A 57,671-nucleotide genomic window follows, 5' to 3' on the forward strand; every position below is an offset into this window, starting at 1 on the left:
TGCCCGGCCCTTCAAGTGGACCAAGACCGCCGACCAGATCCTCGACCGCATCTGCCGCTACTGCGACAGGATCTCCGAACCAGGTCACTAGGGGGTGTCCTCCTGGTTCCACGCACGGAGTTTCTCCGGATTGCGGACGGCCCAGATGTGCGTGACGCGGTCGGCGTCGAGGTGGAACGCGGCCACGGTCACGGTGGTGCCGGCCTGCCGGGCCACCAGGCCCGGGCGGCCGTTCACCGTCCGCTCCAGGAGCGTCAGCCCGGGGGCCCCGGCGGCCATGTGGATCAGGTACCGGGCGATGCGCTCGCCGCCCTCGACCGGGCGGAGCGCGGCGCCGGCCAGTCCGCCGCCGTCGGCGACCATGGTGGCGTCGGGGTCGAGGAGGCCGACGAGGGCCTTGATGTCCCTGGCCTCCCACGCTTCCTTGAAGTGCCGTACGAGGGCCGCCTGCCCGGCGGTGGTCGTCGCTGTGGTGGTCGCGTTCGCGGCCGCGTTCGCGGGGGCCTGTGCCGCGCGGACGCGGCGGCGGGCCGAGGTCGCCAGTTGCCGGCAGGCCGCCGGTGACCTGGCGATGATCCCGGCGATCTCGGCGAAGGGGTACCGGAAGACGTCGTGCAGGACGAACGCCACGCGTTCGGCCGGGGTCATCGACTCCAGCACGAGGAGGAAGGCCATGTTCACCGACTCGTGCAGGGCGACCCGGTCAGCGGGGTCGGCCGGGTCGCCGGTCCACTGCGTACGGTCGGGCAGCGGCTCGGGGATCCACGCGCCGACGTAGCGCTCGCGCCGGGCCCGCGCGGAGCCGAGCAGGTCCAGACAGATGCGACCGGCCACCGTCGTCAGCCAGGCGCCGGGCGCCCTGACCGCTTCCTGCTGCTGCGGCGACATCGCGTACCAGCGGGCGTAGGCCTCCTGTACGGCGTCCTCGGCCTCGGCCAGCGAGCCGAGCAGCCGGTAGGCGAGGGCGATCAGCCGGCGCCGCTCGCCGAAGATCGCGCCCGGGTCCGGCTCGGAGGTGCTCACGGCAGCGACCGCTCCCTGTTTCTCTCGGTTTCTCTCGCTCGCCTCACATTTCGCGGGCCCGCGTCGTCGGAATGCCGAGACAGTACCGAGCCACCGCCGCGAGGCGGGAGAGGGGACGACACCATGGCCACCCAGACGACCGCGGACCGTGCGACCGCGGACCGTGCGACCGCGGACCGGACGACCGCGGACCGGACGAGGACGGACCGGCGCACCCGCACGTTCCTGCGGGTCTCGATCGCCCTGCAGACCCTGGCCGTCTTCTTCCAGGCGGCCACCGCCGGACTGCTGCTGTCCACGTCCTACGGCGAGACGCTGCACGGCGTCGGAGCGCGTGTGATGTACGGCGCATCGATGCTGTACCTGCTCGCCGCGATCCTCGCCTGGCGTCCGGGAGGCGGAAGCCCCCGCCCCATCCTGTACGCGTCCGGCTTCCTCGCCCTCGCCTCGGCGCAGGTGGTGCTGGGCGTCGCGCACGTGCCGTCGCTCCATGTGCCCCTGGGCGTCCTGATGTTCGGGCTGAGCGTGCTCGCACTGGGCGGGGAGTTGTCCGGCGCCCGCCGTACGCGGGGGCGGTAAGGGGCGGCAGGCCGGGAATCGGGACGGGAAACGTCGAAGGGCCCCACCGCAAGCGGTGGGGCCCTTCGACAACGTGCCCGGTGAGGCACTGGCGGAGGATACGAGATTCGAACTCGTGAGGGGTTGCCCCCAACACGCTTTCCAAGCGTGCGCCCTAGGCCACTAGGCGAATCCTCCGCCGCAAACAATACAAGACGTTGAGGGGTGCTCGCGAACGTGATCGTCCGCAGGGGATCCGGGCGGCGACCTGGGCGGGTCCCGGCGGGGTCCGGGCCGGGGGCGGGGTCGATTCCGGGGGCTTTCATCCGCTAGGGTGGGGCCCAGCCCCTCACGTGGCGCTATCTCACCCAACTCCCCCAGGGCCGGAAGGCAGCAAGGGTAAGTGGGCTCTGGCGGGTGCGTGGGGGGCGCTTTGCGTTCCGGGGCGGCCTGCGGGGCCGTCGGCAACGGCCTGCGCGGCCGTCGGCGGGACGTCTTTGTCGGCGGGCCCGGATAACCTCGTAGACGTGTCGTCCCTTGCGCTGTACCGCCGCTATCGCCCCGAGTCGTTCGCCGAGGTCATCGGGCAGGAGCATGTCACTGTCCCCCTGATGCAGGCCCTGCGGAACAACCGGGTCAATCACGCGTACCTGTTCAGTGGTCCGCGAGGCTGTGGCAAGACCACCAGTGCGCGCATCCTGGCGCGGTGCCTGAACTGTGAGCAGGGTCCCACTCCCGAGCCCTGCGGCGAGTGCCAGTCCTGCAAGGACCTGGCGCGCAACGGGCCGGGATCGATCGACGTCATCGAGATCGACGCCGCCTCGCACGGTGGCGTGGACGACGCCCGTGACCTGCGGGAGAAGGCCTTCTTCGGGCCCGCCTCCAGCCGGTACAAGATCTACATCATCGACGAGGCGCACATGGTCACCTCGGCGGGCTTCAACGCCCTGCTGAAGGTGGTCGAGGAGCCGCCGGAGCACCTCAAGTTCATTTTCGCGACGACCGAGCCGGAGAAGGTCATCGGGACGATCCGGTCCCGTACGCACCACTACCCGTTCCGGCTCGTGCCACCGGGGACGCTGCGGGACTACCTCGGCGAGGTCTGCGGGCGCGAGGGCGCCAAGATCGAGGACGGCGTGCTGCCGCTCGTCGTGCGGGCCGGCGCCGGATCCGTGCGTGACTCGATGTCCGTCATGGACCAGCTCCTCGCCGGTGCCGCCGAGGATGGTGTGACGTATGCCATGGCCACCTCCCTGCTCGGGTACACCGACGGCTCGCTGCTCGACTCCGTCGTCGACGCCTTCGCCGCCGGGGACGGGGCGGCGGCCTTCGAGGTCGTCGACCGGGTGGTCGAGGGCGGCAACGACCCGCGCCGCTTCGTCGCCGACCTGCTGGAGCGGCTCCGGGACCTGGTGATCCTGGCCGCCGTGCCCGACGCCGGGGAGAAGGGGCTCATCGACGCCCCCGCCGATGTCGTGGAGCGGATGCAGGCCCAGGCCTCGGTGTTCGGGGCCGCCGAGCTGAGCCGCGCCGCCGACCTGGTCAACACCGGGCTCACCGAGATGCGCGGAGCGACCTCGCCCCGGCTCCAGCTGGAGCTGATCTGCGCCCGGGTGCTGCTGCCCGCCGCCTTCGACGACGAGCGGTCCTTCCAGGCCCGGCTCGACCGGCTGGAGCGGGGCGGGTTCGCCGCCGCTGCCGGAGCCGCCGCCGGCCTGGCGGCCGCCCCGGCCGGCGGGCCCGCCATGGGGTACGTGCCCGGGCCCGAGGCCCACGGCATGGCCCCGGCCGGGCCCGGCGGGGCCGTCGCCGCGCGGGCCGCCGCTGCCGCCGTACGGGCGCCCGAGCCGGCTCCCGCGGCCGCGCCGGCGCCCGCTCCGGCTCCGGTACAGGCGCCCGCTGCGGCTCCGGCTCCCGCTTCCGCCCCGGCTCCCGCTCCCGCCGCCGCGCAGGCCCCCGCCGCCGGGGCCTGGCCCGGAGCCGCGCAGCCCGGTGGCGGAGCCGCCCCGGGCGCCTGGCCCGGAGCCGCCGCCCCCGCTTCGGCCGCCCCCGCTTCGGCCGCCCCGGCCCCGGCGGCAGGGGCCTGGCCGAGCGCCGCCGCGCCCGGGTCGGGTCAGTCCGCGGCGGCCGCCCCCGCCCCGGCTCCCGCCGCCCCGGCGCCCGCTGCCGCACCCGCTCCCGCCGCCGCGCCCTCGCCCGGCATGGCCGCCGGCGCCGGGCAGGTCCAGGCGATGTGGCCCGGCATCCTCGAAGCCGTCAAGAACCGGCGCCGCTTCACCTGGATCCTGCTCAGCCAGAACGCCCAGGTCACCGGCTTCGACGGAACCACCCTCCAGCTGGGCTTCCCCAACCCCGGAGCCCGCGACAACTTCGCGAGCAGCGGCAGCGAGGAGGTGCTCAAGGCGGTCCTCGCCGAGCAGTTCCAGGTCAACTGGAAGATCGAAGCGGTGGTGGGCGCGGGCGGCGGCCAGCTCGCGGCCGCCCCGTCCTCGTACTCCGCCCCGGCCGCGCCCGCCTACACCCCGCCGCCCGCCGCCCCGGCCTCCGACCGGCAGTCGGCCCCCGCCCCGCAGCACCAGCCGTACCCGTCGCCGCAGCCCCCGGCCCAGCCGGGCGGCTCCGCGCAGCAGCCCCCCGTACGGCAGGCGCCCCCGCCGGTCGCGCCCGAGGACGACGTACCGGAAGAGGACGATCCGGACCTGGTCGACAGCGCCCTGACCGGACACGACCTCATCGTGCGCGAGCTCGGAGCCACGGTCATAGAGGAATACACGAACGAGTAGGGCCGTCTCATTGGGTGGCCGCACGAAGGACATCCCGCCACGCGGGCTAGGCTGCATGGCGTGAAGGTCCTCGTCATCGGCGGCGGCGCCCGCGAACACGCCCTGTGCCGCTCTCTGTCCCTCGACCCCGACGTCAACGCGCTGTACTGCGCTCCCGGCAACGCCGGCATCGCCGAGGTGGCGGAGCTGCGCCCGGTCGACGCCCTCGACGGCGCGGCCGTGGCCCGCCTCGCCACCGAACTCGGCGCCGACCTGGTCGTCGTCGGCCCGGAGGCGCCCCTGGTCGCCGGCGTCTCCGACGCCGTCCGCGCCGCCGGCATCCCGGTCTTCGGCCCGTCCGCGCAAGCGGCGCGGCTGGAGGGCTCCAAGGCGTTCGCGAAGGACGTCATGGCCGCGGCCGACGTCCCGACCGCCCGCAGCTACGTGTGCACCACCCCGGAAGAGGTGGACACGGCCCTCGACGCCTTCGGCGCCCCGTACGTCGTCAAGGACGACGGCCTCGCCGCCGGCAAGGGCGTCGTGGTCACCGAGGACCGGGCCGCCGCCCGCGCGCACGCGCTCGGCTGCGACCGCGTCGTCATCGAGGAGTACCTCGACGGCCCCGAGGTCTCCCTCTTCGCCATCACCGACGGCGTCACCGTGGTCCCCCTCCAGCCCGCGCAGGACTTCAAGCGCGCGCTCGACGGGGACGAGGGCCCCAACACCGGCGGCATGGGCGCGTACTCGCCCCTCCCCTGGGCCGACCCGAAGCTGGTCGAGGAGGTCATGGAGAGCGTCCTCCAGCCGACCGTCGACGAGCTGCGCCACCGCGGCACCCCGTTCTCCGGGCTGCTGTACGCCGGGCTCGCGATCACCTCGCGCGGCGTGCGGGTCATCGAGTTCAACGCCCGCTTCGGCGACCCCGAGACCCAGGTGGTCCTGGCCCGGCTGCGGACCCCGCTCGCGGGCGTGCTGTTGAACGCCGCCAACGGCACCCTGGACGCCCAGCCGCCGCTGCGCTGGAGCGCGGACGCGGCCGTCACCGTCGTCATCGCCTCCCACAACTACCCGGAGACCCCGCGCACCGGGGACCCGATCGAGGGCCTGGCCGAGGTGGCCGCCGAGGACGGGCCCGACGCGTACGTGCTGCACGCCGGGACCCGGCACGAGGGCGAGGCCGTCGTCAGCGCGGGCGGCCGCGTGCTCTCGGTGACGGCGACCGGTTCCGATCTGGCACAGGCCCGCGAGAAGGCGTATAAGGCCGTCGCGCGGATCCGGCTGGACGGCTCCCAGCACCGCACGGACATCGCCGCCAAGGCGGCCGAGCGCGGCTGAGCAGGCCGATCGGCACGGCAACCGGCCCGCGGGCCCGGCGCGCACTCAGGTGCGCACCGGGCCCGCGCGCGTGTCCGCGTGCGAGTGCATCCGGCCGCGTTCGAACGCAGCCACCTTTACCCAAAGCCATTCCATCGGGTGATGGTCACCCGGTCCGGCTGACTGCCGGTCGCTCCCCAACTAGGGTGCGATGCCAAGCATTCCGGCACTTGGCCCACCGGCATTGCGATGTCAGTGGCGGGTGTCACAGTGGGGGAGTGAGCAAAACCGCCGCAGGGCAGAGGGGGTGAGGTCCGGCCGTGTCCGGAACCGGTTCGATCGTGGAAGGGGGCGCGCCGTCCGCGCGCTCCCGGGCCCTGGCCGTGCTGCGTGTGCGCAGCCGGGCGCTGGCCCTCGGGGTGCTGCCCGCCGCCCTCGCGGTGGTGTTGGTGAGTGCCCGGATGACGGGCCGGCTGGCCGGTGACCCCTGGCCCGTGGTGACGCTCGTCGTGTGCGTGGTCGCCGCCTTGGTACTGCTCGTCGGCGGGGTGTTCGCCGCGGTGGTGCTGCGGGCGAGCCCGGCCGTGACGCCGACGGTGCCGCTGCCGGAGTCCGCCGCGCCCGACCTGTACCGGCTGGTGCGGGACCTGGCCGACCGGATGGACGTGCCGGCGCCCTCGGCGATAGCCCTGACGCCGGACTGCGACAGCTGGCTGGAGGACCGCACGCATGCGGCCCACCGGCGCGCCGGCATATCGGGCGGGCGCGAGACGGAGCCGGGCGCGGCCCCCGTGCTGGTGATCGGCTCGCCGTTCCTGTGGTGGATGCGGGTCGCCGAACTGCGGGCGGTCCTGGCGCCGGTCGTCGCCGGTACGGGTCCCTCCGCGCATCCGGACATAGCCGACGCCCGGAACTTCGTGCGCGGGCTCGACGCCGCGGTGGACGTGGGCAGCAGGCCCGGCCTCGGCTGGATCGGGCGCCCGGCCCGGCTGCTGCTGAGGCTGTGCCAGGTGGACGCCGCAGAGATGGAGCGCGGAGTCGCGGCCGCGGCCTCGGACCGCGCACAGGGTGTGGACTACGGGCTGCGCATCGTCGCCCAGGAGCAGGTCGGCCTCGCCTACGCGGGCTGGGACCGGCTGCTGACCCGGGTCGCCCTGCCCGCCTGGCGGATGGGCCGCTGGCCGGCGCACCTCGACACCGGGGTGGTCTCCGCGCTGACCGAGCTGTCCCGGCGGGACCGGCTGGCCGAGGGCTTCACCTCCCGGCTCGGCGAGCGGCCCGCGTGCGATCTGCTGGAGCGGCCCGGGGTGATCGACGAAGCGGCTTCACTGCTCGCGGCCCGGCTGTTCCACGGCGGTCCGGCCGAGGCCGGACCGGACTGGTCGCCGGTGGACTGGGCCGCGTATCCGGAGGAGGTCGTCGACCGCAAATGGCGTGCGGAGGCGACCCGGCTGCACGAGGCGCTGGACGCCCTCGCCGTGCCGCCCGGCCCGGGGCCGACTTTGGACCGGGTGCTGGGCTATCTCACGGACGCCGCCGGAGAGGGCGGCGCAGGAGAGGCGCTGGCCGGCCGGCTCAGCGGCGACCTGGCCCGGGAAGAGCGCTGCACGGGCTCGGGCGGGACGGACGCGGGCGCCCCGGTGGCGCGCGGGGCGGACACGGTGCCGCTGTTCCCGCTCCAGCCGCCCCGCAGCGGGCGGGACCTGCTCGCCGACCACGTGACGGCGATGGTGTGCGCCGCGGCCGTCGACTCGGCCGATGCCGCGCCGGGGCTGGACTGGCTCGACGGCCCGGTCCTCCTGGTCGACGGCGAACGGCGCGCGGACCTCGCCCCCCGGGTGCTGAGCCTGGTGGAGGACGGGGACCCGGAGCCCTTGCGCGACTGGCTCGCCGAGCTCGGCGTACGCCCGGAGAAGCCGGTCCGGCTGGTCTGACCGTACCGCCGCGGCGGTGCGGTCCGGCCGTCGCGGCCGGGCGGGACGCGGCACTCCACGCCTCCGGATGTGGCGAACGGTGACGTAATGAGTGCGTTATGTGATGTGCTGGGACCGGTAGCGGTTCGATGTCCGGAAACCGTGCCGTGTCGGCGTGTTCAGAGTCCGTTCGGGGGAGCGAGGGAGGGGAGCGGTATGGGTGGTGCGGACCAGATCCGGCGTTGGGAATCAGGTGCGCTCGCGCACGCGGTGACCGACCCCTTCGGCCAGGGCCCGCTGCCGTGGTTCCGCGGCAGCGAGCTGTACTTCGACGACACCGGGCACGTCGTGCCCTGGTACGTGGACCCGGCGCTCGCCGACCCCGCGCTCGCCCCCGGCCGGATCCCGCGCGCCCGCGGCAACGGCGGCCCGCGCACCGCCGACGACGTGCACCGGCAGATCAAGGGCTTCGCCTCCACCGGAGCCGTCGCGCCCGGCGAGGCCATCGACTTCCACATCACCGTGGACCCGCCCCAGCAGTTCTCCGTCGACGTCTACCGCATCGGCCACTACGGCGGCGACGGCGCCTCCAAGATCACCACCAGCCCCCGGCTCTCCGGCATCGTCCAGCCGGCCCCGCTCACCGCCGACCGCACCGTCTCCTGCCACCACTGGTGGCTCTCCTGGCGGCTCCAGGTCCCCTCCTACTGGAGCGTCGGCGCGTACGTGGCCGTCCTCACCACGGCCGACGGGTACCGGTCGCACATCCCCTTCACCGTCCGCGACGACCACCCCGCCGATCTCCTCCTCCTGCTGCCCGACATCACCTGGCAGGCCTACAACCTCTACCCCGAGGACGGCCACACCGGCGCGAGCCTCTACCACGCCTGGGACGAGGAGGGCCGGCTGCTCGGCGAGCAGGACGCGGCCATCACGGTCTCCTTCGACCGGCCCTACGCCGGCGCCGGACTGCCCCTGCACGTGGGCCACGCCTACGACTTCATCCGCTGGGCCGAGCGCTACGGCTACGACCTCGCCTACGCCGACACCCGCGATCTGCACGCCGGCCGCGTCGACCCCACGCGCTACCGCGGCCTGGTCTTCCCCGGCCACGACGAGTACTGGTCGGCCCCCATGCGCCGCACCGTCGAGCGCGCCCGCGACCACGGCACCTCGCTCGTCTTCCTCTCCGCCAACACCATGTACTGGCAGGTCGAGCTGGGCCCCTCCCCCTCCGGGGTCGACGACCGGCTCCTCACCTGCCGAAAACGCCGCGGCCCCGGCCGCCCCAGCCTCTGGCGCGAGGTCGACCGTCCGGAGCAGCAGCTGCTCGGCATCCAGTACGCGGGGCGGGTCCCCGAGCCCGCGCCCCTGATCGTGCGCAATGCCACGCACTGGCTCTGGGACTCCACCGGCGCCGCCGAGAACGACGAGCTCCCCGGCCTGGTCGCCGGCGAGGCCGACCGGTACTTCCCGCGCACCCAGCTGCCCGAGCACCAGGACCGGATCCTGCTCGCGCACTCCCCGTACCGGGACGGCGAGGGCGCCAAGCGCCACCAGGAGACCTCCCTGTACCGGGCCCCGAGCGGCGCCCTGGTCTTCGCGTCGGGCACCTTCGCCTGGTCCCCGGCCCTGGACCGCCCCGGCCACATGGACGAGCGGGTCCAGCGGGCCACCGCCAACCTCCTCGACCGGATCTGCAAGCGGGACTAGCGGGACCAGCGGGACTAGCGGGACCAGCGGGACCAGGGGGACCAGGGGGCCGGGGGCGGGCCACGACGAGCCGGGCCGGACACCCCCGGAGCCGGGCACGGGCCCCCGTACGGGAGAATGGGGCTGCGCTCGTACAGAACCACAGGGAGACCCCGTGTCCGGATTCGTCGAAAAGCCCGAGCCGGTTCAGGTGCCCGGCCTCGTCCACCTCCACACCGGCAAGGTCCGCGACCTCTACCGGGACGTCGACGGCAACCTCGTCATGGTCGCCAGCGACCGGATGTCCGCGTACGACTGGGTGCTCCCCACCGAGATCCCGGACAAGGGCCGCGTCCTGACCCAGCTCTCCCTCTGGTGGTTCGACCAGCTGCGGGACCTCGTCCCGAACCACGTGATCGGCACGGACCTGCCCGCGGGAGCCCCCGCCGACTGGGCCGGCCGCACGCTGATCTGCAAGAGCCTCGACATGGTCCCGGTCGAGTGCGTGGCCCGCGGCTACCTCACCGGCTCCGGCCTCGCCGAGTACGAGAAGACCCGTACGGTCTGCGGGCTCGCCCTCCCCGAGGGGCTCGTGGACGGCTCCGAGCTGCCCGCCCCGATCTTCACCCCGGCCGCCAAGGCCGCCGTCGGCGAGCACGACGAGAACGTCTCGTACGAGGAGGTGGCGCGCACCACCGGCGCCGAGACGGCGGCGCTGCTGCGCCGGACCACCCTGTCCGTCTACGGCCGGGCCCGGGACATCGCCCGCGAGCGCGGGATCATCCTGGCGGACACCAAGTTCGAGTTCGGCTTCGACAAGGACGGCACGCTCGTCGCCGGCGACGAGGTGCTGACCCCGGACTCCTCCCGCTTCTGGCCGGCCGACCAGTGGGAGCCGGGCCGCGCCCAGCCCTCCTTCGACAAGCAGTTCGTCCGCGACTGGCTCACCTCGCCGGCCTCCGGCTGGGACCGCACGGGCGAACTTCCGCCGCCGGCCCTCCCGCAGGAGGTCGCCGAGCAGACCAGCGCCAAGTACATCGAGGCGTACGAGCGGCTCACCGGCCTCGGCTGGGCCTGACGCCGGGTGTCCCGGGCCCCCACCAGGGCCCGGGACACGAAGAAGCCCCCGGTCACAGGACCGGGGGCTTCTTCGATGGAGCGGACAACGCGACTCGAACGCGCGACATCCACCTTGGCAAGGTGGTGCTCTACCAACTGAGCTATGTCCGCAGGTGCGCCGTAACGCGAGAACTACTATACCCAACCCCGCTCGCGTGCGAGACGCACTGCCGTGTGACGGTTCTCGGCGCCCAGCTTCGTCGCCGCCGACGACAGGTAGTTCCGTACCGTCCCCGGCGAGAGCGAGGCCCGCTCGGCGATCTCCGCGATCGGCGCCCCGTCCCCCGCGAGTTCCAGCACCTCGGCCTCGCGCGCGGTCAGCGGGGAGTCCCCCGCGCTGATCGCGTCGGCGGCCAACTCCGGGTCCACATAACGCCCTCCGGTGTGCACGGTGCGGATCAGCTCGGCCAGCCGCTGCGCCGACACCGTCTTCGGCGCGAAGGCCCGCACCCCCGCCGCCAGGGCCCGCTTCAAGTGCCCGGGGCGCCCGTGGCTCGTCACGATCATGGTCCGGCAGCCGGGGAGTTCGGCCCGCAGTGCTGTGGCGACACTCACACCGTCCGCCCCCGGCATCTGCAGGTCCAGCACGGCAACGTCCGGCCGGTGGGCGCGCGCCATCGCGAGCGCCTCCGGTCCCGAGGCCGCCTCCGCGACGACGAGCAGATCGTCCTCCAGGGCCAGCAGCGCGGCGAGCGCGCCGCGGATCAGGTGCTCGTCGTCGGCCAGCAGTACGCGAACGGGGCTCATGCCCGTGCCTCCAGTCCTCGCGGTCGTCCGCCCGGGATCCGGGCCAGCAGCCGGAACCGGCCGTCGCCGACCGGTCCGGCCTCCAAGGTGCCGTCCAGGGCCGCGAGCCGCTCCCGCAGGCCCGCGAGACCGGAGCCCGGCGGTCCGGGCGGCACCTCGGGGGCCCCGTCGTTCTCCACCACCAGCGTCAGCGCGCCCGAATCGGGCGCCGTGAGCCTGATCACACAGCTGCGGGCGTCCCCGTGCCGCAGGACGTTGGTGGTCGCCTCCCGGACCACCCAGCCCAGCGCCGACTGCACTTCGGGCCGCAGCGTCCGTCCGGCCCGCACCTCGACGCGGCAGTCCATCCCGGCCGCGCTGAGCACCCCGCGGGCGCCCTCCAGTTCCACGGTGAGGTCCGCCTCGCGGTAGCCGCGCACGACGTCCCGCACCTCGCGCTGCGACTCTCGGGCGATCCGCTGGACCTCGATCATCTGCTCCACGGCCTCGGGGCGTTCGCGCCGGGCCAGCTGGACGGCCAGTTCGCTCTTGAGCGCGATCACCGCGAGGTTGCGGCCCATCACGTCGTGCAGGTCCCGCCCGAAGCGCAGCCGCTCCTCGGCCACGGCGAGCTGGGCCTGGAGCTCCCTGGCCCGGTCGAGCTCGTACACCGTCTTCAGCAGCCAGGAGGAGAAGCCGCAGGCCAGGACCAGCAGCCCGCAGGTGAGGAGGATGCCGACCCCGTAGCCGGCCGCCTCCCCGGCGGGACGGCCCGCCGCCAGGGCCACGGCCGCCGCCGCGGCCCCCGCGGCCGGGGCCACGCAGAGCATGTGCCGCACCCGGGTCAGGATCAGGGTCAGGGAACCCGCGGCGAACGCGACCGTGTTGACCGCGAGGGAGGGGGCGACGCCCGCGTGGGCGATGGCGCCGAACGAGCGCAGGAGCAGTACGGCGACCGACAGGGCGGCGGTCAGCGCGACCAGGGCCGCCGCCAGGCGTACGGGGCGCTCGCGCCGGCCGAGCACCCAGTCCAGCGCCCTGGAGGACACCACCCCGCACAGCGCGATCTGCGCGCACAGGGGAACGAGCAGGGCCCCGGTGACGGTGCCCGGCCCCTGGGGGGCGAGGCCCAGGAACACCGCGCCGGATTCGAGGAGCACGAAGAAGTGGAACGACCAGCGGGTGTAGAGCTCGACCTTCGCCGCACTGCTGCGGTTCTTCCACCACCCCGTCAGTTTCGACACGCCCCGGCCCCCCGATGGTTCGACACATACGACAAAGGCCCTGATCAATGATCAGGGCCTTTGCACGCTGAGCGGACGACGCGACTCGAACGCGCGACATCCACCTTGGCAAGGTGGTGCTCTACCAACTGAGCTACGTCCGCATGCTTGCTCCGGCATGAATGCCGTCGCGATGCGTGCATCACTCTACCCGATCCACCGGAGTGGTCGGTAAAGCGTTGCAGAGCGGGTGACAGGGATCGCACACTGCGCCTTCCCCCTGGAAGGGGGATGTTCTGCTACTGAACTACACCCGCACGACCTTCGGGGTTTTGGCCTGCGGCCTCGCCCCTCGGCGTGATCCACACACTAGCGGACCGGAGGGGGTGGATGGCAAATCCGCCCCCGGCGGGCCCCGTTAGCGGACCCCGGAGGCTCCCCCGGAGGACCCCCGAGGGTCTCCGCGCGGCCCCCCGCTCGCTCAGTGGGCCTCGTTGTACGCCGCGTACACGCGCTTCGGGATGCGGCCGCGCGGCGGCACGTCGAGGCTGTTGGAGCGGGCCCAGGCGCGGACGACCGCCGGGTCCGGGGCCAGCGAGGTGTGCTTGTACGTCTTCCCGGAACGGGCCTGCCGGCGTCCGGCGGTCACGAAGGGTGCGAGGCTCTTCCGCAGTTTCTTCGCGTTGGCCAGATTGAGGTCGATCTCGTAGGACTTACCGTCCAGGCCGAACGTGACCGTTTCCGCCGCTTCTCCGCCGTCGATGTCGTCGGAGATCGTGACTACTACGCGCTGCGCCACGGATATCGGTCCCTTCGCGCGACGCCGCCCACCCGTCGGACGTGCGGTGATGTCGCCTGTGTGGATGTTTCGGAGCAATGCATGATTCCGCCCCGGATCGTGCGGTGAAAAATGCCGCTGTTCCGGTGGAATCCTTTGTACCGCGATTCCCATTGCATTGCGAAGCCCAGTTAATTGTCTCCGCGTGTCCCGCCGCAATCCCGGGTACGTGGTTTTCCGGTGGATTTTGCGAAGCGTTGGTGAAGTCGAAACGGGGCGCCGGTTGTGTCCGGAGGATATCTACCCGCGTAGAAATTTCGGCCGGGTACGCTGAGGGAACCGCCTTCGCACCAACCACCCATCGGGAGTGCCAGTGGCACGCGTCGTAGTCGACGTCATGCTCAAGCCGGAGATCCTCGACCCTCAGGGCCAGGCGGTGCAGCGTGCACTGCCGCGCCTGGGCTTCGAGGGCATCGCCGACGTCCGCCAGGGGAAGCGCTTCGAACTGGAGGTGGAGGGACCGGTCGACCAGGCCGCCCTCGACCGCATCCACAAGATGGCCGAAACGTTCCTCGCCAACACCGTCATCGAAGACTTCACCGTGAAGGTCGAGGCCTGACGGTGACCACTCGCATCGGAGTCGTCACGTTCCCCGGAACGCTCGACGACCGTGACTCGCTGCGCGCCGTCCGCCTCGCGGGGGCCGAGCCCGTCTCGCTGTGGCACCGCGACAAGGACCTGCACCAGGTCGACGCGGTCGTCCTCGCGGGCGGCTTCTCCTACGGGGACTACCTGCGCGCCGGAGCCATCTCCCGGTTCTCGCCGGTGATGGAGACCATCATCGAGCAGGCCAAGGCCGGGATGCCCGTCCTCGGCATCTGCAACGGCTTCCAGGTCCTCACCGAGGCCCACCTGCTGCCGGGGGCGATGCTCCGGAACAACCACCTGCACTTCATCTGCCGCGACCAGAAGCTGCGGGTGGAGAACGCGGAGACCGCGTGGACCGGCGACTACGCCGCCGGCCAGGAGATCTCCGTACCGCTCAAGAACATGGACGGCCGGTACGTCGCCGACGAGCGCGTCCTCGACGAGCTCGAAGCCGAGGGCCGCGTGGCCTTCCGGTACGTCGACGTGAACCCCAACGGGTCGCTGCGCGACATCGCCGGCATCACCAACGCCGCGGGCAACGTGGTCGGCCTCATGCCGCACCCCGAGCACGCGGTCGAGCCGCTGATCGGGACGGGCCGCACCGACGGCCTCCCGTTCTTCACCTCGGTCCTGAAGAAGCTGGTCTCCGCATGAGCCTCGACACCGTCAAGAACGCCACCGAGACCCCGGACGCCTCCCAGCCCTGGAAGGAACTCGGCCTCAAGGAGGACGAGTACGCCCGGATCCGGGAGATCCTCGGCCGCCGCCCCACCGGCGCCGAGCTCGCCATGTACTCGGTCATGTGGTCGGAGCACTGCTCGTACAAGAGCAGCAAGGTCCACCTGAAGCAGTTCGGCGAGAAGGTCCCGCAGAACGACGCCATGCTCGTCGGCATCGGCGAGAACGCCGGCGTCGTCGACGTCGGCCAGGGGTACGCGGTCACCTTCAAGGTCGAGTCGCACAACCACCCCTCGTACATCGAGCCCTACCAGGGCGCGGCCACCGGCGTCGGCGGCATCGTCCGCGACATCCTCGCCATGGGCGCCCGCCCGGTCGCGGTCGTCGACCCGCTGCGCTTCGGCGCGGCCGACCACCCCGACACCAAGCGCGTCCTGCCGGGCGTGGTCGCGGGCATCGGCGGCTACGGCAACTGCCTGGGCCTGCCGAACATCGGCGGCGAGGTCGTCTTCGACGCCTGCTACCAGGGCAACCCGCTCGTCAACGCCGGCTGCATCGGCGTCATGAAGCACGAGGACATCCACCTCGCCAAGGCCTCCGGCCCCGGCAACAAGGTCATCCTCTACGGCGCCCGCACCGGTGGCGACGGCATCGGCGGCGTCTCGGTCCTCGCGTCCGAGACCTTCGACGACACCAAGCCCACCAAGCGCCCCGCCGTCCAGGTCGGCGACCCCTTCCAGGAGAAGCTCCTCATCGAGTGCACCCTGGAGATCTTCAAGGAGAAGCTGGTCGCGGGCATCCAGGACCTCGGCGGCGCCGGGCTCTCCTGCGCCACCTCCGAGCTGGCCTCCGCCGGCTCCGGCGGCATGCGCGTCGAGCTCGACACCGTGCCGCTGCGCGACGCGACGCTCTCGCCCGAGGAGATCCTCATGAGCGAGTCGCAGGAGCGCATGTGCGCGATCGTCGAACCGCAGTACGTGGACCGCTTCATGGAGATCTGCGAGAAGTGGGACGTCATCGCCACCGTCATCGGTGAGGTGACCGACGGCGAGCGCCTGGAGATCTTCTGGCACGGCGAGCAGATCGTGGACGTGCCGCCGGGTACCGTCGCCCACGAGGGCCCGGTGTACCACCGCCCGTACGCGCGCCCCGAGTGGCAGGACGCCCTCCAGGCCGACGACGCGGGCAAGCTGCCCCGTCCGCAGACCTCCGAGGAGCTCCGCGCGCAGGTCCTGGCGCTGGTCTCGTCCCCCAACCAGGCCTCGAAGTCCTGGGTCACGGACCAGTACGACCGCTTCGTCCAGGGCAACACGGTGCTCTCGCAGCCCGAGGACGCCGGCATGGTCCGCATCGACGAGGACACCAACCTCGGCGTCGCCATGGCCACCGACGGCAACGGCCGCTTCGCGAAGCTCGACCCGTACACGGGTGCGCAGCTCGCGCTGGCCGAGGCGTACCGCAACGTCGCGGCGACCGGCGCCAAGCCGCTCGCCATCTCCGACTGCCTCAACTTCGGTTCGCCGGAGGACCCGGGCGTCATGTGGCAGTTCGCCGAGGCCACCCGCGGTCTGGCGGACGGCTGCCTGGAGCTGGGCACCCCGGTGACCGGCGGCAACGTCTCGCTCTACAACCAGACCGGTGACATCGCGATCCACCCGACCCCGGTCGTGGCGGTCCTCGGTGTGATCGACGACGTCAACCGCCGCACGCCGATGGCGTTCGCGCAGGCCGGCCAGCTGCTGTACCTGCTGGGTGACACGGCCGAGGAGTTCGGCGGCTCGGCCTGGTCGCAGGTCGTCCACGACCACCTCGGCGGCATGCCGCCCAAGGTGGACCTGGGCCGCGAGAAGCTGCTCGGCGAGATCCTGATCTCGGCGTCCCGCGACGGCATGGTCGACGCGGCGCACGACCTGTCCGACGGCGGCGTGATCCAGGCGCTCACCGAGTCCTGCCTGCGCGGCGGCAACGGTGCGCGGATCGTGGTCCCCGAGGGCCTGGACGCGTTCACCTTCCTGTTCTCCGAGTCGGCGGGCCGGGCCATCGTGGCCGTCCCGCGCAGCGAGGAGCTCCGCTTCACCGACATGTGCGGTGCGCGGGGCCTGCCCGCCACGCGCATCGGCGTGGTGGACGGCGAGGAGATCGAGATCCAGGGCGAGTTCACGATCCCGCTGGCCGAACTCCGCGAGGCCCACGAGGCCACGATCCCGGCCCTGCTGGCCTGATCCCGCCTGCTGTGCGCGCGGCCCCGTCCACGGGTGTGGACGGGGCCGCGGCGTCGTCCCCGCCGGGCGCGGGGGCGGTTCGCATCGCCGCCGCGCGGCGGGGACGCGCCCGTGCGACCCTCCCCGGACAGGGTCGATAGGGTCGCCGCATGCCACCCGCCAAGAAGAAGGCACGTACCTACGATGCCGCGAAGATCCGCGCGGCCGTCATCGCGCAGTTCGGGCATGTAGCCGTTGCCGTACGGGGATTGGACGACGAGCGGCTCGCGCGGCCCAGCGGGGTCGGGGCGTGGAGCGTCGCCGAACTCGCCGCGCACATCGCGTGGATCGCGGATTCCCTGGCCGCCGGGCTGGCCCGGCCCCCGGCCGCCGTGCCGGAACTGAGCGCCGTCGAATGGCCCTTCGCCACGGCCTCCCTCGCCGGGAAGATCGCCGAGGCGGCCAAGGAGACCCTGGGGGGCGCGCCGCTGTCCGAGCTGTACGAGCGCGCCGGCACCCGCATGGGTGAGGAACTGGCCGAGAACCCGGGCAACCGGGTGCTGGACCTGTGGGTCGGGGACATGACCCTGGCGGACTTCCTGGTCACCCGGACCGTGGAGCTCGTGGTGCACACGGACGACCTCAACAGGGCGGCGGGCCTGGACATCCCGATCGAGCGCCAGGCCCTGGCGGCCTGCACCCGGCTGCTCGCCGACGCCCTCGCGCTGAAGGCCCCGGGAGGCTCGGTGGAGGTACGGATCCCGCCGTTCGCGGTGGTCCAGTGCATCGAGGGGCCCCGGCACACCCGCGGCACCCCGCCGAACGTGGTGGAGACGGACCCGCTGACCTGGATCCGGCTGGCCACAGGACGGACGGACTGGGCCTCGGCCGTGGAGGACGCGCAGGTCAGGGCCAGTGGCGAGCGGGCCGACCTGTCCGCGCTGCTCCCGGTCATGAGCTGAGGGGAACCGCCCGCGGGCGGGATCCGTCCCAGGGGCATGCGCACGCCCCGGCACCTCCCCGCCGCCCTCGTCGCCCTCCTGACCCTGGCCGCCGCCACCGCCTGCGCCGACGGCGGTCCGCGCGGCACGCTCCCCGCCCACGGCTCGGCCGGGACCTGGTTCGTCCAGAGCCTGACCACGGGCGGGAAGACCCTCACGGCGCCGCCCGTCGCCCGAGTCCACCTCCCGCCGTCCGAATCCGACCAGGCCACGGGCAACTACGGCTGCAACGGGTTCACCGCGGAGGTCACGTACGAGGGCCCGGGCGCCATCACCGTGAAACCGGGCTCCACCACCGCCATGGCCTGCGAGAACACGGAGTTCGAGACGGTCTTCGCGAAGCTCCTCACCGGCCGTCTGACGGTCGACCGGCAGGCGAACGCGCTCACCCTGAAGACGGCCGACGGGAGCACCATCGCGATGAGCGCGGAACCCCCCGCCCCGGACGCCCCGCTCACCGCCACCGCGTGGACCGTGACCTCCCTGGTCAGCGGCCGGAGCGCCGCCTCCGTACCGGCCGGGGCGACCGCCAAGGCCGTCTTCACGATCGCCCCCGACGGCTCCGCGAGCGGCAGCCTCGGCTGCAACCGCTTCAGCGCCGGGGCGTCCGTCGAGGGCCCCAGGGTCTCCTTCGGTCCGCTGACCAGCACCCGGATGGCCTGCCAAGGCCCCGAGGGCGAGTTGGAAGCCAGGCTGACCGCCCTGTTCGGCAGCGGTCCGCTCACCTGGAAGGTCCGGGGCGACACCCTCACCCTCACCGCCGCCGACGGAAACGGCCTGGTCGCCAGGGGTGCCTCCGCCGCCGAATGAGGCGGTCGGGTCGGGGCAATTCGGATATCGGGACAGTCACCCTCCGCAGGGGTTACCCGACTGTCCGCACTGTGACTTTTACCGGCCATCCCCAATTCGGACCAGTGGTCGATCTCGCCTACACTCGGAAGCGTGCCTCGTGGTGATGGACGACTCAACCACGACCTGCTCCCCGGCGAAAAGGGCCCCCAGGACGCTTGCGGCGTCTTCGGTGTCTGGGCTCCGGGTGAAGAGGTCGCCAAGCTCACCTACTTCGGACTGTATGCGCTGCAGCACCGTGGACAAGAGTCCGCGGGAATCGCTGTGAGCAACGGTTCCCAGATCCTCGTCTTCAAGGACATGGGCCTCGTTTCCCAAGTCTTCGACGAAACCTCTCTCGGCTCGCTCCAGGGTCATATCGCGGTCGGTCACGCCCGCTACTCGACCACCGGAGCCTCCGTCTGGGAGAACGCTCAGCCCACTTTCCGCGCGACCGCCCACGGCTCGATCGCCCTGGGTCACAACGGCAACCTGGTGAACACCGCCGAGCTCGCCGAGATGGTCGCCGACCTCCCCCGTCAGGACGGCCGCGCCACCCAGGTGGCGGCCACCAACGACACCGACCTGGTCACCGCCCTGCTGGCCGGCCAGACGGACGACGACGGCAAGCCCCTGACGATCGAGGAGTCGGCCACCAAGGTCCTCCCGAAGGTCAAGGGCGCCTTCTCGCTCGTGTTCATGGACGAGGGAACCCTCTACACCGCCCGTGACCCGCAGGGCATCCGCCCGCTGGTCCTCGGCCGCCTGGAGCGCGGCTGGGTGGTCGCGAGCGAGACCGCCGCCCTCGACATCTGCGGGGCCAGCTTCGTCCGCGAAGTCGAGCCGGGCGAGCTCATCGCGATCGACGAGAACGGTCTGCGGACCTCTCGATTCGCGGAAGCGAAGCCCAAGGGCTGTGTCTTCGAGTACGTCTACCTGGCGCGCCCGGACACCGACATCGCCGGCCGGAACGTCTACCTCTCGCGTGTCGAGATGGGCCGGCGTCTGGCCAAGGAAGCCCCCGTCGACGCCGACCTGGTGATAGCGACACCGGAATCCGGCACGCCCGCCGCCGTCGGCTACGCCGAGGCCAGCGGGATCCCGTACGGCTCCGGCCTGGTCAAGAACGCCTACGTGGGCCGGACCTTCATCCAGCCCTCGCAGACGATCCGCCAGCTGGGCATCCGCCTCAAGCTCAACCCCCTCAAGGAAGTCATCCGGGGCAAGCGCCTGGTGGTCGTCGACGACTCGATCGTCCGCGGCAACACCCAGCGCGCCCTGGTCAAGATGCTCCGCGAGGCCGGCGCGGCCGAGGTCCACATCCGGATCTCCTCGCCGCCGGTGAAGTGGCCGTGCTTCTTCGGCATCGACTTCGCCACCCGGGCCGAGCTGATCGCCAACGGCATGACGGTCGACGAGATCGCCACGTCGCTCGGCGCGGACTCGCTCTCGTACATCTCGCTCGACGCGATGATCGAGGCGACGACCATCCAGAAGCCCAACCTCTGCCGTGCCTGCTTCGACGGCGAGTACCCCATGGAGCTGCCCGACCCGCAGCTCCTGGGCAAGCAGCTCCTGGAGAGCGAGCTGGCCGGCGGCACCGACGCCGCCGACGCGCTCCGGCGCCCGTAGCGCCGCGACCCGCGACCCCCGGCTCCACCTGCGCCGGGCCCTGTCTTTACGAGTGCTTCTCCCAGGGCCCGGCACCACCCGCAGTAACGACACGAAAGCTCTCCCTGTCATGACAGAGAAGACCACCGGTGCCAGCTACGCAGCCGCGGGCGTGGACATCGAAGCCGGAGACCGCGCGGTCGAACTGATGAAGGAGTGGGTGAAGAAGACGCAGCGCCCCGAGGTCCTCGGCGGCCTCGGCGGATTCGCCGGCCTCTTCGACGCCTCCGCCCTCAAGCGCTACGAGCGCCCGCTGCTGGCCTCCGCGACCGACGGCGTCGGCACGAAGGTGGACATCGCCCGCCAGCTCGGCGTGTACGACACCATCGGCCACGACCTCGTCGCGATGGTCATGGACGACATCGTCGTCTGCGGCGCCGAGCCGCTCTTCATGACCGACTACATCTGCGTGGGCAAGGTCCACCCCGAGCGTGTCGCGGCGATCGTCAAGGGCATCGCCGAGGGCTGCGTCCTCGCCGGCTGCGCCCTGGTGGGCGGCGAAACCGCCGAGCACCCCGGTCTGCTGGGCCCGGACGACTTCGACGTGGCGGGCGCCGGCACCGGTGTCGTCGAGTACGACCGCCTGCTCGGCGCGGATCGCATCCGTACGGGTGACGCCGTCATCGCGATGGCATCGTCCGGCCTTCACTCGAACGGGTACTCACTCGTCCGGCACGTCCTCTTCGACCGCGCGGGCATGTCGCTCGACCAGCACGTGGAAGAGCTCGGCCGGACCCTCGGCGAGGAGCTCCTGGAGCCCACCAAGATCTACTCGCTGGACTGCATGGCTCTCACCCGTACGGCCGAGGTGCACGCGTACTCGCACATCACCGGCGGCGGACTCGCGGCGAACCTGGCCCGGGTCATCCCGGACCACCTGCACGCCACGGTCGACCGTTCGACCTGGGCCCCCGGCGCGATCTTCGACCTGGTCGGCAAGGCCGGCCAGGTGGAGCAGCTGGAGCTGGAGAAGACCCTGAACATGGGCGTCGGCATGATGGCCGTGGTCCCGCAGGAGTCGGTGGACGTGGCGCTGACCGCGCTGGCCGACCGGGGCGTGGACGCCTGGGTCGCGGGAGAGATCCTGGACCGGGGCGACCACGGCGAGGGTGCGACCCTGACCGGTTCCTACGCAGGCTGAGACGGCCGGGCAACACTGAAACCCGGTCCGGGGCGCGAGGCCCCGGACCGGGTTTCAGTCTTTGTTGCTTTCGTGCAGACGCCAAAAAGCGTCAAGCGCCGCGACGCTGTGCCGACGGACCGGACTCTTCGTCCTCGTCGTCGTCATCGCTGTTGTACAGATCCGCGTACTTGGCGTACGGGTCGTCGTCGTCATCCAGATCGTCATCGACTTCGACCGGCTCGCTGACAGGCAGCAGCGGATCCGTCGGCGATGCGCCCAGCTCATTGGCCAGACGCGAGAGGTCAGTCCCGCCGCTGTTGTACTTCAGCTGGCGGGCGACCTTTGTCTGCTTGGCCTTGGCCCGGCCGCGCCCCATGGCTCGACCCCCTCGGTGACGGGGCTCGACGGCCCCAGAGTCTGACACGCGTTCATGGTTCGGAGCGGGCTCTCCGTGGAGAGACCGTCCGTAGGGGTTTAACGGTACCTGCTTCCGCGGCCATACGGTACGCCGCCCGCATGACGTGCCCCGGTGCAGGACCAATGAGGCGCCCCGTCCTCGCTGGTCAGCTGCGATTTTAACCCTTTCCTGGCGGGCGACCCGCCGAAGTGCAGTGAGTTCCGTCTCGCCGCAACCCCGGCGGGCGCACGCAAGGGCCCTACAGGGCCGGGGTCGAGCCCTTCACGGCCTTCGCGGCGCGGGCGTCCGCCATGCGCTGCTCGGCGATCCGGTCGGCCGCGGCGGCCGGCGGAATACCGTCCGCCTTCGCACGAGCGAAGATTTCGAGCGTGGTGTCGAAGATCTTCGTGGCCTTCGCCTTGCACCGGTCGAAGTCGAAGCCCCGGAGCTCGTCGGCGACCTGGATGACCCCGCCCGCGTTCACCACGTAGTCGGGCGCGTAGAGGATCCCGCGGTCCGCGAGGTCCTTCTCCACGCCCGGGTGGGCGAGCTGGTTGTTCGCGGCGCCGCACACGACCCTGGCGGTCAGGGCCGGTACCGACTCGTCGTTCAGCGCGCCGCCGAGCGCGCAGGGGGCGTAGATGTCCAGGCCCTCGGTGCGGATCAGCGCGTCGGTGTCCGCCGCCACGGTGACCTGCGGGTGCTTGTCGAGGACACGGCGCAGCGACTCCTCGCGCACGTCCGTGATCACGACCTCGGCGCCGTCCTCCAGGAGGTGTTCGACGAGGTAGTGGCCGACCTTGCCGACACCGGCCACGGCGACCTTGCGGCCGCGCAGCGTCGGGTCGCCCCACAGGTGCTGGGCGCTGGCCCGCATGCCCTGGAAGACGCCGAAGGCGGTGAGGACCGAGGAGTCGCCGGCGCCGCCGTTCTCGGGGGAGCGGCCGGTCGCCCAGCGGGTCTCGCGGGCCACGACGTCCATGTCCGCCACGTAGGTGCCGACGTCGCAGGCCGTGACGTAGCGGCCGCCGAGGGACTCCACGAACCGGCCGTAGGCCAGCAGCAGTTCCTCGGACTTCAGGACGTCGGGGTCGCCGATGATCACGGCCTTGCCGCCGCCGAGGTCGAGACCGGCGAGGGCGTTCTTGTACGACATGCCGCGCGAGAGGTTCAGCGCGTCGAGGACGGCCTCCTCGTCGGAGGCGTACGCGTGGAAGCGCGTACCGCCGAGGGCGGGGCCCAGGGCGGTGGAGTGGATCGCGATGACGGCCTTCAGGCCGGAGGCTCGGTCCTGGCACAGCACGACTTGCTCGTGGCCGCCCTGTTCCGAACGGAACAGGGTGTGCAGGACGCCGTCGGTCATTTCGGTCACGGTGGTGACTCCCATGGAAGAGATGCGGCGGAATGACGCCCGCCCTGCGGGTGGGGGAGGGCGTGCTGGGAGCAGAGTAAGACCTGCGGGCCCCGTGCAGGTGACCTGTCCGGAGATCGGAACACTCCGGGGGTCCGCCCCGCCCGGCGAGTAGCTCCCGGCGGGGCGGGGGAGTACGAGGACGTGAGCGAATCCTCCGACCCCAAGCTGCCCGCGGCGCGCTCGGCGCCGACCGTCCCGTACGCCTCCTACCTGCGCGTCTACGAGCCCCTGGCGGCCTTCGCGGAGCCGGAGCGCACGCACTGGGCCTCGTACGCGCGGCGCGGCGTGGTGGCGACGGCCCAGGACGAACTGCGCCGCTCCCTCTCCGACTTGGTCCGGGTCCCGGTGGTCGGGGTGCCGGCGCACGAGAGCGCGGACGCCTTCACGGCACAGCTGGACGGGGTGCTGCTGGTCTGCCCCTGGCGGACCAGGCTGCGCGGCTGGCTGGCGCTCCAGGAGCTCGTGGACCAGTTCCCGCTCCCGGTGCTGGACGCGGCGCTCCCGCCGGGCGAGCGGCGGCGGGCGGCCGAGGAGTACGAGCGCTGGCGCGAGCGGAACCCGGACGCGCGCCCGTGGATCCGCACCGGGGTGTGGCAGGTGCCGCTGCGCTGGTTCGTGCTGGTGGCCGACGACGAGCGGGAGTACCTGCCGGGCGAGCGGCTGCGCTACCGGACGCCGATGGTGCAGGCCCGGCGGCGGCTCGCGCGGGCACTGCGGATCCTGCGGGCGGCCGAGGGGTACGGGGGGCTCGCGGAGGGGCTGGTGGACGTCGGCAGCTGGCTGGAGGAGTTCCACCCGCGCTCGATGGTCGAGCTGGACTACGCGGGCCTGGTGCACGCACTGCCGGCGGACCGGCTGCGGGCCGACCGCTCGGCCCGGGACGTGGCGGCGGGGATCGCGGCGCTGGGGGCCGGGGACGCGGCCGCGGCGGCGGAGGTGTACGCGGAGCTGGCGCAGCGCTGGCGGGAGGTCCGGGAGAGACTGTTCGCGAACTGACCCCCGAGCGACCCCCCACGTTCTTGATCGGGACGCATTCGGGCCTTAGTTCCAGGACCTACGTCCCGATACGGGCCATTGACTCAAGCGTGACGGACCGCACTATCTACACCCTTGCGCCCTTCCCCTACCCTCGTGCCAAAATAGGACAAGGAGTCCGGGGAGGGTTCCTTCCACCCAACTTTGGGCGGAATGCTCGGCATTGCACTCTACGGGGGGTCCTGACGACTCCTGATCGCTCTGTGACTGATCGTCACAGTGGGGTGACTGTCCGTTATGGGGCGGTCCATCGGCTTCCGCCGCTGATGAACACCTCGGAGGGCAATTCCATCGGTTTGGCCGTCGAGGCTGGACGGATGGTGTAGTTGTAGTGCCGAGGACAAGCCGTTCGTCCTATAACCGACTCGGCCCGCGTATGTCCATTTCGGGCAACGCGGGCCAAGGTGCAGAATTTAGAGGAAAGAACCGAGATGGTTCGGTTCTCCCGAGGAGGCCGCTCATGACCGCTCGCACCCCTGATGCCGAGCCGCTGCTGACCCCGGCTGAGGTTGCCACGATGTTCCGCGTGGACCCGAAGACGGTCACCCGCTGGGCCAAGGCTGGCAAGCTCACGTCCATCCGCACCCTGGGTGGACACCGCCGTTACCGCGAGGCCGAGGTTCGCGCACTGCTCGCGGGAATCCCGCAGCAGCGCAGCGAGGCCTGAGGTCGCGCAAGCACCCCGCTTTACCGGGCTTGAATCGGGTCCCCCAATCCGATGAAACCCAAGGCTTCAAACGCTTGGACCTGCCCCAACAGGTTCTTGTCGTCAGATCGCGCTGGACTCCGCCGGGTCCAGCGCGATCTTTTTTATGCCCGGGGAGGGTGGGACCGGGCGGACGCGGAAGGTCGGCGGGGTGGGTGCCATTGCACATATTAAATCGAGCATGCGTATGGGTGCGATAAATGTATGAGTCTCAAAAACTCATGTGGTGACTCCCGTCACAGGCAGTGACCCTTGTGCGACGCGCAATGCACCCGTAAGGGGACGTGCGTCGCAGAGTGCCTCATGCGGATGGGGGATCCTCGCCGCGGAGCCCGGACGGGAGTGGAGGGGAGCGCGGCGGGAGTGGAGGGAGCGCGGCGGGAGCGGGCAGGGGCGCGCGGCGGTCGGTCGGGGCCGCGCTCTGGACGGCGGCAGCTCACGTCACACGCAACAGGGCCCGCATCCCTGGGGGATGCGGGCCCTGCTCTTCTTGCGAACCTGACGGGACTTGAACCCGCGACCTCCACCTTGACAGGGTGGCGAGCTAACCAACTGCTCCACAGGTCCTCGATTTGCAGCCGCTGGGCGGCTACGAATCAGACTGTACCCCAGCTCAGGGGGTGCAGTCGAACCCGATCAGCGGGCCGGCCCCGGGGCCGCCGCATCCACCGCCTTCACGATCCGCTTGTCGGAGACCGGATACGCGGTCCCGAGCGCGTGCGCGAAGTAGCTGACCCGGAGTTCCTCGATCATCCAGCGGATGTCGGTGACCGCGGACGGCACCGGCCGGCCCTTCGGAAGCTGCTCCAGCAGCCACGCGTACTCGTCCTGCATCTCGTGCACCTTCTGCATGCGCGTGGTGTCGCGCTGGGCGCCCGTCGGCATCTGCTGGAGCCGCCGGTCCACCGCCACCAGGTAGCGCATCAGGTCCGGCAGCCGGCGCAGGCCCGTCAGGGTCACGAAGCCGGGCGGTACGAGGGCCGCCAGCTGCGTCCTGACGTCCTGCACGTTCGCCACCAGGGCCAGGCTGTTCGTGGCCTTCAGGCGGCGCTCACAGGCCTGCCAGGCGGCCAGCACCTGCTGTACCTGGGCCACCGTCCGCACGGTCGTGTCCACGAGGTCCGCGCGGACGGCCTCGTAGAGGGCGCGGAAGGCCGCCTCGTCCCAGGCCGGGCCGCCGTGGTCGGCGATCAGCTTGTCGGCCGCGGCGGTGGCGCAGTCGTCGAACAGCGCCTGGATGGAGCCGTGCGGATTGCGGGACAGGGCCAGCTTCTGCTGGTTGGTCAGGTGGTCCGAGGCGAACTTCGCCGGGTTCACCGGGATGTTCAGCAGGATCAGCCGCCGCGTGCCCAGCCACATCGCCCGCTGCTGCTCGGCCTCCGTGTCGAAGAGCCGTACGGAGACGCTCGCGCCCTCGTCCACGAGCGCCGGGTACGCCTTCACCGGCTGCCCCGCCCGGCGGGTCTCGAAGACCTTGGTCAGCGTGCCGATCGTCCAGTCGGTGAGCCCCGTGCGCTCCAGCGACTCCCCGCCCGCGCGTTCGGCGGTGGCGGCGGCGGCCTTGGAGAGGGCCTGGCGGGCCTTCGGCTTCAGCTTCAGCCGCAGGGCTTCGAGGTCCTTGTCCTCGGCGAGGTTCTTGCGGCGCTCGTCGATGATCCGGAAGGTGATCTTGAGGTGGTCCGGGATCCGGTCGAGGTCGAAGTCCTCGGCGGAGACCGGGACCCCGACCATCCGCTGGAGTTCGCGCGCCAGGGTGACCGGCAGCGGCTCCTGCAGGGGCACGGCGGCGGCCAGGAAGCGCGTCGCGAAGTTCGGCGCCGGTACGTAGTGCCGGCGGATCGGCTTCGGCAGTGACCGGATCAGCTCGGTGACCACCTCCTCGCGCAGGCCCGGGATCTGCCAGTCGAAGCCCTCGTCGGTGACCTGGTTCAGCACCTGGAGCGGGATGTGGACGGTCACGCCGTCCGCGTCCGCGCCCGGCTCGAACTGGTACGTCACCCGGAACTTCAGCTGCCCCTGGCGCCAGGAGTCCGGGTAGTCGGCCTTGGTGACCCCGGCCGCCTTCTCCGTCAGCAGCATCTCGCGCTCGAAGTCGAGGAGTTCCGGCTCCTCCCGCTTCTTGTGCTTCCACCAGGAGTCGAAGTGCGCGCCCGAGACCACGTGCTCGGGGATCCGCTGGTCGTAGAAGTCGAAGAGGGTCTCGTCGTCCACGACGATGTCGCGGCGCCGCGCCCGGTTCTCCAGCTCCTCGACCTCGGTGAGCAGCTTGCGGTTGTCCGCGTAGAACTTGTGGTGCGTGCGCCAGTCACCCTCGACGAGCGCGTTGCGGATGAACAGCTCGCGCGAGACCTCGGCGTCGATCCGGCCGTAATTGATCTTCCGCTGCGCGACGATCGGCACGCCGTACAGCGTGACCTTCTCGTACGCCATGACGGCCGCCTGGTCCTTCTCCCAGTGCGGTTCGCTGTACGTGCGCTTGATCAGGTGCTGGGCGAGCGGTTCGACCCACTCCGGCTCCACCTTGGCGTTGACCCGGGCCCACAGCCGCGAGGTCTCCACCAGCTCCGCCGACATCAGGAACTTCGGCTGCTTCTTGAACAGCGCCGAGCCCGGGAAGATCGCGAACTTGGCGGACCGGGCCCCCAGGTACTCGTTCTTGTCGGTGTCCTTGAGGCCGATGTGCGAGAGCAGGCCGGCCAGCAGCGAGATGTGCACGCTCGTCTCGGGGGCGTCGCCCTCGTTGACGTGGATGCCCATGCCCTTGGCGACCGTGCGCAGCTGCGAGTAGATGTCCTGCCACTCGCGGATCCGCAGGAAGTTCAGGTACTCCTGCTTGCACATCCGGCGGAACGAGGACGAGCCGCGCTCCTTCTGCTGCTCGCGGACGTAGCGCCACATGTTGAGGAACGAGAGGAAGTCGCTGGTCTCGTCCTTGAAGCGGGCGTGGTTCTGGTCGGCCTGCGTCTGCTTGTCCGAGGGCCGCTCGCGCGGGTCCTGGATGGACAGGGCCGCCGCGATGACCATGACCTCGCGGACGCAGTTGTTCTTGTCGGCCTCGACGACCATGCGGGCCAGGCGCGGGTCCACGGGCAGCTGGGAGAGCTGGCGGCCCATCGGCGTGAGCCGCTTCTTCGGATCCTTCTCGGCCGGGTCCAGCGCGCCGAGTTCCTGGAGCAGCTGGACGCCGTCGCGGATGTTGCGGTGGTCCGGCGGGTCGATGAAGGGGAACTTCTCGATCTCGCCGAGGCCGGCCGCGGTCATCTGGAGGATGACGGAGGCGAGGTTGGTGCGCAGGATCTCGGCGTCCGTGAACTCGGGACGGGAGAGGAAGTCGTCCTCGGAGTAGAGCCGGATGCAGATGCCGTCGCTGGTACGGCCGCAGCGGCCCTTGCGCTGGTTGGCGCTGGCCTGGGAGATCCGCTCGATGGGCAGGCGCTGGACCTTGGTGCGGTGGCTGTAGCGGGAGATGCGGGCGGTGCCCGGGTCGATCACGTACTTGATGCCGGGGACGGTGAGGGAGGTCTCGGCGACGTTGGTCGCGAGAACGATCCTTCGCCCCGTGTGCTGCTGGAACACGCGGTGCTGTTCGGCGTGCGAGAGGCGGGCGTAGAGGGGGAGGACTTCGGTGAAGCGGAGATTGCGCTTGTCGAGGGCGTCCGCGGTGTCGCGGATCTCGCGCTCGCCGGAGAGGAAGACCAGGACGTCCCCGGGGCCCTCGGACTGGAGCTCGTCGACGGCCTCGCAGATCGCTGTGATCTGGTCGCGGTCGCTGTCTTCGGAATCCTCTTCGAGCAGGGGCCGGTAGCGGAGCTCCACCGGGTACGTACGGCCGCTGACCTCGACGATCGGGGCGTCGCCGAAATGGCGGGAGAAGCGCTCCGGGTCGATGGTCGCGGAGGTGATCACGACCTTGAGGTCGGGGCGCTTCGGCAGCAGCTGGGAGAGGTAGCCCAGCAGGAAGTCGATGTTGAGGCTGCGCTCGTGGGCCTCGTCGATGATGATCGTGTCGTACGCGCGCAGCTCGCGGTCCGTCTGGATCTCGGCGAGCAGGATGCCGTCGGTCATCAGCTTCACGAAGGTCGCGTCCTGGTCCACCTGGTCGGTGAACCGCACCTTCCAGCCGACCGTCTGGCCGATCTCGGACTTCAGCTCCTCGGCGATCCGCTCCGCGACCGTGCGGGCGGCGATCCGGCGGGGCTGCGTGTGCCCGATCATGCCCCGGACGCCGCGGCCCAGCTCCATGCAGATCTTGGGGATCTGCGTGGTTTTGCCGGAACCGGTCTCACCGGCGACGATCACGACCTGGTGGTCGCGTATCGCCTCGGCGATCTCGTCCTTCTTCTGGCTGACGGGCAGGTTCTCGGGATACGTGACCTCAGGCATCCGCGAGGCACGGCCGGCCAGTCGCGCGGCGGCCTTCTCGGCCTCCGCGGCGATCTCGTCGAGCACGGCCTGCTTGGCCTCGGGCTTTCGGATGCGGCGGGCGCCTTCGAGGCGGCGGCCGAGGCGGTGCGCGTCACGGAGGGAGATCTCACCGAGAAGCGTCTGCAGGGCGGCGAAGGAAGTAGACATACCTGATCGAGGATCTCACCCGCAGGCGCTGGGTGGCGAACGCATTTGTGCCCCCTCCCCGTACCATTTCGGGACGAGATCGTCTGAACCGACCTGTTGACCGAGGGAGAGGCCCGCCGTGTACCGCTTCCGTGGTGTCCGGTGCCTGCTCGGCGCCGTGATCGCGGTTCTGGTCGGCTGTGCGGTGCCCGCCGCGGCGCTTCCGGTTCTGGCTCTGGTTCCGGGTTCGATTCCGGGTTCGATTCCGGGTTCAATTCCGGTTTCGGCCCCGGTTTCGGCTGAGGCCGCGACCGCTCCCGCGGCGCACGCCGTGGGCTCCGCCGAGCGGGGGCCCGCCTGCGACCCCGGGAGCCGGGATCGCGGGCAGGCTCCGGGGGTGCCGCCGCGCGGCGCCGGGGAGCACGCGCACGCCCCGCTGGGGCGGCCCGCGGCGGAGCAGGTCTGGGCGGACCGGACGCCGGCGGTGCGGGTTCTCGTACGGGGGCCGGATCAGCCGGCTCCCGGGCCCGTGGAGCTGTCCGTGATGCGGGTGTAGAGGACCGGCCCTCCGCCGGTCCGATTCACCACCCGCAGCTCTGGAGCACCCGTATGCCTTCTTCCACTTCCCGTTCCTCCTCTTCTTCCTCCCCCGCTTCCGCGCGCAAACGGCTGCTGATCTCCGCCGGGGTCGCGGTCGCCGCCGTCACCCTCGGGATCGTGTCCTGGCAGGCCACCGCGCCCGAGGACCGGCCCGACCGGAGCTCCTCCTCATCCGCCGCGGCCGCGCCCAAGGGGTCCGACGTCCACGCCGAGCTGGCGAAGCTCGCCCGCCGCGAGGCCGGGGACAAGCTGGCCGTCGGCAGGGCGGACGCCCCCGTCGTGCTGATCGAGTACTCCGACTTCAAGTGCGGCTACTGCGGGAAGTTCGCCCGCGACACCGAGCCCGAACTGGTGAAGAAGTACGTGGACGAGGGCACGCTGCGCATCGAGTGGCGCAACTTCCCGATCTTCGGAGCCGACTCCGAGACCGCCGCCAAGGCCGCCTGGGCCGCCGGGCAGCAGGACCGGTTCGCGCGGTTCCACGCGGCCGCCTACGCCGACGGGGCCAAGGAGAAGGGCTTCGGCCGGGCACGGCTGCTGGAGCTGGCCCGTGAGGCCGGGGTCCCGGACATGGAGCGCTTCGAGAAGGACATGGCGGGCGAAGCCGCCGCGGCCGCCCTCCAGAAGGACCAGGAGGAGGGCTACCGCATCGGCGTCACCTCCACCCCGTCCTTCCTGGTCAACGGGCAGCCGATCGCGGGCGCCCAGCCGCTCGACGCCTTCGCCGCGGCGATCGCCGACGCCAAGGCACGGGCCGGGGCCGGCCCGCAGGCCGACGACCGGTCGGCGCGGTGAGCGGCGTCGGCGACATCGGGTACCTGGCCGCACTGCTGGGCGGACTGCTCGCGCTGCTCAGCCCGTGCAGCGCCCTGCTGCTGCCCGCGTTCTTCGCCTACTCGATCGACTCCACCTCGCGGCTGCTCGCGCGGACCGGGATCTTCTACGCCGGCCTCGCGAGCACCCTCGTACCGCTGGGCGCGGCGGGCTCGTACGCCGGACGGTTCTTCCACGGCAACAGGGACGGGCTCGTCCTGGCGGGCGGCTGGCTGATCATCGCGCTCGGGCTCGCGCAGATCCTGGGCCTGGGCTTCGCCTCGAAGCGGATCTCGGAGCTGTCGGGGCGGATCCGGCCGACCACCGCCCTGTCGGTGTTCGCGCTCGGGGCGGTCTACGGGCTGGCCGGGTTCTGCGCCGGCCCGATCCTCGGCAGCGTCCTGACGGTGGCGGCGGTCAGCGGCAGCCCGGTCTACGGCGGGCTGCTGCTGGCGGTGTACGCGCTGGGGATGGCCGTACCGCTGTTCCTGCTGGCGCTGCTGTGGGAGCGGTTCGAGCTGGGCCGGCGGCGCTGGCTGCGCGGGCGGGCCGTCCGGGTGGGCCGCTTCGAGCTGCACACCACCTCGCTGCTGTCGGGGCTGTTCTTCATCACCCTGGGCGCGCTGTTCCTCGCGTACGACGGGGCGAGCGCGCTGCCGGGCCTGCTCGACGTGGACGATTCGTACGCGGCGGAGCAGTGGGTCCGGTCGTTCGCGGACGCGGTTCCGGACTGGGCGCTGCTCGGGCTGGTGGCGGCGGGCGCGGCCGCGGTCGGCGTGACGCAGTGGCGCCGCCGTACGACCGGCCCGGAGGGGGAGAAGGAGTAACGCGGAAGGCCCCGTCCGATGGACGGGGCCTTCTTGTGGTGGCTGGGGCCGGGGTCGAACCGGCGACCTATCGCTTTTCAGGCGATCGCTCGTACCAACTGAGCTACCCAGCCACGAAACCGTTTCCGGCTTCAGCGAACCTGACGGGACTTGAACCCGCGACCTCCACCTTGACAGGGTGGCGAGCTAACCAACTGCTCCACAGGTCCTTGCAGTGTGCGAGACAAGTCTCGCACAAGGTAATGCGTACCCCCAACGGGATTCGAACCCGTGCTACCGCCTTGAAAGGGCGGCGTCCTGGGCCACTAGACGATGAGGGCTAAAGGCCCGCCGGGCACTTCATCAGCGCGTCGGGGACGTGAGAAGCATATGGGATCCGGGGAGCTATCGCCAAAACGGTTTCCCCCCACATGCGGGAGGTGCCCCCGCCGGAGGGACAATGGCCCGGTGCTGGAGATGACGCGCGAGGAGTTCGAAGAGCTCGTCGCAGAGGCCCTGGACCGCATCCCGCCGGAGCTGACGCGGCTGATGGACAACGTGGCGGTGTTCGTCGAGGACGAACCGCCGGCGGATGACCCCGAGCTGCTCGGCCTGTACGAGGGGACCCCGCTGACGGACCGTGGCGAGTGGTACGCCGGGGTGCTGCCGGACCGGATCACGATCTACCGGAACCCCACGTTGCGGATGTGCGAGGACCGGGAGAGCGTGATCGCGGAGACGGAGGTCACCGTGGTGCACGAGATCGCCCATCACTTCGGGATCGACGACGAGCGGCTGCACGCGCTGGGGTACGGGTGACCGGTCCGGGTGGGGACGGCCCGGCGGAGGCGATCGACCCGGACGTCGACCTCCATGTGCCCGGGCAGCGCGCCGAACGGCCCGGTCCGGTGCTCGCGGCGATCGCGGCGGGCGGTGCGCTCGGGGCCTCGGCGCGGTACGGGGCCTCGCTGCTGTGGCCGGCCGCCGGGCCGGGGGCCTTCCCGTGGACGACCTTCTGGACGAACGTGCTCGGCTGCGCGCTGATCGGGGTGCTGATGGTGCTGATCAGCGAGGGCGGGCGGACGGCGCCGCATCCGCTCGTCCGGCCGTTCGCCGGGGTCGGAGTGCTCGGCGGGTTCACCACGTTCTCCACGTACGCCGTCGACTTCTCCCGGCTGCTGGACGCGGGGGAGGCCGGGCGCGCGCTGGCGTACGCCGGGCTCACGGTGGTCGCGGCGCTGGGCGCCGTGTGGGCGGGGGCCTCGGCGACCCGCCTCGCGACCGGGCTCTCCGTACGGGGCGGCCCGCGGAGGCGGGCGTGAACTGGCTGTTGGTGGTGGCGGGCGCGGTGGCGGGGGCGCCGCTGCGCTATCTGACGGACCGTGCGGTGCAGGCGCGGCACGATTCGGTGTTCCCGTGGGGGACCTTCGTGGTCAACGTCGGCGCGTGCCTGGTGCTCGGGGTGCTGACCGGCGCGGTGCTGGCAGGTGCGGCCCCGGCGCGGCTGAACCTGCTGGTGGGGCCGGGGCTGTGCGGGGCGCTGAGCACGTACTCGACGTTCTCGTACGAGACGCTGCGCCTGTACGAGCGCGGATGGCGGTTCCTGGCGGCGGCGAACGTGGCGGCCTCGGTGCTGGCGGGGCTGGGCGCGGTGACGCTGGGCTCGCAGGTGGCGCGGCAGTTGTTCGCCTGAGCTCGCAGGGGCCGTACGGCGGGGCGCCGGACGGGGCCGGGGATCGCGGACGGCCGGGGCCGGGGGGCGCGGACGGCCCGGGCCGGGGGCGCGCACAGGCCGTGCCCCCAAGGGCGTGTCTCTTACGGGGTAAAGGGAGTTGGGCACATTGACCCGCTCACCGCGGGCCCTGACCGCCCCCTCCCGGCTGCCGCCGGGGGACCCCCAGGAGGTGCCCCGTGCGCCAGTTGTCCGCTTCCCTCCGGCTGGCCGCCGCCGTGCTCGCGGTCGCGGCCACGGCGGGCTGCATGAGCGTCGGCGAGGACGGCGCGAAGCCCGGGCCCTCCTCGCCGGCGGACCGCAAGGCGGCCGCGGAAGCGGCCGCGGGTTCCGCTTCCGGCAAGGGCTCGGGGGCGCACGGCAACGGCCACGGCTCGAAGCCGGGCGCGACGGGCGAGGACGGGCGGCCGGCCGAGGACGGCAAGGCCTCCGGTGCCACCGGGGCCACCCCCAGCCCGGGTGCTCCCGCCGGGCGCCCCGGGGCCCCCTCGCCGTCGGCCGGACCGGGGGCCGGCCCCGGGGGCCAGGGCGGGCAGCAGCCGAGCTCGGGGGGATCCGGAAGCGGTGGTTCCGGTGGGACGCAGGTCACGCCGCCCCCGGCTCAGTCGCCGACCCCCGAGACGCCCGTGACTTCGCCCACTCCGCCGGCCCAGACGCCCCCGGCTCCGGAGCCCAGCCCGACGGCCTCGTAGCGGCCGCAGGTACCTCCCGGGGGTGACGGCCGATCTCCCGGATCGGCGACATCGTCGCAGGTCAGGGCGGATCAGGCCGGAACGACTTGCCAGACCCGGGGGAGGGTGCGTATGGTTATAGATCGTTTGATCCCATTGCCCGGCGCCGAATCCGAAGAGCGCCGTGTGGCGCGTACTCTCCCTAGCCGTGGCTGACCGCATTGAGGCGGTCGATTTGCGATTCACGGAGTTTGGGCGCGTGCCGAGACTCCGGAAGGTTTCGCATTTCGCATGTCCATTTCCAGTTCTGACCGTGCCGTCATGCCCGAGAACGACTCGAACGAGATCGTCGACGCCGTCGAGGCCCTTGTGGTCACCGAGGCGATCGAGGCCGCTGAAGCGGACGAGATCATCGAGGCCCTTGAGGCCGACGTGACGACCGACCAGTCCATCGACGCCGAGGCGGACGACGCCGACGCCGAGCCCACCATCACCTTCGGCGACCTCGGTCTGCCCGAGGGCGTGGTGCGCAAGCTCGCGCAGAACGGTGTCACCTCCCCCTTCCCGATCCAGGCCGCGACCATCCCGGACGCCCTGGCCGGCAAGGACATCCTCGGCCGCGGCCGCACCGGCTCCGGCAAGACCCTCTCCTTCGGTCTGCCCACCCTGGCCCGCCTGGCCGGTGGCCACACCGAGAAGAAGAAGCCCCGCGCGATCATCCTCACGCCGACGCGTGAGCTCGCGATGCAGGTCGCGGACGCCCTCCAGCCGTACGGCGACGTGCTCGGCCTCAAGATGAAGGTCGTCTGCGGCGGTACCTCGATGGGCAACCAGATCTACGCCCTGGAGCGCGGCGTCGACGTCCTCGTCGCCACCCCGGGCCGTCTGCGCGACATCATCAACCGCGGCGCCTGCTCCCTGGAGAACGTCGAGGTGGCCGTCCTCGACGAGGCCGACCAGATGGCCGACCTGGGCTTCCTGCCCGAGGTCACCGAGCTGCTCGACCAGATCCCCGGCGGCGGCCAGCGCATGCTCTTCTCCGCCACCATGGAGAACGAGATCGGCACCCTGGTCAAGCGCTACCTGTCCAACCCCGTCACGCACGAGGTCGACAGCGCGCAGGGCAACGTCACGACCATGACGCACCACGTCCTCGTCGTGAAGCCGAAGGACAAGGCGCCGGTCACGGCCGCCATCGCCGCCCGCAAGGGCCGCACCATCATCTTCGTCCGCACCCAGCTGGGCGCCGACCGCATCGCCGAGCAGCTCGTCGAGGCCGGCGTGAAGGCCGACGCGCTGCACGGCGGCATGACGCAGGGCGCCCGTACCCGCGTCCTCGCGGACTTCAAGGACGGCTACGTCAACGCGCTCGTCGCCACCGACGTCGCCGCCCGAGGCATCCACGTCGACGGCATCGACCTGGTCCTGAACGTGGACCCGGCCGGCGACCACAAGGACTACCTGCACCGCTCGGGCCGTACCGCCCGCGCCGGCAAGTCGGGCGTCGTGGTCTCCCTGGCCCTGCCGCACCAGCGCCGCCAGATCTTCCGCCTGATGGAGGACGCGGGCGTCGACGCCTCGCGCCACATCGTCCAGGGCGCCGGCGCCTTCGACCCGGAGGTCGCCGAGATCACCGGTGCGCGTTCGCTGACCGAGGTCCAGGCCGACTCCGCGAACAACGCCGCCAAGCAGGCCGAGCGTGAGGTCGCCGACCTCACCAAGCAGCTGGAGCGCCTGACGCGCCGTGCCGCCGAGCTGCGCGAGGAGGCCGACCGCCTGGTCGCCCGCTCCGCCCGCGAGCGCGGCGAGGACCCGGAGGCCGCTGTCGCCGAGGTGGCCGAGGCCGCCGAGGCCGAGGTCGCGGCTGCCGTCGCGGCCGCGCCGGTCGCCGAGGAGCGCCCGTCGTTCCAGTCCCGCGACGACCGCGGCAACTACGAGCGCCGCGACAACCGTCGTGACGACCGCGGTGACCGCGGTGGCGACCGTGGCGGCTTCCGCTCCGGTGGCGGCGACCGTCCCTCCGGTGGCTTCCGTTCCGGTGGCGACCGCCGCGATGACAACCGTGGTGGCGGCTTCCGTCGCGACGACCGTCCCTCCGGTGGCTTCAACCGTGACGACCGCGGTGGCGACCGTGGCGGCTTCCGCTCCGGTGGCGGCGACCGTCCGTCCGGTGGCTTCCGTTCCGGTGGCGACCGCCGCGATGACAACCGTGGTGGCGGCTTCCGTCGCGACGACCGTCCCTCCGGTGGCTTCAACCGTGACGACCGCGGTGGCGACCGTGGCGGCTTCCGCCGCGACGACCGTCCCTCCGGTGGCTTCCGCTCCGGCGGCGACCGCCCGTCCGGCGGCTTCCGTCGCGACGACCGTCCGTCGGGCGGCTTCAACCGTGACGACCGCGGTGGCGACCGTGGCGGCTTCCGCTCCGGTGGCGGCGACCGTCCGTCCGGTGGCTTCCGCTCCGGTGGTGGCGACCGCCCGTACGGCCGCCGCGACGACAACCGCCCCTCCGGCTCCGGCTCGACCGGCTCCTTCGGCGGCCGCCGCGACGACAAGCCCCGCTGGAAGCGCAACGGCTGAACCGGCCACCGGCCACCGGCCACTGAGCTGACGGCCTGACAGGGCCCCCACGACACGGTCGTGGGGGCCCTGTTCCGTCTTTTGCGAGCCGCGCCGGGCCCGGTCAGCCGATACTCGATCGGCTGACGGTTGGTCTCCGGCTATGCTCTGGGGTGAGCACGTGAGGGCCATTAGCTCAATTGGCAGAGCAGCGGACTTTTAATCCGTTGGTTGTCGGTTCGAGTCCGACATGGCCTACAGCTCCCGAAGCGCCCCACCCGATCCCTCGGGCGGGGCGCTTCCTCGTTCCGGACGTCCTGGTGAGGCTCTGGAATGATCCCCGCCCGGCGGGGTCGTAGCGCAGAGGTCGTCGCGCGCGGTCTCCAAAATCGCGAGGACGTCGGTTCGAATCCGGCCGCCCCGCCCGCGCACCGCCCGCTGAGCCGCGCGTCGGCGGCCCGCCGGGGCATTGCCGGACTCGTGTCGAGGTGGCCGCCTCCTGACCCGTCAGCGCGCCGGACGGAAGGTGTCGCGCCACCACGCTCCCGACCGCTGCTGATGCAGGCCGGGTACAAGAGCCCGCCCGCCGTCTCCGAATCGGTGGCCGCCCCTCGTCGTGCGCGGCCCAAACCGTGACGGTGGAAGGGCGCGGAGGGCAACGAGCCGGTGTGGATGTCTACATCGAGTCGGTGAGGTCCGGGCCGCGTCCGTCGACGAGGTCCGGAGCCTTGAGACCGTAGCCTTCGGCGCGGCCGAAGTATGTGGCCTCGCCCGGCTCGGCCCCGATGCCGAGCAGCGCCTCGATATCCCGCAGGGCCGCCGTGAGCCGCGGTGCGTTCCGGGCCTCGACGGCCGGGTGGGGCAGTCCTCGGAAGTCGCACGGTCCCCACACGTCGTGGTAGACGGACAGCTCGGCCGAAGGACCGATTGCGTCGGGCGACACCAGGAGCTCGATCAGGCGGTACTCGCTTCGGCTCTTCGCGTCGCCGTCCAGCCAGACACCGGACCCGTGGACGAGGATCCCCCCGATCTCGGCGGCCGGATGGCCGGCCGGCCTGCAGCCCCCGTACGTCATCCGCCAGCGCGGTGTCATGGAGGGAGCGGCCTACGAGACTGAGCCGGGACGTGATGCCGAGGCCGCCCTTGCCGACCTGGAACCAGCTCCATTCGAGGGCGGTCGGCTCCAGCAGGCCGTGCTTCCCCAAAATGGCGGACCTGCGTGCCGCGGTCGCGAGCGCCGCGTCAAGGCCGGGTTCCGTCACTTCGTCCAGGTCCCAGAACCACGCCACATGCCCTCCGGGCACGCATCAGAGTCGACATCCAATTTCCTTATGGCCTGGCGGAGTTGGTTGGAAAAACGGTGATGGATCCGTCGTTGGATCGTAGCTCGTTGGTCTGAAGCTCAGCGGCGTGGTCAGTTCCTTGTGATTGGGAATGTCCGCAAACCGTCCGCTCGCTATGTAGTCGGCCACGGCCGCGCCGCATTCCGACTTCTTCAGCCGGGTCAAGAGTGACCGGAGGCTCCCGGTCGGGCAGCTCGGAGCCGCCTCCCGTGCCCTCGCCGGGTCCGGGTCCGCCGGAGCCGGGTGCACCGGCTCCCGTCTCACCGTGGCCGCCGCCGGTGGATGGGCCGGGTTGTTGGTGGGGCCGTGTGGGGCCGTCCCGCACATCAACCAGATCTACCGGGCCATCCGCCTCGTCCGCGAGGCCGCCGGTCTCGACGCCGCCGCCCTGCTCGCCCCGTCCCCGTACGCCCGCGCCAGGACGCCGGACCTCGGCCCAGGCCGGTTTTCCTGCCGTCTGTGCGGCTCTGACCTGCGGTTATGTGGGTTCTGGAGGTGGCGGGAGAGTTAATTGGCGCGAGCCCTCCCCGCGATGACGTAGAGTTGTGTTTACCGACGCGGGGTGGAGCAGCTCGGTAGCTCGCTGGGCTCATAACCCAGAGGTCGCAGGTTCAAATCCTGTCCCCGCTACTCAGTACGAAGGCCCGGTTCCCCTTGGGAACCGGGCCTTCGTCGTTCTCCTCTCCTTCCCCGGCCCTCACCCGATCGGCCCGGGCCGGGTCGCCGTACGATCCCCCCGCCGCCAGCCTTGAGGGGCGATGCGGAGGCGGCCCGCACCCGCGCGAGGGACCGGGCAGGAGAGCGCGTGTTGGGGCTGGGTCGGCAGCGGGGCGGCGACGAGGACCCGGGCGGCACCGGCACCGGCACCGGCACCGGTGCGGCCCGCAAGGTGGTCCGCGTCCTCCCGGCCGTGCTGATCGCAGGCGGACTGGCCTTCGACCTGCTGACCCCGCCCAGCTACACCGGATCCCCCTTCTTCTCCGCGGCCCCGCTGATCGCCGCCCCGCTGTCCTCCCTGCGCGTCACGGTCCTCACCGGTGTGCTCGCCTCGCTCGCGGTGGTCCTGCTGCACCTCCTCAACGGCACCACCTGGAGGGTCGAGGCCCTGACCGAGCTGGTCACCGTCATGACCGTCTCCGGGCTCGCGATCCTGACCAACCGGGTCGTCCGGCGCAGCGGCGAGCGACTCGCCTCGGCCCGCGAGATCGCCGAGGCCGCCCAGCGCGCCGTCCTGCCCGAGCCCGCCGAGCGCATCGCCGGCCTGCACGTCTGCGCCCGGTACGAGGCCGCTCAGGCCGACGCCTTCATCGGCGGGGACCTGTACGCCGTCCAGGACACCCCCTACGGAGTGCGGCTGGCGGTGGGTGACGTACGGGGCAAGGGGCTGGGGGCGGTGGAGGCCGTGGCCGTGGTGCTCGGCGCCTTCCGGGAGGCGGCGGAGACGGAACCCACCCTGGAGGGCCTGGCCCGGCGGCTGGAACGGGCACTGACCCGCGAGGGCACCCGGCGCGACAGCCTGGACGCGGTGGAAGGCTTCACCACCTGTGTGCTCGGCGAGATCCCGGCGGACGCCCGGGTGCTGCGCCTGGTGAACCGGGGCCACCCCGAGCCGTTGCTGCTGCACGCCGACGGGCGGCTGGCGGTCCTCGCCCCTGCGGAGCCCGCGCTGCCGCTCGGCATGGGGGAGCTGGGCGCGGCCTGGCCGGACCGCGCCGAGGAGTGGCCCTTCCCCGCCGGGGCCACCCTGCTCCTGTACACGGACGGGCTGACCGAGGCGCGGGACGCGGCGGGGGTCTTCTACGATCCGGCGGCCCGGCTGAGCGGCCGCGTATTCCCCGATCCCGCCGGGCTGCTCGGCGCGCTCAGCAGCGACGTACGCCGGCACACGGGCGGCGGGGCGACGGACGACATGGCGCTGCTCGCCGTGGGCCGGCCCGGGGAGGGTGAGCCGGAGCGACGTCGTACCGTTCCCGTGGTCGCTCCGTGACGGTGCGTGATTGAAGTGGGCCGCTCCGAAAGGTTTATGACGGCCAGTCAAGATGCGGGAGTGGCTGGAGAGATGTGGATCTTGCTTGAGTTTTGCCCGAATTGATCCACTAAGCGTCTTTAGTCATGGCCAAGGCTGCGCAATACGTGGCTGATTACTGCCATCGATCCATCACAACAGCTTGGAATCACTCCCCTCCGTATATTACCGTTCGATAACGCAGCGCGGTCGTCCAAGCCGTCGCAAGAGACGGCGCCGTGCGCGTGCGTGTCCCCCTGAGGAGTGTGGCCCGGTGGCCTCCAACTCGCCTGCCCCCGAAGGCATAGAACTCCAGGAAGGCCCCACCGCCGGCGCCTGGGGTGAGTGGAACCCCACCGAAGACTCGGCCCGCCCCCCGCGCGGCAAGCACCGGGTCGCCAAGCAGCGCGGGGGACTTGCCCGCAGCTCCACCGTGCTCGGCGTCGGCGTCATCGCGGCCGTCGGGGCCGGCGGTATCGCCACCGCGCAGGACCGGCCCCAAGTCGCCATCTCCATGCCCTCGTTGCCAGACTTCGGCATGGGCGGCGGAGGCGACGGGCAGCGGCACGCGCAGGCCGAAGGCCTCGCGGCGGACACCGCGGCCTCCGCGGGACAGACCGGGATCATCGCGCAGCAGGCGACTCAGCACGCCGACGCGGGCGCCACCCTGGTGGGCCGCATCCTCCAGCAGGCCGAGTCCCAGGAGACCGCCGCCGAGGCCCAGGCCCGGGCGCAGGCCGAGCGGGAGGCGCAGGAGGCGGCCGCCGCTGAGGCCAAGGCCAAGCGGGAGGCCGCCGAGAAGGAGGCGGAGGGCGTCCGCCTGGCCGCCGAGAAGGCGGCGAAGGAGGCGGCGGAAGCCAAGGAGGCCGCCGAGGCCAAGGCCGAACAGGAGCGCCTCACGAAGGTCTCCGGCAGCTACTCCCTCCCCACCTCCGCCTACACCCTCACCTCGCACTACGGCGACTCCGGTTCCATGTGGTCCTCCGGCCACCACACCGGCCTCGACTTCGCCGCCCCGACCGGCACCCCCGCCAAGGCCGTCGCCGCCGGGAAGATCACCTCGGCCGGCTGGTCGGGGGCGTACGGGTACCGGATCGTGCTGGAGCTGGAGGACGGTACGGAGATCTGGTACTGCCACCTGTCCTCGATGTCGGTGACCTCCGGCTCGGTCGGCGCCGGCGACACCATCGGCCGCGTCGGGGCCACCGGCAACGTCACCGGACCCCATCTCCACCTGGAAGTGCGCAGGGGTGGCTCGACGATGGACCCTCTGGCGTGGCTGGAGTCCAAGGGCCTGAGCGTCTAGCACGCGGTACGAGCGGTACGAAGACCCGCTCCAGGGGTGCCAGCGGCGCGAGGGGGACCGGCCGGGGCGGAAGAAGATCCTCCAGGACCGCCGCCCGGGCCAGCGCGGGCCCCGCCGTCGCCTTGCGCAGCCACAGCCGGCGCAGCAACTCCCGCTCCCGGCAGGCGAAATCCGGCACCCCCGCCGGGCCCCCGTGCCGGGCCCGGTGCCGCAGCAGGGCCAGCGCCGCCGCGTCCGCCTCGTACCGGGCGACGGCCCGGCCCGCCGCCCGGCCGCCGGTGGACCGGGCCAGCGCGCGGGCCAGCGACCGGGCCGGCATCGACACCAGCGCCGGCACCTCCGCCGGGCGCAGCCAGCCCGCGGCCGCGTACACCGCCAGCTCCCCGGCGACGGCCCGCAGCCGGCGCCGCCTCATGCGCACGGCCAGCCACAGCAGCAGGGCGAACACCGGGACCATCACGCAGCCGTAGACCACGTAGAACCCGTACTCCCCGAAACGCGACGAGCTGTTCCACAGCGCGTGCAGACCCATCGCGGCCAGCAGCCCGAGCAGCGGCAGACCGATCCGGCGCACCCGGCCCGCTCCGAGCGCGGCGGCCCCGAAGCCGAGTCCGGTGAGCACCGTGAACAGCGGGTGCGCGAACGGCGAGACCACGATCCGCACGAAGAAGGTCGCGGCCGTCACCGAGTCCAGCGGGGCGGCGCCGCTCTCCACGTCCTCGCCGAAGGCGTTGCCGAGGTAGAGGACGTTCTCGGTGCAGGCGAAGCCGGTGGCGGTGAACCCGGCCACCACGAACCCGTCGGCGGGTCCGGTGAACTGGCGTCTTCGGAAGGCGAACACCAGGAGCAGGGCCGCCGCCTTGGCGCTCTCCTCGACCACCGGGGCGATCGCCACCGAGCCGAGCCGGTCGGCGGCCGAGGCGTCGGCGGTGGCCGCCGTTATCCACTCGGTGGCGAAGTTGTTGGCCAGTATCGCGATCAGGGCCGCGGTGCAGGCGCCCCAGCCGAAGCAGAACAGCAACTGCGCCCAGGGGCGGGGCGCGGCCCGGCCGAGCCACCGGAAGGCCGCCATGAGCGGCGGCACCGGCAGCACGGCCAGCCCGAGGCCGACGAAGAACCCCGCGGTACCGGTCTGCTCCCGCACGAGTTCGAGGATCGCCAGCCCCGACAGCGACAGCACGGCAAACACGCACGCACGGACGCCTCGGACAGCAGGGAGCGCTCGGAACACGCGATGACTCTAGCGAGCCGCTCTGACACGCGGAGTGACGTACGCGGTTTCTCTACTCGTTCGGGGAAGCGTGGCCCCGGCGCGCGAAGAGGAGATCGTGCACGACGTGCCCCTTGTCCAGGCCCTGCCCCTCGAAGCGGGTGAGCGGCCGGAACTCGGGCCGCGGCGCGTAGCCGCCGTCCGCCCGGGTGTTCTCGAACCGCGGGTGCGCAGTGAGCACTTCGAGCATCTGCTCGGCGTACGGCTCCCAGTCGGTCGCGCAGTGCAGCACGGCCCCGGGGGCGAGGCGGGTCGCGGCGAGGTCGAGGAACTCGGGCTGGATCAGCCGCCGCTTGTGGTGGCGGGCCTTGGGCCACGGGTCCGGGAAGTACACGCGCAGACCGGCGAGGGAGTCGGGCGGCAGCATCTCGCGGAGCAGGATGATGGCGTCGCCGTTGGCGACGCGGACGTTGGTCATCCCGCCGCGCTCGGCGAGCGCGAGCAGGTTCCCCTGGCCGGGGGTGTGCACGTCGGCGGCGAGGATGCCGGTCGAGGGGTCGGCGGCGGCCATCTGCGCGGTGGCCTCGCCCATCCCGAAGCCGATCTCCAGTACGACGGGCAGCCCGCCGAACATCTCGTCGAGGTCGATGACGGACCGCCCGTCGATGTCGAGCCCCCAGGTCCCCCAAAGCCGCTTCAGGGCTTCGCCCTGCCCGGTGGTGACCCGGCTGCGCCGCGGCTGGAAGCTGCGGATCCGCCGCTCGTGGTGCGAGCCGGCCGGATCGGGGGCGGGCCCGTCGGGAAACCGCGGCTCGGTCCGCCACTTCGGGGGCACGTAGGAATTCGCCTCCGGCACGGTCTGCGGGGCGCTGGGCTGGGGGGTGAGGGACTCAGACACAATGCCCCGATTCTACGACCCCGCCCCGGCCCCCCGCCCGGGCACCGCCGACTCCCCGCCCGGGCACAGCCGGGCCCGGCCCGGGCACCGCCCCGGCGGCTATGCCGTGCGGAGCGTCGTCAGGGCCCGCCGGGCGATTTCCCGCCCGATCGGCAGCGAAGCGGTGGCGGCCGGCGACGGCGCGTTCAGGACGTGCACCGTCCGCGCCCCCTCCTTGATGAGGAAGTCGTCCACCAGCGTCCCGTCCCGCAGCACGGCCTGCGCCCGCACCCCGGACCCCGCCGGAGCCAGATCCGCCGCCGAGACCGCCGGCAGCAGCCTGCGCACCGCGTCCGTGAACGCCTGCTTCGACAGCGAGCGGTGGATCTCGCCCGCCCCGTACCGCCAGTGCCGCCGGGCCATCCGCCAGGATCCCGGCCAGGCCAGCTCGTCCGCGACGTCCCGCGGCCGGACCACGCCCCACCCGTACCCCTCGCGCGCCAGCGCCGGCACGGCGTTCGGCCCGACGTGGACCCCGCCCCCGATGCCCCGCGTCAGGTGCACGCCGAGGAAGGGGAACGCCGGATCCGGGACCGGGTAGACCAGCCCGCGGACCAGATCGGGCCGCGCCAAGTCGTAGTACTCGCCGCGGAACGGCACGATCCGCATGCCCGGGTCGTCTCCGGCCAGCCGCGCGACCCGGTCGCACTGCAGGCCCGCGCAGTTCACCAGCACCCGGGACCGCACCACGAGCCCCGTCGTCGTCCGCACCGCGATCCCGCCGGCCCGCCGCGAGATCAGGTCCACCGCCCCGCCGTAGACGATCTCCGCCCCGGAGGACTCCGCGAGCCGGCGCGCCACCTGCCCGTAGTCCACGATCCCGGTCGTGCCGACGTGGATCGCGGCCAGGCCCTGCACCTGCGGCTCGTACTCCGAGATCTGCGCCGGGCCCAGCTCGCGCACCGGGATGCCGTTCTCCCGGCCCCGCTGCACCAGCGCGTGCAGCCGCGGCAGCTCGTCCCGCCCGGTGGCCACGATCAGCTTCCCGGTGACCTCGTGGGCGATGTCGTGCTCGGCGCAGAACTTGACCATCTCGGCGGCCCCGCGCACCGCGAAGCGCGCCTTGAGCGATCCGGGCCGGTAGTAGATGCCGCTGTGGATCACCCCGCTGTTGCGACCCGTCTGGTGCCGGGCGGGGCCGGACTCCTTCTCCAGCACCACCACCCGCGTACCCGGAGCGAGCTGTGCCAGGGCGTGCGCCGTCGACAGGCCGACGATGCCACCGCCGATCACCAGCACATCGCAGTCGACCCTGCCCGTGCCGCTCACGCTTCCCGTGCCGCCCATGCCGCCGCCCAAGCCGCCACCTCCCACCCCTGCATACTGCACCCCGCCACTGACAATGCGGCCACGCGGGTCCGTGCCCGCGGCAGCCGGCGGCACCCGGCGGCCCTCCGCCCGTGCCGCCGGACTCCGCCCCCGGCCCCTGCCGCCGGGCTCCGCCCCCGCCCCCGGGCCGGCTCTACGCCTGCGCCACCAGCAGCGGCCGTGCCCGCTCCCGCAGCTCCGCCACCCGCGGCTCGTCCCCGTACGGTTCGAGCCGGTGCAGCAGGTCCCGGACGTACTCGGTCGTGCGCGCCGAGGAGATCCTGCCCGCGACCTCCACGGCCCGGGTGCCGGCCGCGCACGCCGCGTCGAGGTTGCCCGACTCCAGCTCCGCCACCGCGCTCACCACCAGCCGCAGCCCGTGCGAGCGCACGTACTCCTCCGTCGGGCGCGACAGCGCCTGCTCCGTGAAGCGCCGGACCTGCCGCGGCAGTTTGAGGTCCCGGTAGCACTCGGCCGCGTCCGCCGCGAAGCGGTCGTACGAGTAGAAACCGAGCCAGGTCGGATCCGGGTCGCCCTCGCGCGCCCGCTCCAGCCAGCCCTCGGCCGCCCGCAGCGCCGCCCCGGCGGCCGCCGAATCGCCCGCCTTCGCGTGCGCCCGCGCCTCGACGAGCCGGAAGAAGCTCATGGTGCGCGCCGTGGCCAGGCCGCGGTTGCGCTCCACCGCCGCCTGCGCGAGGTCCACGCCCTCGTCCGGGAAGTCCCGGTACGTGGCCTGGAGCGACATGGAGGCCAGCACGTACCCGCCCAGCGGTACGTCGGCGGCCGCGCGGGCGAGGCGCAGCGCCTGGATGTAGTAGCGCTGGGCCGCCTCCTGCTGACCGGTGTCGAAGGCCATCCACCCGGCCAGCCGGGTCAGTTCGGCGGTCGCGCCGAACAGCGCGCGGCCCACGTCGTCGCTGTACGAGCCGAGGAGCAGCGGCGCCGCGTCGACGCGCAGGCACTCCGGCACCATCGAGGAACGCCAGTCCCCGCCGCCGTACTTGGAGTCCCAGCGGCGCGCGTCCTCCGCCGCCTCGCGCAGTTTGGTCACGTCGCTGTGGCCCACGCGCTGCGGCGCCGGGTCGTACAGCCCCGCGGCCGCGGCCGCCGCCGCGGGCACCTGCCCGGGCGGGGCGTGCGGCGTTTCACCCGAAGACTGCGCGGGCAGACCCGATGACGAAGCAGACGACGCGGCCGCGGACGCGGATGCGGACGCGGTGGAAGACGAGGACGACGAGGACATCGGCGAGGGCGAAGCCGCGCCCGCCGCCGGCTCGCGCGACGCCACGGTCTCGCGGGACGGGGCAGCGGTCGCCCGGGACGGAGCGGCGGGCTCGCGCGCCACCGAACCGTCCGCCGGAGATATCAGCCAGCGCGAGGCGGGCGTCGCGTACGCGGACACCGCGAAGGAGCCGGCCAGCGACTGCCAGATCCCGCCACCGCCACCCGCGCCGCCCCTGCGGCCCGCGAGGTCCAGCCGGTACAGATCGGTGGCCGAGCGCACCGCCTCGCCCACGTCGCGCGGGAAGGCCAGGCCGACCTCGGGCGCGGGGTCCGCGTCCGCCAGCCCGATCTCGTGCAGCGGAACCGGGCGCCCCAGCTTCGCGCCGATCGCGGCGGCGATCAGATGCGGGGCGGCGCCCTGGGGCACCATCCCCTTCGACACCCACCGGGCCACCGACGTCTTGTCGTAGCGAAGCGTCAGGCCGCGCTGTGCGCCGAGGTCGTTGACCCGCCGGGCCAGCCCGGCGTTGCTGATGCCCGCGAGGGCGAGGACGGCGCCGAGCTTCTCATTGGGCTCGCGGAGCTCCCTGGACATGCGCCACCCCTCGTCACACGCGGAACGCACACAACGCATACGCCGCCGAGGCATAGTTGCCCGGCATTTCGTAAACCCAGCGTAGTTCCCCGCCTCCCAAGCGTTAAGGCCCCGACTTCCCTATGGCGGGATTGTTGTCCGCCCGCACAGTCGGGGCGGGGTTCGCGCCGCGGGCGCACGCCCCCTCCCGTGCTCCGTGCGTGTGGCCGTGCGCCCGCCCGTGCGCTCTGGCCGGTCAGCGGGCCCGGCGATTCGATGTGCCCTGCGTGGGTCGGCCCGCTGCGTGGATCCGGCGGGCCGGGGGATGCCGCCGCCTCAATCCCCGCGGGTGGCGGAACGGTCCGGGGGGCGAATCCCGCCCCCCGGACCGCGCCCGCGGGCCGGTGCGGCCGGACGCCCGAGGGCGTGCGGTGGCGCCGAGTACGGCCGCGGCGCGGTCGCTGTACGGCTTCAGTACGGCCGAAGAATGGCCGAAACCGACCTATGGGGCGGTGGGAACGGAACGCCAAATACCGCGTGACCGCGGCGTGTTCGTTTGCATGTGCGCCCTCCCAGGTCCCTCTCGCACGCCTGTCTCGTGGCAGCATGGACCCCGAGCCACCCGGGGTCCCGTCGGCCGCGCCCTCAGCGCTGACCACGACGTTCCCGCCCCGGTCAATTGCCCACAGGCTGGGGAGGCGGCGGTGCGCTGGTTGGTCGGCTGGAGCAGTATCGCCGCGAGCTTCGGCACGGCCGGCCGCGTGTCCGGTCAGGGCGGATCCGGCCCTCGTGACCATCCGGGCGGCGGCCCGGTGACCGGCGGCCTCGCGGACGCCGACACCGCCCACCCGGACGACCCCGCCGCCGAGCGCACCGTCGTCCCCGTCGGCGCCCAGTTGCTCTGGGGAGACCCCGACCCCCTGTGGGCCGTCGGCGACTGGCGCCCCGACGAGATCCGCACCCTCGCCGCCGACCCGGCCGACCCCTTCACCCGGCTCGCCGTCCTGGGCTGTTGCGGCGCCACCGACGCCGAACTGCGCAGCGCGCTCCTCGCCGCCCGCGGCGGAGCCCTGCGCCACCTCACCCAGTGGTCCGGCAGCTACACCGCCGTCGTCCAGACCGGCCGTCGCATCACCGTCGTCGGCGATCTCGCGGGTGCCCGGCCCGTGTTCTACACCCCCTGGGCGGGCGGGACCGCGTACGCCACCGCCGCGCTGCCGCTCGCCGACCTCATCGAGGCCCAGCTCGACATCGGCCACCTCGCGGCCCTGCTGGCCTGCCCCGACAGCCCGGAGGCGCTGGGCGACGGCACACCGTACGTCGGCGTGCGGCGGATCCCGCCCGGGCACGCGCTGATCCTGCGCGAGGGCTCGCGCGAGATCACCGGGTACGAGCCGGTGGCCTCCCTCGCGGTGGCGGCGCCCACGGCCGATCCCGAGCGCGCGGTGGAGGGCGTGCGCGAGGCATTGGTGGATGCCGTGCGCGCCCGGCTCACGGCTCCGCGGCATGCCCCCGACACGCCGCCCCACGACCCCGGCCCGGTGCCGGGAATGGGCCCCGCCGACCGGCGCGCGGCCCGGGGCGCACCCGCGCCCGCGCCCGGCGTGGGCGCCGACCTCTCCGGAGGCAGCGCCTCCGCGACCCTCGCGCTGCTCGCCGCAGGCTTGCCCGGGGCGCCCGGCACGGTGCTGAAGCAGTCCGGCGAACGGCTCCTCGCCGTCACCTTCAACGACCTCGCCACGCCCCGGGGCCGCGAGGCCGAACTGGAGCGCGCCCGGGCCATCGCCGCCAACCCCCGGCTCCACCACGTGGTCGTGGCCGCCGCCGAGGAGGCCCTCCCGTACGCGGACCTCGACGGCCCCCTCACCGACGAACCCGGCCCCTCCCTGGTCACCGCCGCCCGCGAGCGGCGCCGGCTGGCGGCCGGCTCGGCCGACCACTTCGTCGGGCACGGCGCCCGACAGGTCCTCGACGCGCACCCGGCCCGCCTCGCCGACCTCCTGATGGACCGCCGCAGACGCCACCTGCTGCGCCCGGTCGCCGCCCTGGCCCGCTCGGCGCCGGGCGACTCCGCCCTGTCCCTGCTGGTCCCGTTCTCCGTCTACTCGGCGGCCCGCCGGCTCGCCCGTACGCCGTACCGCGCGGGCATGGAGGCGGCGGCGGCCCGGCTGCGCGAAGGGGCCGTCGCGGGGGGCGCGTCGAACCCGGTGGACGCCTCGCTGGCCGCCCTGACCTGGTCCCGGCCCGGCCCGGCGGCGGGCTGGCTGACGGGGGAGGCCCTGGCGGAAGTATCGATCCGCCTGGCCACCGCGGCAGGCCGCCCGCCCCTGTCCCTGCGCCCCGGCGAGGCCCGGGCCCGCGCCTCGCTGACCCGGCACGCGGCCGACCACCGGGTCTTCGAACAGGCGGTGGAGGTCCGCAGCCAGCGCCTGCACGCCCCGTTCCTGGACAACCAGGTCGTACGGGCGGCCCGCGCCCTCCCCGAATCGCTGCGGGTCCAGCCGGGCGCGAGGGCGGCGATCCTGCGCACGGTCCTGTCCTCGGCGGGCGTACGCGAACTCCCCCCGGGCTGGGGCGCCCCGACCCACGCCCCGAACGAGACGGCGACGCGCCTGGGCCTGCGCGCGGCGCTCACGTCCCTCCTGGCGCTCTTCACGGCCCCCCTCCTGGCGGACGCGGGCCTGATCGAGGCCCGGGTGGTGCAACAGGCCCTCCTGGACGCGGCGGAGGGCCATCCGGTGCCGCTGGACGGGCTGGCGGAACTCGTCTCGGTGGAACTCTGGCTGGGCCGCCTCCTGTCCCGCCGGGGCACGTGCTGGACGGGCACGTCCACCCCCCGCCGCAGAGCGGTCCCGGAAGGAGTCCCCACCCCCCGCGCGGCCCTCTCCTGACGGCCCGGCCCCGGCCGCGCCGGTGTCTGCGGCGGGCTCCGTGGGCGGCTCGGCCGACGGACCGGCACCGCGGCGCTGCCCGAGGCACCGCCAGGACACCCGCTGCGGCTGCTCGGGGCGGTGCGGGCCGGAGCCCAGGACGCGGTGCGGCAGCTGCCGACCGGCAACCCGCCGGTCCGGGCCGCGTGCGTCGGGCCTGCCCCCGGTCCTGCCGGTGCCCGCCGCGTTGGAGGGGCGGGCGGTCGGTTCCCGCCATGTGGCATATCCGGTTGGGCCGCTGCACATCCCGCGCCGGTACGCGGCGCGGGGCCCGGGCCCCGGCCGCGACGCGGCCCGCGCCCACCGGCGGTCAGCCGAACGGGGTCCCGCCGGTACGCGTCCGACCCCGCCGGCGCTTGAGGCGCGGGGGTGCGGGGCCGGTCCCGGCGGTAGCGCGGGCGGTGCCGCGGGCGGTGCCGCGGGCAGTGCCCCGGCGGTGCCGCGGCGGTAACGCGGCCGTTGCGGCGGCATCGCGGCGGGTGTCCCGGTGGTGCCGCGGCGGGTGTCCTGGCGGTGCCGCTGCGGGTGCCGCGGCCGGTGTTCCGGTGGTGCCGCTGCCGGTGCTCAACGGCAGCGCCTTCGGCGCCTGGGGCCCGCACCACGCGAAACACCCCGGCACCCCCGGCAGCGGCAAGGCAGAATTGCCCGGTGCGGTATCTCATCCTTGGCGTCACCGAGGCGCGCGACGAGACCGGCGCCTCCCTCCCCATCGGCGGCGCCCGCCTGCGCGCGCTCCTCGCCGCCCTCGCGCTCCGCGCCGGCGGCCCGGCCGCAGCCACCGTCGCCGACCTCGTGGACGACGTCTGGGGTGACGCCCCGCCGCAGGACGCCCCCGCCGCCCTCCAGGCCCTCGTGGCCCGGCTCCGCCGCGCCCTCGGCGGTCGGCTCGCAGTCCCCGCCGACCCCGCCGGCGGCTACCGCCTCGCCGTCGCCGACCGCGACGACGTCGACCTCCACCGCTTCACCCGGCTCGCCCGCCAGGGCGCCCGGCAGCTGGCCACCGACCCCGCCGGCGCCGCCGGAACCCTGCACACCGCCCTCGCCCTCTGGCGCGGCCCCGCCCTCGCCGACCTCCCCGAGCCCGCCCGTACCGCCCACGCCGCCACCCCCGAAGCCCACCGCGCATCCGCCCTCCGCGCCCGGATCGAGGCCGAGCTCCGCAGCGGGGCCGCCGACCCGGCGTCCCTCCTCCCGGAGATCGAGGCGCTGATCCGGGAGCACCCGTACGACGAACCCCTGCGCGCCCAGCAGCTCCGCGCCCTCCGCGCGTCGGGCCGCCCGGCCGACGCCCTCGCCGCGTACGAGCGCACCCGCCACACCCTCGCAAAAGCCCTCGGTACCGACCCGGGCCCCGAACTCGCAGCCCTCCACGCGGAACTCCTCCACCCCACACCCGGGCCGCCGGCCCTTCCGCCGGCTGCCGTGCCCTCGGAGCACTCCGCACCCGCAGCAGCGCCCGCGGCGCATCCCGACACCCCGGCGGCGGTGCCCCAGGGGCACCGGACGTACCCGCCGCCTCCCGCTCCCACGGAGCCCCCGCCGTACCCGGGTCCCGCAGCGGGGCCGTTGCCCCACGGGAACCCGGAGCCCCCACCGCCTCCCGCGCCCGTGGCGCATCCCGTACCCCCCGTGGCCTCAGCGGCTCATGGGGACCGGGCGCATCCGCAGAGTCCCGCAGCCGCACCCGAGCCCCCGGAGGCGGGAACCGCCCCGACGCCCCCGGCGCCCCCCGCGCCCCCGGCGCCCCTCACAGCTCCCGCGCCCCCCGCGCCCCCCGCGCCCCCGCCGCCCCCCGCACCCCCCGCCGAGCCCGCCCGGCCCGCCCCGATCGCCCACCCGGGCGGGAACCTCCGGCCCCGGCTCACCTCCTTCGTCGGGCGGGAGCCCGAGCTCGCGGGGCTGCGCAGCGATCTGGCGCGGCTGCGGCTCGTCACGCTCACCGGCCCCGGCGGTTCCGGGAAGACCCGGCTCGCCGAGCACGCGGCCGCCGCCGACCACGAACCCGGCTGGCTCGTGGAACTCGCCCGCCTCGACCACCCCGCCGCCGTCCCCGGCGCCGTCCTCAGCGCCCTCGGCCTGCGCGAAAGCACCCTCGTCGCCCGCGAGAAGACCCCCGCCGAGGACCCCGCCGCCCAACTCGTCGAGCACTGCGCGAACCGCCGCCTGCTCCTCGTCCTGGACAACTGCGAGCACGTCATCGGCGCCGTCGCCGAACTCGCCGAACACCTCCTCACCCACTGCCCCGGCGTCCGGATCCTGGCCACCAGCCGCGAACCCCTCGGCGTACCCGGCGAAACCGTCCGGCCCCTCGACCCCCTGCCCCCCGACCCCGCGCACCGCCTCTTCGTCGACCGCGCCGCCGCCGTCCGCCCCGGCTTCACCCCCGCCGACGACCCGGCGGCCGTCGCCGAGATCTGCGCCCGCCTGGACGGGCTGCCGCTCGCCATCGAGCTGGCCGCGGCCCGGCTGCGCCTGCTCACCCCGCGCCAGATCGCCGACCGGCTCGACGACCGCTTCCGGCTCCTGACCGGCGGCGCCCGGACCGTACTGCCCCGCCAGCAGACCCTGCGCGCCGTCGTCGACTGGTCCTGGGACCTCCTCGACGACAAGGAGCGCACCGTCCTGCGCCGCCTCTCCGTCTTCGCCGGAGGCTGCGGCCTCGCCGCCGCCGAAGCCATCTGCACGGGCGACGCCGTGGACGTCGCCGTGGACGTCACCCTGGACGTCGCCCTGGGGGATGCCCTGGGCGATGCCCTGGACGTCGCCGACGTCCTCGGATCCCTCGTCGACAAGTCCCTCGTCGTCGCCGCTCCCGACCCCGCCGACGACACCGGCATGCGCTACCGCCTGCTGGAGACCATCCACGAGTACGCCGCCGAACGCGCGGCCGCCCGCCCCGCCGACCTCGGCGCCGCCGCCGATCGCCACGCCGCCCACTTCCTGGCACTCGCCGAGGAGGCCGAGCCCCTCCTGCGCGGCGCCGCCCAACTGCCCTGGATCCGGCGCGTCGAGACCGAACTCGACAACCTCCGCGCCGCCCTCCTCCACGCCACCCGTCCCACCGGCGCCGCCGAGACCGGCCAACGCCTCGTCCTCGCCCTCGGCTGGTTCTGGTGGCTGCGCGACTACCGAACCGAGGGCGCGGGGTGGGCCGCCCGGGCCCTGGAGGCGCACCCCGCCGAGCCGCCCGAGGGCACCCCCGAGTACTGGCGCTTCATGCGCACGCAGATACTGCGCGCCCTCCTGATCGCCGAGGGCCACGCGCCCGAGGAGATCCGCACCCCGCAGAACATCGCCCTTGCCGGACACCTCCAGCGGGTCTTCCGGGAAAGCGGCCCCGAGACCGCCCGCTTCCCCGGCATGCTCTGGCCGATGATCACCTTCCTCACCGGAGACTCGCTCGCCGTCCGCGACGGGCTCGACGAGACGGTCGACAACTGCCGCCGCCACGGCGGCGACTGGGAACTGGGCGTAGCCCTCATGCTCCGCACCCACATAGCCATCGACCTCATCGGCGGGCTCCCGGCCGTCGACGCCGACCTCGCCGAACTGCACGAGATCGCCCACCGTGTCGGCGACCGCTGGACCCGTGCCCAGGTGGCGAGCGCCGCCGGCGAGGTCGCGCTCTCCCGGGGCCGGTACGACTGGGCCCGCGCCGAGTACGAGGAGTGCCTGCGCCTCGCCCGTGAGGTCGGGGCGCACACCGAGGTGCCCTTCGCCCTCGCCCGGATCGCCGAGGCCGCCCTGTGCTCAGGGGACTTCGACGAGGCCGAACAGCTGCTGGCGGAGGTCTACCTCGAAGTCGAGCGCTACGGCGGGGTGTACGACGTCCAGGCGTACAGCGGCCTGCTCGCGGCGCTCCTCGCCCTCATCCGCGGGGACCTCGGGCGGGCCCGCACCGAGTGCGAGCTCGCCCGCGCCGCCTCGGCAAGGATCTCGGGGCCCCCGCAGCTCGCGGCCGGACTCGACAACATCGACGCCGTGCTCACCGCCCGCGTCCAAGGCCCGCGAGCGGGCCTGGCCAAGCTGGCGGCGGCCCTGGCCGAGGCGGTCGCCGCGCACTGCGCGGAGCGCGTGCTGGCCTCGCTCGCCGACAACGCGGCCGTTCTGCTGGCCGCCGACGGGCGCACCGCAGAGGCCGTACGGGTGCTGGCGGCGGCCACCGCCTGGCGTGCGGGCCACCCGCGCTCGGTCCCGGAACGGGCCGCCGTCGGGGGGCTCCCGGACGAGACCCGCGCCGTACTCGGCGCCGATCGCCACACGGCGGAGGCGGCGGCGGGCGCGGAGCTCTCCCCGTCCGAGGTCGCCGCCCTCGTCAGGAAGGCCACGGAGGCCGCCGGGGCCACGGAAGCCATGGAAGCCACGGAAGCCATCGGGACCGCGGGAGCCGCCCCGGTCACCGGCAGCTGATCACCGCGTCGGCCCAGCTCGCCAGGGTCGGCAGACTGCCCTGCCCGGCCTGCTCCACCACCAGCCGCAGCGTCTTGCTCCCGGCCAGGGAGACGTCGACGGCGGCGGCAGGATCCCCGTACCCCAGCGCGTCCGACCGCCACAGCCGCCGGCCGTCGGCGTACACGGAGAACCGCACCGTGCCGTCGGTGAACAGCGACAGGTCGTCCACTCCGGCCCGCGCCGAGAACGCCGTGCACTGCCGGTTGAGGGTGATCTCCACCGAGGAACGGGAGTTCACGGTGATGCCCTGCGCGAACCGCCGGTCCGCGACCCGCAGCCCCCACCGCTGCCACACCCAGCTGCTCCGCCCGCTCTGCAGCTCGGGACCGCTGTGGTCGCCGAACACCGCGTGTCCGAGCCCCGCCAGCCGGAACCCCTGAGGATCCGGCGCGGACGGCGAAGGGGACGGTGACGGCCGGGCCGGACTCGGCGTCGGCGACGGCTTCGCCGAAGGCTTCGGCGCCGGGGAGGCGGGCGGAGCCGGAGCAGGTGCCTTCGGCTTCGAGGGGGAGGGCGCCGGCGACGGCGGAGTCCTGCCCGGTTCGGAGGGTACGGAGCCCTGCGCGGCCGGCGGCTCCGCATCCGCAGGCGCCGCCGTCCGCGGAGGTGGTACGAGCGGCACCACGGGCGCCGCCACACTCGGTGCGGGCTGCGCCGCGGGCCCCGGCTCGGGATCGTCTCCGGTCAGCGCGAAGACCACCCCGGCGGCCGCCGCGACCGCGATCCCGGCGGCGATGGCGGCCTTCACCGGCAGCCCGAGCCCCTCGGAAGCGACCGCACCCCCGATCCCGGACCCGGCACCACCACCAGCCCCACCAGCCCCACCGGCCGCCCCAGCCCCGGCACCACCGGCAGCTCCCGCCCCAGCCCCCGCCCCAGCCCCGGCCGTCGACCCGCCCGATGCCGCGGCGGCAGCCCCCGCGCCGCCCGCGGCGACGGCCCCGCCGACCACCACCCCGGCCGCCTTCGCCGCGTACCCGGCGGCGAACCACCCGATGACCGCGACCGGCAGCAGTGCGGGAATGCCCGCGTTGACGTCCTTGAGCTCCCCGGCGGCCAGCCGGCACTTCGCGCACTCCTCCAAGTGCTTGCGCAGCCCGCGCTCCGCCCGCATCCGCAGCCCGCCGCGGGCATACGCCCCCAGCCGGTCCGCGTACCGCGCGCAGTCCCCGCCCGAACTCAGCGCCGAACTCACATGCGCCTGCAGATAGGCCTGCTTCAGGCCCTCGCGGGCCCGGCTGGCCAGTACAGCCGTCGCGTTGGCACTGAGCCCGAACAGCGGCGCGATCGCGCTCGGCGAGGCGTCCTCGACGGTGGTGTGCCACAGCACGGCCTGCCACCGCTCGGGCAGGCTGCGGAACGCCTGCATCGCCAGCGACTGCTCCGCCTCGCGCATCGCCCGGACTTCCGCGCCCAGTTCGAGGGTGTCGTCCCCCGACAGGCCGGACATGCCGCCGCCGACCTCGGTCCCCGCGGCCGCCTGCTCCGCGAACACCGCGAAGTCCTCGACGAGGTGCTCGCGCCGGGAGGTCTTCGCCCAGGCCGCCGCGACCCGGCGCACCGTGGTCAGCAGGTACGCCCGCACCGACTGGTCCGGACCGGCCCCGCCCCGTACCGCCTGAAGCGTCCGCGCGAACACCTCGGCGGTCAGGTCGTCGGCCGTGTGCGCGTCGCGGCAGCAGGTCCGCGCGTAGCGCCGTACGGAATCCGCGTGCCGGAGGAACAGCTCCTCGTACGCACCGTCGTCGCCCTCGCGCATCCGGGCGATCAAGTCCCCGTCGGACGGCGGAAGATCGGAACCGCAATACCCTGCCGCCGCGTGCCGGCCGCGGTGCGGCTCGCGCTGTGCCGGGACCTGACGTGCGGCCGGGCTCTCCGCCTCGACCTCGCCGCCGGCACCACCGAGCGGCTCTTCCCGACCGTCAACGCCCATCGCGGAAGCCCCCGCACGCCACACTCAACCGGTACACCGTTCAAGCGTGTCACACGGGGGGCGCGCGCCGGACCCGTCTTCCCACCATCCACTCGTCCGGGCAGTACCCGGTGAACCCCCGTACCGCTCCTCACCCTTTCGAGCGAGCGGCTGTTCGGGGGACCGTTCGACGAACTGGTCGTCGAACCGAGCGGTTACCGCACGACGAACCGGCCGGGCCCGCAGGCCCCACAGGCCCGCAAGCCTTCAGGCCGTCCGGGCCCGCAGGCCCGCGGGCCCGCAGGCCCGCAGATCCTCAGACCGTCCGGGACCGCAGACCTTCGAGCAGGATGTCGAGCAGCCGCGACGAAGCCGCCGCCTGCTGCGCCGCGTCGGGCAGCGCCGGAGCCGCCGTGGCGATCACGAGCAGCACATCGGCCACCGTGACGTCACCCCGCAGCTCACCGGCCTCCCGGGCACGGTCCACCAGCCGGCCGACCACCTCAAGCAGCGCGCCCGCGCCGGCGTCCTCCGAGGGCTCGTCCTCCAGCGGAGTGCGCGCGCCCACGACCCGCAGGTCGGGAGCACCGCCGGTCACACCGGCCTGCCGCTGGTGCGGAACCCGCGCCGTCGTCTCTTCGGCTTCGTCCTCGCTGGCCGAACCGACCCGCAGCACCTGCGGCGGCAGCAGCCGCCCGGCACCCGAGGCCACGGAGGTCCGCAGGAAGCGCGACAGCGCCTGCCACGGCTCCTCCTCCTGGCCCAGCGCGGACTGGGCCTGCTCGGTCAGCCGGGCGGTCTCCTCCTCGGCTATGCGGCGGACCAGGACGTCCTTGCTCGGGAAGCGCCGGTACACGGTGCCGACGCCGACGCGTGCGCGCCGCGCCACGTCCTCCATCGGAGCCCCGTAGCCCAGCTCGCCGAACACCTCTCGGGCCGCGCGCAGCACGTGTTCGAGGTTGCGCTGGGCGTCGACGCGCAGGGGCGTGGAGCGGCCCATGCCGTGCGTCGTGGCGCCAGCCATCAGGCGGCCGCCGCTCTCAGCCGAGAGTGCGGTCGCAGAACCATGGAAATCGGAAATATGCATATGTATCCCCCGGTAATCATTTGTCTCCCCCCGGAGACACTCCCCGCCTTCGTGCCGAGGTGGGCCACGGTCATGTGGGCCCCGGTCTTACTCCTCGACGAGATACGAACATAGTTGAGCCAGAGTCAATTCAGAAGAGGCAGCCCCGGACGGACCACCGCCCGATCGGAGCATTCACCCCCACTTTTCCGATCCAAGCCCCCGGAATCACCCACTCCGCACCCCCTGACCTGCGGAACTCCACCCCCACTCAAGCCATCAGGCAACCCCGTACCGGGACCCCCTCCGGTCACACAATGTGCCAGGGCTGTGGACAAACTCCCGGCCACGTTGCGTCATGGGATGGTGAAGGCTGCTAACTCCCGGGGCGCGGCCCCCGGTACCCCGCCCCGTACGCGCATCCTCGTCGTCGGCGGCGGTTACGTCGGCATGTACACGGCGCTCCGGCTCCAGCGAAAGCTCAGAGCCGCCGAAGCCGAGGTCACGGTGGTCAGCGCCGAGCCCTACATGACGTACCAGCCCTTCCTCCCCGAGGCGGCTGCCGGCTCGATCTCCCCGCGCCACGTCGTCGTACCGCTGCGCCGCATCCTCGACAAGTGCCGCATCGTCATCGGCGAGGCCCAGCGCATCGACCACGCCAAGCGGACCGCGACCGTCGCCACCCTCGCCACCGAGGACGAGGGCACCGGAGCGATGGAGATCGAGTACGACGAACTCGTCCTCGCCCCCGGATCGGTCTCCCGCACCCTGCCCGTCCCGGGACTCGCCGACTACGCCATCGGATTCAAGACCGTGGAAGAGGCCATCGGCCTGCGCAACCACGTCATCGAACAGATGGACATCG

The 57,671-nt window shown here is 73.0% G+C and carries 41 protein-coding genes, 11 tRNA genes and 1 other RNA gene (1 of these 53 running past the window's edge); 31 read left to right on the forward strand and 22 right to left on the reverse strand.

Features of this window, described 5'->3' with window-relative positions; translation table 11 throughout:
• Nucleotides 1-87: 87 nt before the first annotated feature.
• Complete coding sequence (gene sigJ / locus AB0M92_RS34555) at nt 88-1,023, reverse strand: RNA polymerase sigma factor SigJ (RefSeq protein WP_366106322.1); 936 nt, start codon at nt 1,021-1,023, stop codon at nt 88-90.
• 123 nt (nt 1,024-1,146) lie between these two features.
• Here sigJ and AB0M92_RS34560 point away from each other — a divergent pair, with 123 nt between their 5' ends.
• On the forward strand, nt 1,147-1,602 hold the full coding sequence (locus AB0M92_RS34560; protein ID WP_366106323.1) for a hypothetical protein: 456 nt from the start codon (nt 1,147-1,149) through the stop codon (nt 1,600-1,602).
• 89 nt (nt 1,603-1,691) lie between these two features.
• Here the strand turns inward: AB0M92_RS34560 and AB0M92_RS34565 are convergent.
• Nucleotides 1,692-1,779: transfer RNA gene (locus tag AB0M92_RS34565), tRNA-Ser, on the reverse strand.
• A gap of 142 nt (nt 1,780-1,921) precedes the next feature.
• Here AB0M92_RS34565 and ffs point away from each other — a divergent pair.
• The 6 genes from ffs to AB0M92_RS34595 all read left to right on the forward strand — a co-directional run bounded on the left by ffs (nt 1,922) and on the right by AB0M92_RS34595 (nt 10,340).
• Nucleotides 1,922-2,020, forward strand: an RNA gene (gene ffs / locus AB0M92_RS34570) — signal recognition particle sRNA small type.
• An 88-nt stretch (nt 2,021-2,108) separates the two neighbouring features.
• The gene (locus AB0M92_RS34575; protein WP_366106324.1) at nt 2,109-4,364 is read left to right on the forward strand and encodes a DNA polymerase III subunit gamma and tau; all 2,256 of its coding nucleotides are present in this window, start codon (nt 2,109-2,111) and stop codon (nt 4,362-4,364) included.
• 60 nt (nt 4,365-4,424) lie between these two features.
• The gene (gene purD, locus AB0M92_RS34580; protein ID WP_366106325.1) at nt 4,425-5,678 is read left to right on the forward strand and encodes a phosphoribosylamine--glycine ligase; all 1,254 of its coding nucleotides are present in this window, start codon (nt 4,425-4,427) and stop codon (nt 5,676-5,678) included.
• Nucleotides 5,679-5,977: 299 nt separating this feature from the next.
• Nucleotides 5,978-7,591, forward strand: a complete 1,614-nt coding sequence (locus AB0M92_RS34585) for a hypothetical protein (protein WP_366106326.1) — start codon at nt 5,978-5,980, stop codon at nt 7,589-7,591.
• Between the two features lie 195 nt (nt 7,592-7,786).
• Nucleotides 7,787-9,283 carry a N,N-dimethylformamidase beta subunit family domain-containing protein gene (locus AB0M92_RS34590; protein WP_366106327.1) on the forward strand — a complete coding sequence of 499 codons (1,497 nt, stop codon included), beginning with the start codon at nt 7,787-7,789 and terminating at the stop codon, nt 9,281-9,283.
• 154 nt (nt 9,284-9,437) lie between these two features.
• Nucleotides 9,438-10,340, forward strand: a complete 903-nt coding sequence (locus AB0M92_RS34595; protein WP_366106328.1) for a phosphoribosylaminoimidazolesuccinocarboxamide synthase — start codon at nt 9,438-9,440, stop codon at nt 10,338-10,340.
• Between the two features lie 76 nt (nt 10,341-10,416).
• Here AB0M92_RS34595 and AB0M92_RS34600 read toward each other — a convergent pair.
• The 6 genes from AB0M92_RS34600 to AB0M92_RS34625 form a co-directional block, all read right to left on the reverse strand.
• A tRNA-Gly gene (locus tag AB0M92_RS34600) sits at nt 10,417-10,492 on the reverse strand.
• A gap of 24 nt (nt 10,493-10,516) precedes the next feature.
• Nucleotides 10,517-11,128 carry a response regulator transcription factor gene (locus tag AB0M92_RS34605; protein ID WP_366106329.1) on the reverse strand — a complete coding sequence of 204 codons (612 nt, stop codon included), beginning with the start codon at nt 11,126-11,128 and terminating at the stop codon, nt 10,517-10,519.
• Entirely contained in the window at nt 11,125-12,351 is a 1,227-nt protein-coding gene (locus tag AB0M92_RS34610; RefSeq protein ID WP_366106330.1) for a histidine kinase, read from the reverse strand. Before AB0M92_RS34610 ends, AB0M92_RS34605 begins: the two co-directional genes overlap by 4 nt.
• A gap of 70 nt (nt 12,352-12,421) precedes the next feature.
• Nucleotides 12,422-12,494, reverse strand: a tRNA-Gly gene (locus AB0M92_RS34615).
• 81 nt (nt 12,495-12,575) lie between these two features.
• Nucleotides 12,576-12,647 (reverse strand) — tRNA-Gly (locus AB0M92_RS34620).
• A 164-nt stretch (nt 12,648-12,811) separates the two neighbouring features.
• Nucleotides 12,812-13,129 carry an Lsr2 family protein gene (locus tag AB0M92_RS34625; protein ID WP_366106331.1) on the reverse strand — a complete coding sequence of 106 codons (318 nt, stop codon included), beginning with the start codon at nt 13,127-13,129 and terminating at the stop codon, nt 12,812-12,814.
• Between the two features lie 346 nt (nt 13,130-13,475).
• Between AB0M92_RS34625 and purS the strand changes: the two genes are divergently transcribed.
• The 7 genes from purS to purM all read left to right on the forward strand — a co-directional run bounded on the left by purS (nt 13,476) and on the right by purM (nt 21,276).
• Nucleotides 13,476-13,727 carry a phosphoribosylformylglycinamidine synthase subunit PurS gene (gene purS / locus AB0M92_RS34630; RefSeq protein WP_008740952.1) on the forward strand — a complete coding sequence of 84 codons (252 nt, stop codon included), beginning with the start codon at nt 13,476-13,478 and terminating at the stop codon, nt 13,725-13,727.
• 2 nt (nt 13,728-13,729) lie between these two features.
• Nucleotides 13,730-14,410: a phosphoribosylformylglycinamidine synthase subunit PurQ gene (purQ, locus tag AB0M92_RS34635; RefSeq protein ID WP_048476878.1), complete on the forward strand. Its 681-nt coding sequence runs from the start codon at nt 13,730-13,732 to the stop codon at nt 14,408-14,410.
• Nucleotides 14,407-16,656, forward strand: coding sequence for a phosphoribosylformylglycinamidine synthase subunit PurL (gene purL / locus AB0M92_RS34640; RefSeq protein WP_366106332.1), 2,250 nt, complete (start codon nt 14,407-14,409; stop codon nt 16,654-16,656). Before purQ ends, purL begins: the two co-directional genes overlap by 4 nt.
• A 149-nt stretch (nt 16,657-16,805) precedes the next feature.
• Nucleotides 16,806-17,597, forward strand: coding sequence for a sterol carrier family protein (locus AB0M92_RS34645; RefSeq protein WP_366106333.1), 792 nt, complete (start codon nt 16,806-16,808; stop codon nt 17,595-17,597).
• A 36-nt stretch (nt 17,598-17,633) separates the two neighbouring features.
• The gene (locus AB0M92_RS34650) at nt 17,634-18,446 is read left to right on the forward strand and encodes an META domain-containing protein (RefSeq protein WP_366106334.1); all 813 of its coding nucleotides are present in this window, start codon (nt 17,634-17,636) and stop codon (nt 18,444-18,446) included.
• 132 nt (nt 18,447-18,578) lie between these two features.
• Nucleotides 18,579-20,096 (forward strand): amidophosphoribosyltransferase, encoded by a 1,518-nt coding sequence (gene purF, locus AB0M92_RS34655; RefSeq protein ID WP_030292355.1) that lies wholly within the window; start codon nt 18,579-18,581, stop codon nt 20,094-20,096.
• 109 nt (nt 20,097-20,205) lie between these two features.
• Complete coding sequence (gene purM, locus AB0M92_RS34660) at nt 20,206-21,276, forward strand: phosphoribosylformylglycinamidine cyclo-ligase (RefSeq protein WP_366106335.1); 1,071 nt, start codon at nt 20,206-20,208, stop codon at nt 21,274-21,276.
• Nucleotides 21,277-21,367: 91 nt separating this feature from the next.
• Here purM and AB0M92_RS34665 read toward each other — a convergent pair whose 3' ends face one another.
• Together AB0M92_RS34665 and AB0M92_RS34670 are read right to left on the reverse strand one after the other, a co-directional pair.
• Nucleotides 21,368-21,634: a DUF3073 domain-containing protein gene (locus tag AB0M92_RS34665; protein ID WP_229338159.1), complete on the reverse strand. Its 267-nt coding sequence runs from the start codon at nt 21,632-21,634 to the stop codon at nt 21,368-21,370.
• Between the two features lie 280 nt (nt 21,635-21,914).
• Nucleotides 21,915-23,027: a Glu/Leu/Phe/Val dehydrogenase gene (locus AB0M92_RS34670; RefSeq protein WP_366106336.1), complete on the reverse strand. Its 1,113-nt coding sequence runs from the start codon at nt 23,025-23,027 to the stop codon at nt 21,915-21,917.
• Between the two features lie 183 nt (nt 23,028-23,210).
• Here AB0M92_RS34670 and AB0M92_RS34675 point away from each other — a divergent pair, with 183 nt between their 5' ends.
• Entirely contained in the window at nt 23,211-24,065 is an 855-nt protein-coding gene (locus AB0M92_RS34675; RefSeq protein WP_366106337.1) for a hypothetical protein, read from the forward strand.
• 499 nt (nt 24,066-24,564) lie between these two features.
• Nucleotides 24,565-24,771: a developmental transcriptional regulator BldC gene (bldC, locus tag AB0M92_RS34680; protein WP_003949541.1), complete on the forward strand. Its 207-nt coding sequence runs from the start codon at nt 24,565-24,567 to the stop codon at nt 24,769-24,771.
• Between the two features lie 532 nt (nt 24,772-25,303).
• On the opposite strand, the gene AB0M92_RS34685 is transcribed toward bldC, so the two are convergent.
• Nucleotides 25,304-25,377 (reverse strand) — tRNA-Asp (locus tag AB0M92_RS34685).
• Between the two features lie 69 nt (nt 25,378-25,446).
• A complete protein-coding gene (gene hrpA, locus AB0M92_RS34690; RefSeq protein WP_366106338.1) occupies nt 25,447-29,382 on the reverse strand; it encodes an ATP-dependent RNA helicase HrpA in 3,936 nt (1,311 codons plus the stop codon).
• A gap of 588 nt (nt 29,383-29,970) precedes the next feature.
• On the opposite strand from hrpA, the gene AB0M92_RS34695 reads away from it, so the two are divergent.
• Together AB0M92_RS34695 and AB0M92_RS34700 are read left to right on the forward strand one after the other, a co-directional pair.
• On the forward strand, nt 29,971-30,756 hold the full coding sequence (locus AB0M92_RS34695; protein WP_366106339.1) for a thioredoxin domain-containing protein: 786 nt from the start codon (nt 29,971-29,973) through the stop codon (nt 30,754-30,756).
• Nucleotides 30,753-31,601, forward strand: a complete 849-nt coding sequence (locus AB0M92_RS34700) for a cytochrome c biogenesis CcdA family protein (RefSeq protein ID WP_366106340.1) — start codon at nt 30,753-30,755, stop codon at nt 31,599-31,601. The genes AB0M92_RS34695 and AB0M92_RS34700 overlap by 4 nt, the downstream gene beginning before the upstream one ends.
• 36 nt (nt 31,602-31,637) lie before the next feature.
• Here the strand turns inward: AB0M92_RS34700 and AB0M92_RS34705 are convergent.
• The 3 genes from AB0M92_RS34705 to AB0M92_RS34715 all read right to left on the reverse strand — a co-directional run bounded on the left by AB0M92_RS34705 (nt 31,638) and on the right by AB0M92_RS34715 (nt 31,921).
• Nucleotides 31,638-31,714: transfer RNA gene (locus AB0M92_RS34705), tRNA-Phe, on the reverse strand.
• 22 nt (nt 31,715-31,736) lie between these two features.
• Nucleotides 31,737-31,810, reverse strand: a tRNA-Asp gene (locus AB0M92_RS34710).
• Nucleotides 31,811-31,848: 38 nt separating this feature from the next.
• Nucleotides 31,849-31,921, reverse strand: a tRNA-Glu gene (locus AB0M92_RS34715).
• Between the two features lie 127 nt (nt 31,922-32,048).
• Here AB0M92_RS34715 and AB0M92_RS34720 point away from each other — a divergent pair.
• The 7 genes from AB0M92_RS34720 to AB0M92_RS34750 all read left to right on the forward strand — a co-directional run bounded on the left by AB0M92_RS34720 (nt 32,049) and on the right by AB0M92_RS34750 (nt 36,964).
• A complete protein-coding gene (locus AB0M92_RS34720) occupies nt 32,049-32,399 on the forward strand; it encodes a metallopeptidase family protein (RefSeq protein WP_030160118.1) in 351 nt (116 codons plus the stop codon).
• A 32-nt stretch (nt 32,400-32,431) separates the two neighbouring features.
• On the forward strand, nt 32,432-32,902 hold the full coding sequence (locus AB0M92_RS34725) for a CrcB family protein (protein ID WP_366106355.1): 471 nt from the start codon (nt 32,432-32,434) through the stop codon (nt 32,900-32,902).
• On the forward strand, nt 32,899-33,273 hold the full coding sequence (locus AB0M92_RS34730; RefSeq protein ID WP_366106341.1) for a CrcB family protein: 375 nt from the start codon (nt 32,899-32,901) through the stop codon (nt 33,271-33,273). Before AB0M92_RS34725 ends, AB0M92_RS34730 begins: the two co-directional genes overlap by 4 nt.
• A gap of 218 nt (nt 33,274-33,491) precedes the next feature.
• A complete protein-coding gene (locus tag AB0M92_RS34735; RefSeq protein ID WP_366106342.1) occupies nt 33,492-34,004 on the forward strand; it encodes a hypothetical protein in 513 nt (170 codons plus the stop codon).
• A 270-nt stretch (nt 34,005-34,274) separates the two neighbouring features.
• Nucleotides 34,275-36,560 (forward strand): DEAD/DEAH box helicase, encoded by a 2,286-nt coding sequence (locus AB0M92_RS34740; RefSeq protein ID WP_366106343.1) that lies wholly within the window; start codon nt 34,275-34,277, stop codon nt 36,558-36,560.
• Between the two features lie 164 nt (nt 36,561-36,724).
• Nucleotides 36,725-36,797 (forward strand) — tRNA-Lys (locus AB0M92_RS34745).
• 89 nt (nt 36,798-36,886) lie between these two features.
• Nucleotides 36,887-36,964: transfer RNA gene (locus AB0M92_RS34750), tRNA-Trp, on the forward strand.
• A gap of 251 nt (nt 36,965-37,215) precedes the next feature.
• On the opposite strand, the gene AB0M92_RS34755 is transcribed toward AB0M92_RS34750, so the two are convergent.
• Entirely contained in the window at nt 37,216-37,632 is a 417-nt protein-coding gene (locus tag AB0M92_RS34755; RefSeq protein WP_366106344.1) for a hypothetical protein, read from the reverse strand.
• Nucleotides 37,633-38,438: 806 nt separating this feature from the next.
• On the opposite strand from AB0M92_RS34755, the gene AB0M92_RS34760 reads away from it, so the two are divergent.
• The 3 genes from AB0M92_RS34760 to AB0M92_RS34770 all read left to right on the forward strand — a co-directional run bounded on the left by AB0M92_RS34760 (nt 38,439) and on the right by AB0M92_RS34770 (nt 41,193).
• A tRNA-Met gene (locus AB0M92_RS34760) sits at nt 38,439-38,512 on the forward strand.
• 184 nt (nt 38,513-38,696) lie between these two features.
• Nucleotides 38,697-39,869 carry a PP2C family protein-serine/threonine phosphatase gene (locus AB0M92_RS34765; RefSeq protein ID WP_366106356.1) on the forward strand — a complete coding sequence of 391 codons (1,173 nt, stop codon included), beginning with the start codon at nt 38,697-38,699 and terminating at the stop codon, nt 39,867-39,869.
• A 322-nt stretch (nt 39,870-40,191) separates the two neighbouring features.
• Nucleotides 40,192-41,193, forward strand: coding sequence for a M23 family metallopeptidase (locus AB0M92_RS34770; protein WP_366106357.1), 1,002 nt, complete (start codon nt 40,192-40,194; stop codon nt 41,191-41,193).
• Here the strand turns inward: AB0M92_RS34770 and AB0M92_RS34775 are convergent.
• The 4 genes from AB0M92_RS34775 to AB0M92_RS34790 all read right to left on the reverse strand — a co-directional run bounded on the left by AB0M92_RS34775 (nt 41,102) and on the right by AB0M92_RS34790 (nt 46,467).
• The gene (locus AB0M92_RS34775) at nt 41,102-42,382 is read right to left on the reverse strand and encodes a PrsW family intramembrane metalloprotease (RefSeq protein ID WP_366106345.1); all 1,281 of its coding nucleotides are present in this window, start codon (nt 42,380-42,382) and stop codon (nt 41,102-41,104) included. The genes AB0M92_RS34770 and AB0M92_RS34775 overlap by 92 nt on opposite strands.
• A 94-nt stretch (nt 42,383-42,476) precedes the next feature.
• The gene (trmB, locus tag AB0M92_RS34780; RefSeq protein ID WP_366106358.1) at nt 42,477-43,259 is read right to left on the reverse strand and encodes a tRNA (guanosine(46)-N7)-methyltransferase TrmB; all 783 of its coding nucleotides are present in this window, start codon (nt 43,257-43,259) and stop codon (nt 42,477-42,479) included.
• A gap of 141 nt (nt 43,260-43,400) precedes the next feature.
• On the reverse strand, nt 43,401-44,627 hold the full coding sequence (lhgO, locus tag AB0M92_RS34785; protein WP_366106346.1) for an L-2-hydroxyglutarate oxidase: 1,227 nt from the start codon (nt 44,625-44,627) through the stop codon (nt 43,401-43,403).
• 175 nt (nt 44,628-44,802) lie between these two features.
• Complete coding sequence (locus tag AB0M92_RS34790) at nt 44,803-46,467, reverse strand: sporulation protein (protein WP_366106347.1); 1,665 nt, start codon at nt 46,465-46,467, stop codon at nt 44,803-44,805.
• Between the two features lie 683 nt (nt 46,468-47,150).
• Here AB0M92_RS34790 and AB0M92_RS34795 point away from each other — a divergent pair.
• Nucleotides 47,151-49,337, forward strand: coding sequence for an asparagine synthase-related protein (locus AB0M92_RS34795; protein ID WP_366106348.1), 2,187 nt, complete (start codon nt 47,151-47,153; stop codon nt 49,335-49,337).
• A gap of 687 nt (nt 49,338-50,024) precedes the next feature.
• Complete coding sequence (locus tag AB0M92_RS34800) at nt 50,025-53,786, forward strand: BTAD domain-containing putative transcriptional regulator (RefSeq protein WP_366106349.1); 3,762 nt, start codon at nt 50,025-50,027, stop codon at nt 53,784-53,786.
• Here the strand turns inward: AB0M92_RS34800 and AB0M92_RS34805 are convergent.
• Nucleotides 53,773-55,761, reverse strand: coding sequence for a sigma-70 family RNA polymerase sigma factor (locus tag AB0M92_RS34805; protein ID WP_366106350.1), 1,989 nt, complete (start codon nt 55,759-55,761; stop codon nt 53,773-53,775). The genes AB0M92_RS34800 and AB0M92_RS34805 overlap by 14 nt on opposite strands.
• A 295-nt stretch (nt 55,762-56,056) precedes the next feature.
• Entirely contained in the window at nt 56,057-56,827 is a 771-nt protein-coding gene (locus AB0M92_RS34810; RefSeq protein WP_366106351.1) for a helix-turn-helix domain-containing protein, read from the reverse strand.
• A gap of 342 nt (nt 56,828-57,169) precedes the next feature.
• Here AB0M92_RS34810 and AB0M92_RS34815 point away from each other — a divergent pair, with 342 nt between their 5' ends.
• Nucleotides 57,170-57,671, forward strand: the 5' portion of a protein-coding gene (locus AB0M92_RS34815) for an NAD(P)/FAD-dependent oxidoreductase (protein ID WP_366106352.1). The gene runs 917 nt beyond the window's last position; 502 of the gene's 1,419 nt are visible here — the first part of the coding sequence; its start codon is at nt 57,170-57,172; the stop codon falls past the right edge of the window.

This window comes from Streptomyces sp. NPDC051582, assembly GCF_040681715.1.
Taxonomy (GTDB): Bacteria; Actinomycetota; Actinomycetes; order Streptomycetales; family Streptomycetaceae; genus Streptomyces.

Excerpts from the sequence above, each read along its gene's own strand:
- purM (WP_366106335.1), top strand. The coding sequence starts at position 20,206 with ATGACAGAGAAGACCACCGGTGCCAGCTACGCAGCCGCGGGCGTGGAC.
- AB0M92_RS34650 (WP_366106334.1), top strand. The coding sequence starts at position 17,634 with ATGCGCACGCCCCGGCACCTCCCCGCCGCCCTCGTCGCCCTCCTGACC.
- AB0M92_RS34805 (WP_366106350.1), bottom strand. The coding sequence starts at position 55,761 with ATGGGCGTTGACGGTCGGGAAGAGCCGCTCGGTGGTGCCGGCGGCGAG.
- AB0M92_RS34810 (WP_366106351.1), bottom strand. The coding sequence starts at position 56,827 with ATGCATATTTCCGATTTCCATGGTTCTGCGACCGCACTCTCGGCTGAG.
- AB0M92_RS34645 (WP_366106333.1), top strand. The coding sequence starts at position 16,806 with ATGCCACCCGCCAAGAAGAAGGCACGTACCTACGATGCCGCGAAGATC.
- AB0M92_RS34790 (WP_366106347.1), bottom strand. The coding sequence starts at position 46,467 with ATGTCCAGGGAGCTCCGCGAGCCCAATGAGAAGCTCGGCGCCGTCCTC.
- AB0M92_RS34605 (WP_366106329.1), bottom strand. The coding sequence starts at position 11,128 with ATGAGCCCCGTTCGCGTACTGCTGGCCGACGACGAGCACCTGATCCGC.
- AB0M92_RS34755 (WP_366106344.1), bottom strand. The coding sequence starts at position 37,632 with ATGACACCGCGCTGGCGGATGACGTACGGGGGCTGCAGGCCGGCCGGC.
- hrpA (WP_366106338.1), bottom strand. The coding sequence starts at position 29,382 with ATGTCTACTTCCTTCGCCGCCCTGCAGACGCTTCTCGGTGAGATCTCC.
- AB0M92_RS34590 (WP_366106327.1), top strand. The coding sequence starts at position 7,787 with ATGGGTGGTGCGGACCAGATCCGGCGTTGGGAATCAGGTGCGCTCGCG.
- AB0M92_RS34560 (WP_366106323.1), top strand. The coding sequence starts at position 1,147 with ATGGCCACCCAGACGACCGCGGACCGTGCGACCGCGGACCGTGCGACC.
- lhgO (WP_366106346.1), bottom strand. The coding sequence starts at position 44,627 with ATGGGCGGCACGGGAAGCGTGAGCGGCACGGGCAGGGTCGACTGCGAT.
- AB0M92_RS34695 (WP_366106339.1), top strand. The coding sequence starts at position 29,971 with ATGCCTTCTTCCACTTCCCGTTCCTCCTCTTCTTCCTCCCCCGCTTCC.
- bldC (WP_003949541.1), top strand. The coding sequence starts at position 24,565 with ATGACCGCTCGCACCCCTGATGCCGAGCCGCTGCTGACCCCGGCTGAG.
- AB0M92_RS34740 (WP_366106343.1), top strand. The coding sequence starts at position 34,275 with ATGTCCATTTCCAGTTCTGACCGTGCCGTCATGCCCGAGAACGACTCG.
- AB0M92_RS34665 (WP_229338159.1), bottom strand. The coding sequence starts at position 21,634 with ATGGGGCGCGGCCGGGCCAAGGCCAAGCAGACAAAGGTCGCCCGCCAG.
- purL (WP_366106332.1), top strand. The coding sequence starts at position 14,407 with ATGAGCCTCGACACCGTCAAGAACGCCACCGAGACCCCGGACGCCTCC.